57 protein-coding genes (1 of these 57 running past the window's edge) are annotated in these 55,825 nt (G+C 58.2%); 42 read left to right on the forward strand and 15 right to left on the reverse strand.

All coding sequences use genetic code 11. The features are described 5' to 3' along the window. Positions 1-58: 58 nt before the first annotated feature. Genes rluC through sppA form a run of 3 tightly spaced genes read left to right on the forward strand, consistent with a single transcriptional unit; the run spans position 59 to position 2,698 of the window. The gene (gene rluC, locus BVH74_RS13090; protein ID WP_080050494.1) at positions 59-1,018 is read left to right on the forward strand and encodes a 23S rRNA pseudouridine(955/2504/2580) synthase RluC; all 960 of its coding nucleotides are present in this window, start codon (positions 59-61) and stop codon (positions 1,016-1,018) included. Then, on the forward strand, positions 1,011-1,697 hold the full coding sequence (locus BVH74_RS13095; protein WP_080050495.1) for an HAD-IA family hydrolase: 687 nt from the start codon (positions 1,011-1,013) through the stop codon (positions 1,695-1,697). Before rluC ends, BVH74_RS13095 begins: the two co-directional genes overlap by 8 nt. Before the next feature lie 29 nt (positions 1,698-1,726). Then, positions 1,727-2,698 (forward strand): signal peptide peptidase SppA, encoded by a 972-nt coding sequence (gene sppA / locus BVH74_RS13100; RefSeq protein ID WP_080051732.1) that lies wholly within the window; start codon positions 1,727-1,729, stop codon positions 2,696-2,698. 181 nt (positions 2,699-2,879) lie between these two features. On the opposite strand, the gene BVH74_RS13105 is transcribed toward sppA, so the two are convergent. Continuing rightward, on the reverse strand, positions 2,880-3,458 hold the full coding sequence (locus BVH74_RS13105) for a Maf family protein (protein ID WP_080050496.1): 579 nt from the start codon (positions 3,456-3,458) through the stop codon (positions 2,880-2,882). Positions 3,459-3,571: 113 nt separating this feature from the next. Here BVH74_RS13105 and BVH74_RS13110 point away from each other — a divergent pair, with 113 nt between their 5' ends. The 13 genes from BVH74_RS13110 (at position 3,572) to BVH74_RS13170 (ending at position 13,860) form a co-directional block, all read left to right on the forward strand. Further along, entirely contained in the window at positions 3,572-4,093 is a 522-nt protein-coding gene (locus tag BVH74_RS13110; protein WP_080050497.1) for a YceD family protein, read from the forward strand. Positions 4,094-4,113: 20 nt separating this feature from the next. Next, a complete protein-coding gene (gene rpmF / locus BVH74_RS13115; protein ID WP_080050498.1) occupies positions 4,114-4,296 on the forward strand; it encodes a 50S ribosomal protein L32 in 183 nt (60 codons plus the stop codon). A gap of 6 nt (positions 4,297-4,302) precedes the next feature. Continuing rightward, a complete protein-coding gene (plsX, locus tag BVH74_RS13120) occupies positions 4,303-5,325 on the forward strand; it encodes a phosphate acyltransferase PlsX (protein ID WP_080050499.1) in 1,023 nt (340 codons plus the stop codon). A gap of 96 nt (positions 5,326-5,421) precedes the next feature. After that, on the forward strand, positions 5,422-6,369 hold the full coding sequence (gene fabD / locus BVH74_RS13125) for an ACP S-malonyltransferase (RefSeq protein WP_080050500.1): 948 nt from the start codon (positions 5,422-5,424) through the stop codon (positions 6,367-6,369). Between the two features lie 2 nt (positions 6,370-6,371). Further along, positions 6,372-7,115, forward strand: a complete 744-nt coding sequence (gene fabG, locus BVH74_RS13130; protein WP_080050501.1) for a 3-oxoacyl-ACP reductase FabG — start codon at positions 6,372-6,374, stop codon at positions 7,113-7,115. A 184-nt stretch (positions 7,116-7,299) separates the two neighbouring features. Beyond that, complete coding sequence (gene acpP / locus BVH74_RS13135) at positions 7,300-7,536, forward strand: acyl carrier protein (protein WP_044499790.1); 237 nt, start codon at positions 7,300-7,302, stop codon at positions 7,534-7,536. Between the two features lie 195 nt (positions 7,537-7,731). Beyond that, positions 7,732-8,970, forward strand: a complete 1,239-nt coding sequence (gene fabF / locus BVH74_RS13140) for a beta-ketoacyl-ACP synthase II (RefSeq protein ID WP_080050502.1) — start codon at positions 7,732-7,734, stop codon at positions 8,968-8,970. Positions 8,971-8,981: 11 nt separating this feature from the next. Further along, positions 8,982-9,812: an aminodeoxychorismate lyase gene (pabC, locus tag BVH74_RS13145; RefSeq protein ID WP_231705519.1), complete on the forward strand. Its 831-nt coding sequence runs from the start codon at positions 8,982-8,984 to the stop codon at positions 9,810-9,812. Further along, positions 9,809-10,885, forward strand: a complete 1,077-nt coding sequence (mltG, locus tag BVH74_RS13150) for an endolytic transglycosylase MltG (protein WP_080050503.1) — start codon at positions 9,809-9,811, stop codon at positions 10,883-10,885. The genes pabC and mltG overlap by 4 nt, the downstream gene beginning before the upstream one ends. Beyond that, positions 10,882-11,514: a dTMP kinase gene (gene tmk / locus BVH74_RS13155; protein WP_080050504.1), complete on the forward strand. Its 633-nt coding sequence runs from the start codon at positions 10,882-10,884 to the stop codon at positions 11,512-11,514. The genes mltG and tmk overlap by 4 nt, the downstream gene beginning before the upstream one ends. After that, complete coding sequence (locus BVH74_RS13160) at positions 11,507-12,502, forward strand: DNA polymerase III subunit delta' (RefSeq protein ID WP_080050505.1); 996 nt, start codon at positions 11,507-11,509, stop codon at positions 12,500-12,502. The genes tmk and BVH74_RS13160 overlap by 8 nt, the downstream gene beginning before the upstream one ends. A gap of 45 nt (positions 12,503-12,547) precedes the next feature. After that, positions 12,548-12,904, forward strand: coding sequence for a PilZ domain-containing protein (locus BVH74_RS13165; RefSeq protein WP_080050506.1), 357 nt, complete (start codon positions 12,548-12,550; stop codon positions 12,902-12,904). 179 nt (positions 12,905-13,083) lie between these two features. Further along, positions 13,084-13,860: a TatD family hydrolase gene (locus BVH74_RS13170; protein WP_080050507.1), complete on the forward strand. Its 777-nt coding sequence runs from the start codon at positions 13,084-13,086 to the stop codon at positions 13,858-13,860. A gap of 259 nt (positions 13,861-14,119) precedes the next feature. Here the strand turns inward: BVH74_RS13170 and BVH74_RS13175 are convergent, their stop codons facing one another. Beyond that, positions 14,120-15,271, reverse strand: coding sequence for an aminotransferase class V-fold PLP-dependent enzyme (locus BVH74_RS13175; RefSeq protein WP_080050508.1), 1,152 nt, complete (start codon positions 15,269-15,271; stop codon positions 14,120-14,122). Positions 15,272-15,365: 94 nt separating this feature from the next. On the opposite strand from BVH74_RS13175, the gene BVH74_RS13180 reads away from it, so the two are divergent. From BVH74_RS13180 to BVH74_RS13205, 6 genes are all read left to right on the forward strand, one after another. Beyond that, a complete protein-coding gene (locus BVH74_RS13180; RefSeq protein ID WP_080050509.1) occupies positions 15,366-16,424 on the forward strand; it encodes an extracellular solute-binding protein in 1,059 nt (352 codons plus the stop codon). 68 nt (positions 16,425-16,492) lie between these two features. Then, complete coding sequence (locus BVH74_RS13185) at positions 16,493-17,608, forward strand: ABC transporter ATP-binding protein (protein ID WP_080050510.1); 1,116 nt, start codon at positions 16,493-16,495, stop codon at positions 17,606-17,608. A 2-nt stretch (positions 17,609-17,610) separates the two neighbouring features. Continuing rightward, on the forward strand, positions 17,611-18,468 hold the full coding sequence (locus tag BVH74_RS13190) for an ABC transporter permease (protein ID WP_080050511.1): 858 nt from the start codon (positions 17,611-17,613) through the stop codon (positions 18,466-18,468). A 3-nt stretch (positions 18,469-18,471) separates the two neighbouring features. Continuing rightward, positions 18,472-19,320 (forward strand): ABC transporter permease, encoded by an 849-nt coding sequence (locus BVH74_RS13195; protein WP_080050512.1) that lies wholly within the window; start codon positions 18,472-18,474, stop codon positions 19,318-19,320. Between the two features lie 239 nt (positions 19,321-19,559). Beyond that, positions 19,560-20,213, forward strand: coding sequence for a TetR/AcrR family transcriptional regulator (locus BVH74_RS13200; RefSeq protein ID WP_080050513.1), 654 nt, complete (start codon positions 19,560-19,562; stop codon positions 20,211-20,213). A gap of 57 nt (positions 20,214-20,270) precedes the next feature. Next, positions 20,271-21,284: an amidohydrolase family protein gene (locus BVH74_RS13205; RefSeq protein ID WP_080050514.1), complete on the forward strand. Its 1,014-nt coding sequence runs from the start codon at positions 20,271-20,273 to the stop codon at positions 21,282-21,284. 41 nt (positions 21,285-21,325) lie between these two features. On the opposite strand, the gene BVH74_RS13210 is transcribed toward BVH74_RS13205, so the two are convergent. Continuing rightward, positions 21,326-22,993, reverse strand: coding sequence for a carboxylesterase/lipase family protein (locus tag BVH74_RS13210; protein WP_080050515.1), 1,668 nt, complete (start codon positions 22,991-22,993; stop codon positions 21,326-21,328). A 214-nt stretch (positions 22,994-23,207) separates the two neighbouring features. Between BVH74_RS13210 and BVH74_RS13215 the strand changes: the two genes are divergently transcribed. The 6 genes from BVH74_RS13215 (at position 23,208) to BVH74_RS13240 (ending at position 30,188) form a co-directional block, all read left to right on the forward strand. After that, positions 23,208-24,104 (forward strand): radical SAM protein, encoded by an 897-nt coding sequence (locus tag BVH74_RS13215; protein ID WP_080050516.1) that lies wholly within the window; start codon positions 23,208-23,210, stop codon positions 24,102-24,104. 16 nt (positions 24,105-24,120) lie between these two features. Further along, the gene (locus BVH74_RS13220) at positions 24,121-24,717 is read left to right on the forward strand and encodes a DUF4823 domain-containing protein (protein WP_080050517.1); all 597 of its coding nucleotides are present in this window, start codon (positions 24,121-24,123) and stop codon (positions 24,715-24,717) included. Positions 24,718-24,729: 12 nt separating this feature from the next. Further along, positions 24,730-25,320, forward strand: coding sequence for a DUF1285 domain-containing protein (locus BVH74_RS13225; RefSeq protein ID WP_080050518.1), 591 nt, complete (start codon positions 24,730-24,732; stop codon positions 25,318-25,320). A 247-nt stretch (positions 25,321-25,567) separates the two neighbouring features. After that, positions 25,568-27,721, forward strand: coding sequence for an adenosylcobalamin-dependent ribonucleoside-diphosphate reductase (locus BVH74_RS13230; RefSeq protein ID WP_080050519.1), 2,154 nt, complete (start codon positions 25,568-25,570; stop codon positions 27,719-27,721). Between the two features lie 65 nt (positions 27,722-27,786). Continuing rightward, positions 27,787-28,482 (forward strand): TSCPD domain-containing protein, encoded by a 696-nt coding sequence (locus BVH74_RS13235; protein ID WP_080050520.1) that lies wholly within the window; start codon positions 27,787-27,789, stop codon positions 28,480-28,482. A 140-nt stretch (positions 28,483-28,622) separates the two neighbouring features. Continuing rightward, on the forward strand, positions 28,623-30,188 hold the full coding sequence (locus BVH74_RS13240; RefSeq protein ID WP_080050521.1) for a DNA recombination protein RmuC: 1,566 nt from the start codon (positions 28,623-28,625) through the stop codon (positions 30,186-30,188). Positions 30,189-30,209: 21 nt separating this feature from the next. On the opposite strand, the gene rnk is transcribed toward BVH74_RS13240, so the two are convergent. After that, positions 30,210-30,617: a nucleoside diphosphate kinase regulator gene (gene rnk, locus BVH74_RS13245; RefSeq protein WP_080050522.1), complete on the reverse strand. Its 408-nt coding sequence runs from the start codon at positions 30,615-30,617 to the stop codon at positions 30,210-30,212. 235 nt (positions 30,618-30,852) lie between these two features. On the opposite strand from rnk, the gene BVH74_RS13250 reads away from it, so the two are divergent. From BVH74_RS13250 to BVH74_RS13270, 5 genes are all read left to right on the forward strand, one after another. Then, a complete protein-coding gene (locus tag BVH74_RS13250; protein WP_155121724.1) occupies positions 30,853-32,181 on the forward strand; it encodes a TAXI family TRAP transporter solute-binding subunit in 1,329 nt (442 codons plus the stop codon). Positions 32,182-32,283: 102 nt separating this feature from the next. Beyond that, entirely contained in the window at positions 32,284-33,201 is a 918-nt protein-coding gene (locus tag BVH74_RS13255; protein ID WP_080050523.1) for an AAA family ATPase, read from the forward strand. Next, the gene (locus BVH74_RS13260; RefSeq protein ID WP_080051734.1) at positions 33,171-34,160 is read left to right on the forward strand and encodes a DUF58 domain-containing protein; all 990 of its coding nucleotides are present in this window, start codon (positions 33,171-33,173) and stop codon (positions 34,158-34,160) included. The genes BVH74_RS13255 and BVH74_RS13260 overlap by 31 nt, the downstream gene beginning before the upstream one ends. Next, entirely contained in the window at positions 34,157-36,199 is a 2,043-nt protein-coding gene (locus BVH74_RS13265; protein WP_080050524.1) for a transglutaminase TgpA family protein, read from the forward strand. Before BVH74_RS13260 ends, BVH74_RS13265 begins: the two co-directional genes overlap by 4 nt. 45 nt (positions 36,200-36,244) lie before the next feature. Next, positions 36,245-36,709: a DUF3429 domain-containing protein gene (locus tag BVH74_RS13270; RefSeq protein ID WP_080050525.1), complete on the forward strand. Its 465-nt coding sequence runs from the start codon at positions 36,245-36,247 to the stop codon at positions 36,707-36,709. 17 nt (positions 36,710-36,726) lie between these two features. Here the strand turns inward: BVH74_RS13270 and BVH74_RS13275 are convergent, their stop codons facing one another. After that, complete coding sequence (locus BVH74_RS13275; protein ID WP_080050526.1) at positions 36,727-37,065, reverse strand: zinc ribbon domain-containing protein YjdM; 339 nt, start codon at positions 37,063-37,065, stop codon at positions 36,727-36,729. A gap of 130 nt (positions 37,066-37,195) precedes the next feature. Further along, a complete protein-coding gene (locus tag BVH74_RS13280; protein WP_080050527.1) occupies positions 37,196-37,513 on the reverse strand; it encodes a YggL 50S ribosome-binding family protein in 318 nt (105 codons plus the stop codon). Positions 37,514-37,685: 172 nt separating this feature from the next. Between BVH74_RS13280 and BVH74_RS13285 the strand changes: the two genes are divergently transcribed. Continuing rightward, the gene (locus BVH74_RS13285) at positions 37,686-39,029 is read left to right on the forward strand and encodes a metal-dependent hydrolase family protein (RefSeq protein ID WP_080050528.1); all 1,344 of its coding nucleotides are present in this window, start codon (positions 37,686-37,688) and stop codon (positions 39,027-39,029) included. Here the strand turns inward: BVH74_RS13285 and BVH74_RS18810 are convergent. The 4 genes from BVH74_RS18810 to rimO all read right to left on the reverse strand — a co-directional run bounded on the left by BVH74_RS18810 (position 38,989) and on the right by rimO (position 42,150). Further along, positions 38,989-39,435, reverse strand: coding sequence for a hypothetical protein (locus BVH74_RS18810; RefSeq protein WP_131038199.1), 447 nt, complete (start codon positions 39,433-39,435; stop codon positions 38,989-38,991). The two genes, BVH74_RS13285 and BVH74_RS18810, sit on opposite strands and share 41 nt — an antisense overlap. Before the next feature lie 30 nt (positions 39,436-39,465). Next, positions 39,466-40,155: an aquaporin Z gene (aqpZ, locus tag BVH74_RS13290; protein WP_080050529.1), complete on the reverse strand. Its 690-nt coding sequence runs from the start codon at positions 40,153-40,155 to the stop codon at positions 39,466-39,468. A gap of 229 nt (positions 40,156-40,384) precedes the next feature. Then, a complete protein-coding gene (locus BVH74_RS13295) occupies positions 40,385-40,726 on the reverse strand; it encodes a DUF2845 domain-containing protein (protein ID WP_080050530.1) in 342 nt (113 codons plus the stop codon). 104 nt (positions 40,727-40,830) lie between these two features. Beyond that, complete coding sequence (gene rimO, locus BVH74_RS13300; protein ID WP_080050531.1) at positions 40,831-42,150, reverse strand: 30S ribosomal protein S12 methylthiotransferase RimO; 1,320 nt, start codon at positions 42,148-42,150, stop codon at positions 40,831-40,833. Between the two features lie 167 nt (positions 42,151-42,317). On the opposite strand from rimO, the gene BVH74_RS13305 reads away from it, so the two are divergent. After that, the gene (locus tag BVH74_RS13305; RefSeq protein ID WP_080050532.1) at positions 42,318-43,166 is read left to right on the forward strand and encodes a DUF4344 domain-containing metallopeptidase; all 849 of its coding nucleotides are present in this window, start codon (positions 42,318-42,320) and stop codon (positions 43,164-43,166) included. A gap of 2 nt (positions 43,167-43,168) precedes the next feature. Here the strand turns inward: BVH74_RS13305 and BVH74_RS13310 are convergent, their stop codons facing one another. The 5 genes from BVH74_RS13310 to BVH74_RS13330 form a co-directional block, all read right to left on the reverse strand. After that, positions 43,169-45,748: an EAL domain-containing protein gene (locus BVH74_RS13310; protein WP_080050533.1), complete on the reverse strand. Its 2,580-nt coding sequence runs from the start codon at positions 45,746-45,748 to the stop codon at positions 43,169-43,171. A 182-nt stretch (positions 45,749-45,930) separates the two neighbouring features. Beyond that, positions 45,931-46,149 (reverse strand): YgdI/YgdR family lipoprotein, encoded by a 219-nt coding sequence (locus BVH74_RS13315; RefSeq protein WP_080050534.1) that lies wholly within the window; start codon positions 46,147-46,149, stop codon positions 45,931-45,933. A 60-nt stretch (positions 46,150-46,209) separates the two neighbouring features. After that, positions 46,210-47,154: an alpha/beta fold hydrolase gene (locus tag BVH74_RS13320; protein ID WP_080050535.1), complete on the reverse strand. Its 945-nt coding sequence runs from the start codon at positions 47,152-47,154 to the stop codon at positions 46,210-46,212. Between the two features lie 11 nt (positions 47,155-47,165). Then, positions 47,166-47,990 carry an SDR family NAD(P)-dependent oxidoreductase gene (locus tag BVH74_RS13325; protein WP_080050536.1) on the reverse strand — a complete coding sequence of 275 codons (825 nt, stop codon included), beginning with the start codon at positions 47,988-47,990 and terminating at the stop codon, positions 47,166-47,168. Positions 47,991-48,004: 14 nt separating this feature from the next. Further along, positions 48,005-49,483 carry a flavin-containing monooxygenase gene (locus BVH74_RS13330; protein ID WP_080050537.1) on the reverse strand — a complete coding sequence of 493 codons (1,479 nt, stop codon included), beginning with the start codon at positions 49,481-49,483 and terminating at the stop codon, positions 48,005-48,007. Between the two features lie 89 nt (positions 49,484-49,572). On the opposite strand from BVH74_RS13330, the gene BVH74_RS13335 reads away from it, so the two are divergent. The 7 genes from BVH74_RS13335 to BVH74_RS13365 form a co-directional block, all read left to right on the forward strand. Further along, positions 49,573-50,178: a TetR/AcrR family transcriptional regulator gene (locus BVH74_RS13335; RefSeq protein ID WP_119700640.1), complete on the forward strand. Its 606-nt coding sequence runs from the start codon at positions 49,573-49,575 to the stop codon at positions 50,176-50,178. Between the two features lie 314 nt (positions 50,179-50,492). Then, entirely contained in the window at positions 50,493-50,906 is a 414-nt protein-coding gene (locus BVH74_RS13340; protein ID WP_080050539.1) for a hypothetical protein, read from the forward strand. 43 nt (positions 50,907-50,949) lie between these two features. Next, a complete protein-coding gene (locus tag BVH74_RS13345) occupies positions 50,950-52,446 on the forward strand; it encodes a PDDEXK family nuclease (protein WP_080050540.1) in 1,497 nt (498 codons plus the stop codon). A gap of 77 nt (positions 52,447-52,523) precedes the next feature. After that, positions 52,524-53,561 carry a hypothetical protein gene (locus tag BVH74_RS13350; RefSeq protein ID WP_080050541.1) on the forward strand — a complete coding sequence of 346 codons (1,038 nt, stop codon included), beginning with the start codon at positions 52,524-52,526 and terminating at the stop codon, positions 53,559-53,561. 128 nt (positions 53,562-53,689) lie between these two features. Further along, a complete protein-coding gene (locus BVH74_RS13355; RefSeq protein ID WP_080050542.1) occupies positions 53,690-54,517 on the forward strand; it encodes a restriction endonuclease in 828 nt (275 codons plus the stop codon). 167 nt (positions 54,518-54,684) lie between these two features. Next, positions 54,685-55,323: a hypothetical protein gene (locus tag BVH74_RS13360; protein WP_080050543.1), complete on the forward strand. Its 639-nt coding sequence runs from the start codon at positions 54,685-54,687 to the stop codon at positions 55,321-55,323. Further along, a protein-coding gene (locus tag BVH74_RS13365; RefSeq protein ID WP_080050544.1) for a class I SAM-dependent methyltransferase crosses the window boundary here: on the forward strand, positions 55,313-55,825 show its 5' portion. 195 nt of this gene lie beyond the right edge of the window; only the first 513 of its 708 coding nucleotides appear in the window; its start codon is at positions 55,313-55,315; its stop codon lies off the right edge, out of view. Before BVH74_RS13360 ends, BVH74_RS13365 begins: the two co-directional genes overlap by 11 nt.

Here is a 55,825-nt window from a genome sequence, read left to right on the forward strand (position 1 = left end):
GAATATATCAGTATTTTTTAAGTGCTTCAATTGAATGAAAAAACGGTATGATGCGCGGATGAAAACCAGCACTCCTGAAACTCCCAATGCCGTCCAGTTCGACCTGATCAATGAGGACCTGGCTGGCCAGCGTATCGACAACTACCTGCGTACCCGTCTCAAGGGCGCACCTAAGACCCTGGTTTACCGTATCTTGCGCAAGGGCGAGGTGCGGGTGAACAAGGGGCGGGTCAAGCCTGACTACCGGCTCCAGGCTGGTGACAGCATCCGGATTCCGCCGGTGCGGCTGGCCGAGCCGGATGAGCCGGTACTGGTCGGGCAGGGCATCCTGCAGGCGTTGGAAAGCAACATTTTGTATGAAGATAAGGCGCTGATCGTGGTCAACAAGCCGGCCGGTCTGGCTGTGCACGGTGGCAGCGGACTGAGCTTCGGGGTGATTGAGGCGATGCGTCAGTTGCGCCCGGACTGCCCGCAGATTGAGTTGGTGCATCGGCTGGATCGCGATACCTCCGGCTGTCTGATGATTGCCAAGAAGCGCAGCATGCTGCGCCACCTGCATGCGGCGCTGCGTGGTGATGGTGTAGACAAGTGTTATCAGGCGCTGGTGCGCGGGCGCTGGCCAGCCTCAACCAAGCGTGTGCATGCACCGTTGCAGAAGAACAATCTGCGCTCCGGTGAGCGGATGGTTGAGGTCAATGTCGAGGGTAAGGAATCTCTGACCGAGTTCAAGGTGCTGCGGCGCTTTGGTGAACTGGCGACCCTGGTCGAGGCGCGTCCGATTACCGGGCGCACTCATCAGATTCGGGTGCATGCCAAGCATGCCGGTCACCCGATCGCAGGCGACCCCAAGTATGGTGATGATGAGTTCAGTCTGAAAATTCGCGAGCTGGGTGGCAAGCGGCTGTTCCTGCATGCCGCCTCGCTGAGCGTCGAATTGCCTGACGGGCAACAGCTCAATGTGCGGGCTGAGCCTGGGGATATGTGGGAGCGTACCTTGGAGCGGTTGGCCAATGCGTGAGCTGGATACCCTGATTTTTGACTGGGATGGCACGCTGGCCAATTCTATTGAGCGTATTGTGACTGCCATGCAGGTCGCGGCGGCTGAGTTGAAACTGCCGGCCCTTGATGGCGAGCAGGTGCGCGGGATTATCGGGCTGGGATTGCCTGAAGCGATAGCCGTGCTGTATCCGGGGCTGGTTGGTGAGCCGCAGGCGCAAGAGCTGGCGCGCGGCTACAGTGCCCATTATCGGCGCCTCGATAGTACGCCTTCTCCGCTGTTTGATGGGGTGCTGGATGTGCTGGAACGGTTTCGTCGCGAAGGCTTCCAGTTGGCAGTGGCTACCGGTAAGGGGCGGGCGGGGCTGGAACGAATCCTGGCTGCCCATGGTCTGAGCCATTACTTCGATGCAACCCGTTGTGCCGACGAGACGGCAAGCAAGCCGGATCCGCGCATGTTGCATGAAATTCTGCAGGCATGCGACTCCATGGCGGGGCGGGCGCTGATGGTCGGTGATAGCGAATTCGATATCCAAATGGCGCATAATGCAGGTATGACGGCCGTGGCGGTCAGTTACGGCGCGCAAAGCCGCGAGCAGTTGGCGCTGAGTCGGCCGACACACTGTATCGATAGATTTGACGAGCTATACGGTTGGGTTCTTGCTCAGCGTGAGACCCTGATATCCAACGAGGTAAACTGATGCAATCCGATCGCTGGACGGAAGGCCCGATGGTCACTCGGGATGAGGCGGACAAGGCCAAGGAAGACAAGAAGGCCTGGGAGCTGTTGGAAAAGGCCGTGCTGGCCTCGGTGCAAGAGCAGCGCCGGGCTCGGCGTTGGGGTATTGTGTTCAAGACCTTGACCTTCGTTTATCTGTTTGGCGTGGCGTTGCTGTTCTCGCCAATGATCGGCGTTGAAGGGCGCAAGGCCTTGAATGTGCCGCATACGGCGGTGATTGAGGTGCGAGGCATGATTGCCGACCGTCAGGAGGCCAGTGCCGACAACCTGGTCACCAGTCTGCGTCGCGCCTTTGAAGACGAAAATACCCGCGGTATTGTTCTGCGTATCAACAGTCCGGGCGGTAGTCCGGTTCAGGCGGGCTATGTCTATGATGAGATCAAGCGCCTGCGTGCACTGAATCCGGCGGTGCCGGTTTATGCGGTGATTACCGATCTCGGAGCATCTGGTGCTTATTATATAGCTGCAGCGGCTGATGCCATTTATGCCGACAAGGCCAGTCTGGTTGGGTCTATCGGGGTAACAGCGGCCGGTTTTGGTTTTGTCGAGGCGCTGGACAAGCTGGGGATTGAGCGGCGTAGCTATACCGCTGGTGAGCACAAGTCATTCCTGGACCCGTTCCAGCCTGAGAAGCCGGAAGAGCGACAGTTCTGGCAGGGTGTTCTGCAGACCACGCATCAGCAGTTCATTGAGCAGGTCAAAGCGGGGCGCGGCGAGCGGCTCAAAGAGCATCCGGATCTGTTCAGTGGTCTGGTGTGGTCTGGTGAGCAGGCGCTGGAGCTGGGGCTTGTTGATGGTCTGGCCAGCACCTCAAGTGTGGCCCGTGATGTGGTAGGAGTCGAAAAGATTGAAGACTTCACTTACCGTGAATCACCATTCGAGCGCTTTACCAAGCGCCTGGGGACCAGTATCGGTAATGCGCTGGCCACTCAGCTAGGCTTGAGTGGTCCGGTGCTGCGCTAGGGAAGCACTGATTAAATCAGTTTCGGTGCTGGCCCAATTGTCGCTGACCTGTTCTGGACACGCTGTAAATACATCCCTGTACGCTCTTAGATGCCATCCCTGGCATCTAACGGTCCAGAACAGGTCAGCGCCAACCGGACTACTGAGCTTGCGTGCAATTAATCAGCGTGTCTCAAGGCGCTCAGGGAATCTGAATGCCGTGCTCGGCCAGTAGATCGCAGAGTCTGATCAGCGGCAGGCCGATCAGGCTGTTCGGGTCGTCGCCACGCAGAGCGCGAAACAGGCTGATGCCCAGTCCTTCGGATTTGAAGCTGCCGGCGCAGTCGTAGGGCTGCTCAGCCAGCAGGTAGCGCTCGATGGTGGCTTCGTCGAGCTGGCGGAATACCACCTCGAACGGCTCGACAATTGAGCGAGCAGTATCGCTGGCGCTGTCGAGCAGGCACAGCGATGTGAGAAAGCGAATGCTTTTGCCGCTACAGCGACGAAGTTGCTCCAGGGCATTGGCGTGATTACCGGGCTTGCTGACCGGTTGGCCGTCAAGCAATAACACCTGGTCGGAGCCGATAATCAGATGTGTTGGATAGTGCTCAATCAAGGCCCTGGCCTTGGCTTCGGCCAGACGCAGGGTCAGTTGCTCGGGGGCTTCGCCCGGGAGTGGGGTTTCGTCGATGTCCGGGGCGGCCCACTCGAAGGGTAGGTTCAGGCGCTCGAGCAGCTGGCGGCGGTAAGGTGAGCTGGAGGCTAGTACCAGTGACGGCATGATGATTCCTTGGGGCGCAAAGGGCATCATTCTAACGCTGTTGACTGAAACTGGTAAAAATTGCGCCAAATAGTTTTGACAGCAGCCTGCATGGTGCCTAGAATTGCGCGCTTATGTCTGGACCCATACCCGCACACATCGAGCCTCGAAGGCTGGCAGATCGGGGCGTAGTGCTTAACGGCACGATTGCTGCCGCCAAGTTGCCGCGTCTGAGTGCTGAATTGAACGCTCCTGCCGGCGATGTTTTGGTTGAGCTGAAGTTCGCTCGGGACGAGCAGGGTGTTCGTACCCTGAACGGCCATTACCAGGTCGAGGTGGCGCTGATTTGTCAGCGCTGCCTGGAGCAGGTCGAGGTAATGCTTGATAGTCGGTGTGAGGTGGGGTTTGTCGACAGTGATGAGGCAGCGCGTAATCTGCCGCGTCACTATGAACCGGTTATTGTGGATGACGAGACGCTCGATCTGTATGGGCTGATCGAAGATGAGTTGCTGCTGGCCTTGCCTGCGGTACCCATGCATCCACTGGATAGCTGTCAGCACCCGCCGGGCTATCAGCCCGAAGAAGCGGGGCTGGAGGAGCAGGTTGAAAAGCCCAACCCCTTCAGCGTGCTGGCCAAGTTGAAACGCGATACCTGAGCTTATAGGAGCTTATAGTCATGGCTGTACAGCAGAACAAAAAGTCCCGTTCCGCACGTGGCATGCGTCGTTCGCACGACGCTCTCGAAGCCGCTGCCCTGTCTGTGGACAGTACCACTGGTGAAACTCATCTGCGTCACCACGTTTCTCCGGATGGCTTCTACCGTGGCCGTCAGGTAGTGAACAAGGGCAACGACGAATAAGTCGTTTTGTCCACGTCAGTCCGTCTTGCGATTGATGTGATGGGCGGGGATCACGGTCCCCGCTGCATTATCCCCGCCGTTGCCCGTAGTTTGGCCAAGTTGCCTGAACTACAGGTCATACTGGTCGGCTCGAAAGAGTCGCTGGTCGCCTTGTCTCATGAGTATCGGCTGCCTGCCGAACGCGTGAGTTTTCGCTATACCTCTGAACAGATCCTTGCCGATGATTCGCCGGCCAGCGTGTTGCGCCACAAGCGCGATGCATCCATGCGCGTGGCTATCGAACTGGTGCGCGACGGGCAGGCCGATGGTTGTCTGAGTGCCGGCAATACCGGCGCGCTGATGGTGTTGTCGCGGGCGCTGTTGGGGACGCTTGAAGGTATCGAGCGGCCGGCAATCATGGCCGCACTGCCGGTGGCGGGCAAACCTTGCTATCTGCTGGATCTGGGCGCCAATGTCGATTGCTCGGCCAGGCAGTTGTTCGAGTTCGCGATCATGGGATCCGAGGCGGTGGCTGAGTTGTCCGGCAATCCGCGGCCGCGAGTCGGTCTGCTCAATATCGGCCGTGAAGTCAACAAAGGCAGTGCGCGGGTGCGTGAGGTGTCCGAGCTTCTGCGTCAGTGTGAGCTGATCAACTATGTTGGCCATGTTGAGGGGGATGGGCTATTCCGTGATGAGGCAGACTTGGTCGTGTGCGACGGTTTCGTCGGCAATGTAGTGCTCAAGGCCAGTGAGGGTCTGGCGCACTACCTGCAGGCCCAGGTGCGCGATGTGTTGGCGGCTCATCCGCTTCTGGCCTGGCTGTCGCCGCTGCTTCGTCGGCTGCTCAGGCCGGTGCTGCGCCGGCACGATCCAGATCTCTACAATGGCGCAAGTCTGTTGGGCTTGCGCGCAGTGGTGGTCAAGAGTCATGGGGGGGCTGGCGAGCGGGCTTTTGAAGCGGCGATTGTCCAGGCTGTGGCGGCGAGCAGGGCGCGACTGGCTGAGCGGATTGCCGAGCGGCTGGCGCAATCTGGCGTGCAGAGCCTGTGACTCTGTTCAAAGCTTCGTCATCAAACCAGCATATTGTTTGGCAGACCCTGTATAAGGCCGTTCAATAATGATTGATAACAACACGAGGAACCTTGCATGACTCAAACCCTCGCTTTCGTCTTTCCCGGTCAGGGCTCTCAGACGGTAGGCATGCTCGCCGAGCTGGCGCAGCAGCACGATGTCGTCGCACAGACCTTTGCCGAAGCCTCCGAGGCTCTGGGTTATGACCTGTGGCAACTTTGCCAGAATGGCCCGGAAGCTGACCTGAATCGTACTGATCGTACTCAGCCGGCGATCCTGACCGCTTCGGTTGCCCTCTGGCGGTTGTGGTGTGCGCAGACTGATGTGCGGCCGGCTTTCGTCGCTGGGCACAGTCTGGGTGAATACTCGGCACTGGTAGCTGCCGGCGTCATTGGCTTTGCTGAAGCGGTCAAGCTGGTCGAGCGCCGTGGTCAACTGATGCAGCAGGCTGTTCCCGAGGGACAGGGCGCCATGGCGGCGATTCTGGGCCTGACTGATGAGCAGATCATTGGTCTGTGTGCAGAAGCAGCGCAGGGCGAAGTGGTCAGTGCTGTCAATTTCAATGCGCCAGGCCAGGTGGTGATTGCCGGCCAGGCCAGCGCGGTGCAACGCGCCGTTGAAGCCTGCAAGGCTGCTGGCGCCAAGCGGGCCTTGCCGCTGCCGGTCAGCGTACCTTCGCACTGTGCCTTGATGAAGCCGGCTGCCGAGCAGTTGGCCAGCGATTTTGTTGCCTTGAACTGGCAGGCGCCGAACATGACGCTGGTCCAGAATGTCAGCGCCCGTCCGGCCGACGGGCTGGACAGTCTGCGCAGTCAGTTGGTCGAGCAGCTGTATAGCCCGGTACGCTGGGTCGAGTCGGTCGAATTCATGGCCGCCCAAGGGGTTACCGATCTGATCGAATGTGGTCCCGGCAAGGTGCTCAGCGGGTTGAACAAACGCTGCGTCAAAGGGGTCAATACCCACAATCTGGACAGCGCCGACGGTTTGGCCGCGGCGATCAGTCACATTACTCAAGGAGCATGAGCATGAGTCTTGAAGGAAAGGTTGCGCTGGTCACTGGCGCCAGTCGCGGAATTGGTCAGGCTATTGCCCATGCTTTGGCTGCCCAGGGCGCGGTGGTTATCGGTACGGCCACCAGTGACAGCGGTGCCGAGGCAATCGCCGCCAAGCTGGCTGAGGCCGGCTACAAGGGTACTGGGCTGAAGCTGGATGTGCGTGATGCTGAATCGGTCGCTGCTGTGCTGGACAAGGTTACCAGTGAGTTCGGCGCGCCTGCGATTCTGGTCAATAATGCCGGTATCACCCAGGACAACCTGCTAATGCGGATGAAGGACCAGGAGTGGGATGATGTCATCAATACCAATCTCGGCTCGGTCTACCGTCTGTCCAAGGCTGTGCTGCGCGGCATGACCAAAGGCCGCTGGGGTCGTATCATCAACATCAGTTCGGTGGTTGGGGGTATGGGCAATGCCGGTCAGTCCAACTATGCTGCAGCCAAGGCTGGCATGGAAGGTTTCACCCGGGCGCTGGCACGTGAAGTCGGCTCGCGGGCGATCACGGTCAACTCGGTGGCACCTGGTTTCATCGATACCGACATGACTCGGGCGCTGACTGATAGCCAGCGTTCCGTGATGCTGGATCAGATTCCGCTGGGTCGCTTGGGTCAGGCGCAAGAGATCGCAGGTGTGGTGGCTTTCCTGGCCAGCGATGCAGCAGGCTATATTACCGGGGCGACTATCCCGGTGAATGGCGGAATGTTCATGAACTGAATGGATGGTCATGCCGCTGCTATACTGGCATGCTCTGATCCGTGGTTTTGTTTGGCTTGGTGAAGGCTGCAAGCCTTGACCTCTTTGAGATGGAAGTGATTTGCGCTTGAAAGATCGCAAATTGTTTCTATAAACTACCCGCAGTCCGGCTTCTCGGAACTGCAACTAGGAGTGAGAACAAGGTATGAGTACCATTGAAGAACGCGTCAAGAAAATCGTTGCCGAACAACTCGGCGTCAAAGAAGAGGAAGTAACCAACAGCGCTTCCTTCGTTGAAGATCTTGGCGCTGACTCCCTGGACACCGTGGAGCTGGTAATGGCTCTCGAGGAAGAATTCGAGACCGAGATTCCGGACGAAGAGGCCGAGAAGATCACCACCGTTCAGGAAGCCATCAACTACGTGAATGCTCATCAGAAGTAATCACGTAGCCTGCTGACAGGACGTACAAAGCCGCAGCTTCCTCTGGGACTGCGGCTTTTTTGTTGTCTGTAACCTGGCCGGTACGCGAAGGTCTCTCAGCCTTGCCGCCAGCCGCCTTTATGCGGACAATAGCCGCATTTCGGGCGAGGGACGACCACGTCCGCCGTTTTCACGAGTAGATTTAAGGAGTCTCCTGTGTCGCGCAGACGCGTGGTGGTAACCGGTTTGGGTATGTTGTCGCCTTTGGGCAATACAGTCGACGAGAGTTGGCAGGCTGCGGTGGCGGGCAAGAGCGGTATTGGCCCGATCGAGCATATGGACGTCAGTGCCTTTGGCACCCGTTTTGGTGGTTCGGTCCGTGAGTTCGATATCGAGCTCTACATGGCTGCCAAGGAAGCGCGCAAACTCGATCTGTTCATCCAGTATGGTGTCGCGGCCTGCATACAGGCCCTGCGTGACAGCGGCCTGGAAGTGACTGATGCCAACCGTGACCGCATCGGCGTGTCGATGGGCTCGGGTATTGGTGGTCTGACCAACATCGAAAAGAATCATGAGCTGCTGATGAACAGCGGGCCGCGCCGGATTTCCCCGTTCTTTGTACCGGGCTCGATCATCAACATGGTTTCCGGCTATCTGTCGATTCAGTACGGTCTGCAAGGGCCGAACTACGCCATTACCACCGCCTGTACCACTGGTACCCATAGCATCGGCATGGCAGCGCGCAATATTGCTTATGGCGAGGCGGATGTGATGGTCGCAGGTGGTTCGGAAATGGCGACCAGCGGTCTGGGCCTGGGTGGCTTCAGCGCCGCTCGTGCATTGTCCACGCGCAATGATGATCCGCAGGCTGCCAGCCGCCCCTGGGATCGCGATCGTGACGGTTTTGTCCTGTCTGACGGTGCCGGGGCCATGGTGCTGGAAGAGTATGAGCATGCCAAAGCGCGTGGAGCGACCATCTATGCCGAGCTGATTGGTTTCGGCATGAGCGGTGACGCCTATCACATGACTGCTCCGCCGGAGGATGGTCGCGGTGGTGCCCAGTGCATGCGCAATGCCCTGCGTGATGCCGGGATAGCTCCTGAGGCAGTGGGTTACATCAATGCCCACGGTACTTCGACCTCGGCTGGTGATCTGGCAGAAACCATGGCGGTCAAGGCGGTATTCGGTGAGCACGCCAGCCAACTGGCGATCAGTTCAACCAAGTCCATGACCGGTCATTTGCTCGGTGCCGCCGGCGCAGTCGAAGCGATCTTCAGTGTACTGGCGCTGCGTGATCAGGTCGCCCCACCGACTATCAACCTGGACAACCCGGACGAAGGCTGCGACCTCAACTACGTGGCGCATGAAGCCCAGCAGCGTGCCATCGATGTCGCTGTCTCTAACTCCTTCGGCTTTGGTGGTACCAATGGCAGCCTGGTATTTCGCCGCCTGTGACGGAGCCCGACGTGGCTGCGCCCACTGAGCCGCTGTGCCTGATCAACGGGCAGGTCGGCTCCGCGCTGCCCGTGGATGATCGCGGACTGGCTTATGGTGACGGCCTGTTCGAGACCATCAGGGTGCGCGCTGCCCAGCCCACATTGCTCGATTATCATTTGCGCCGTTTGCGCCGTGGTGCCGAGCAACTGCGGCTGGAGCTGGACTGGGCTGCGCTGCAGAGCGAATTGCTGCTGATGGCCTCACAGTCCGGGGTCGGCGTGATCAAGCTGATTGTGACCCGTGGCTCTGGCCAGCGCGGCTATTCAGTTGCAGGAGCCCAGCAGCCCTTGAGGATTGTCATGGGGTCGGCACTGCCCGAATACCCGCCTGACCGTCAGTCGCAGGGTGTGGAGCTGTTTTCCTGCCAGACTCGCTTGGCCAGCCAGCCGCTGCTGGCGGGGCTCAAGCACCTCAATCGCCTTGAGCAAGTACTGGCGCGCAGCGAGTGGCTGGATTCCCGTTATGCCGAAGGGCTGATGTGCGATCAGCATGACCGGATTATTGAGTGTACGATGAGCAATCTGTTTCTGCGTTGGCAGGGGCACTGGATTACTCCGGACTTGAGTGAATCGGGTGTGCGTGGGGTGATGCGCGATTATCTGATCGACAGACTGGCTGAAGAGGGCGATCCGGTCAGCATTGTCGCGGTGGATCAGCTCATGTTGCATGAATGCAGTGAGCTGTTTTGCTGCAACAGCCTGTATGGTGTCTGGCCGATTGTGGCCATGAATGGACTGCGCTGGCCGGTGGGGCAGGCCACTCTGGCGGCGCAACAAATTGCAAAGCAGGCTCTGTTGTGAAAGCTGTATTTAGGTTTTTATCCTTACTTGTTGTTTTTTCAGTACTTGTTTCCGGTTCTGTGGCGCTGTGGGGGTACTTTACCCTGCAGGCTGTGCTGAGTCAGCCGGTACGAATAGAGCAACCGGAAACGCTTGATGTGCCGCCAGGTACTACCCCGGCACGCTTGTTTGGCAGCCTTGAACAACGCGGCTGGATAGAGCGCGGCGCCTGGGTGCGCCGCTACTGGCAGTGGCGAATGCCTGGCAGCATTCTGCAAATCGGTGAATACGCGCTCGAGCCGGATCTGCAGGTACGCGACTTGCTCGGCATGCTGCAGCGTGGCGAGGTGCTCCAGCGCAGTGTGACGCTGGTTGAAGGGTGGAACTTCAGACAGTTCCGTGCCGCGCTGGCCCGTGCCGAACGCCTGGAGCAGACTTTGCCGGCAGAACTCACGGCGCAGCAGGTCATGGCGGAGCTGGGTTTGGGGGATGTACACCCCGAGGGGCAGTTCTTCCCGGATACCTACCTGTATACCCTGAATATGAGTGACCGTGACATCTTGCTGCGGGCTTATCAGCGGATGCAGACGGTGCTGGCTGAAGCCTGGGAGCAGCGGGCTGACAATCTCCCGATCAGCACCCCTTATGAGGCGCTGATTTTGGCCTCGATCATCGAAAAGGAAACCGGCGTGCCCTATGAGCGCGGCGAGATCGCTGGCGTCTTTGCCCGGCGTCTGCGGATCGGTATGCGGCTGCAAACCGATCCGACCGTGATCTACGGCATGGGCGAGGACTACAATGGACGGATTCGCCGGGCTGATCTGCGTCGGCCAACCCCCTATAACACCTACGTGATCAATGGCTTGCCGCCAACACCTATCGCCATGCCTGGACGCGAGGCGCTGGTGGCCGCGGTCAATCCCGAGCCCGGTACCAGTTTGTACTTCGTCGCACGTGGTGATGGCAGTCATGTGTTCTCCGATACCCTGCAGCAGCACAACCGGGCTGTACGCAAGTATCAGATCGAGCAACGCGCGGCCAATTACCGCTCCAGCCCGCCTCCAGCTCTCAGTCAACAGGAAACAGCTCCGTGAGCGGAATGTTCATCACCTTCGAGGGGCCGGAAGGCGCCGGCAAGTCGACCAATCTGCGATTGTTTGCCGAGGCTCTGCGCAAGGCTGGCTGTGAGCCATTGCTGACCCGTGAGCCAGGCGGTACGCCCATCGCCGAGCAGATTCGCGCTCTGCTGCTGAGCGAGCATGACGAGGTCATGGATGCCGATGCCGAACTGTTGCTGGTATTTGCTGCCCGGGCTCAGCACCTGAATAGCCTGATCCGCCCTGCACTGGCTGCCGGGAAGGTGGTGATCAGCGATCGTTTCACCGATGCTACCTACGCCTATCAGGGCGGTGGGCGGGGAATTCCCGACAGCCGGATCGCTGAACTGGAGAACTGGGTTCAAGGTTCGCTGCGCCCAGACCTGACGTTGGTATTCGATGTGCCGATCGACGTTGGCATGGCCCGCGCACGAGCGCGCAGTGAGCTGGATCGCTTTGAACAGGAGCAGCAGAGCTTTTTTGAGGCGGTACGCACCAGCTACCTGCGACGCGCAGCGGCTGATCCTCAGCGTTACCGGATCATCGATGCCAGTGGCTCGCTTGAACAGGTTGGAGCCGCGCTCCAGCCGGTGATCGACGAAGTTCTGGAGCGCTGGCATGGCTGAACTGGGTATGCAGCCATGCCCCTGGCATCTGCCAGCCTGGAGCGCCCTGGTGAACCAGCCTCGGCATGCGCACGCCTACCTGTTCAGTGGCTTACCGGGTATTGGCAAGCGCGACTTTGCCGCTGCCTTTGCCGCCTGGCTGCTGTGTGAGCAGCCACAGCAAGGCCAGGCCTGCGGCCAGTGTCGTAGTTGTCTGCTGCGCCAGGCCGGCAGCCATCCAGACATGTTGCTGCTGGAGCCGGAGGAGGAGGGCAAGGCGATCCGGGTCGACGCCGTTCGCCAGCTGGTCGGCTTCATTGCCCAGACAGCGCAGCAGGGTGGACGCAAGGTGATCATTCTGCAGCCGGCCGAAGCGATGAACCAGAACGCTGCCAATGCCCTGCTCAAGTCGCTGGAAGAGCCGACCCGCGATACTTACCTGTTGCTGGTCAGTGATCAGCCCAGCCGGTTGCTGCCGACTATTCGCAGTCGCTGTCTGGTGCAGGCGCTGCCAACCCCGAGCCGGGATCAGGCATTGCAGTGGCTGGCCGGACAATTGCCGGAATTGAGCGGCCAGCAGCATGATGCTTTGCTGCAAATGGCAGCTGGTGCGCCGCTGCGGGCACTGGCACTGCAGGGACTGGAAGCCGCTGTGCTGCGGGAAAAGGTCGTGGAAGGGGTCAAGGAACTGCTCAAAGGGCAGGTCTCGGCCAGCCAGCTCACTGATCGCTGGTCGTCGGTACCGCTAGAGTTGCTGGTAGATTGGTTCTGCAGTTGGACGCTGGATCTGCTCAAACTGCATACCCAGGCGCTGGATCAGCCCGAGAACAGCGATATGGACAAGGTTCTGGGTTATATGGCTCAGCGTATTCAGCCGCTGGCCCTGGGTCAGTGGCAGCAGTGGCTGCTGGAACATCGCGGCATGATCCTCGGTAAAGCTAACCTGAATCGTGCGCTGTTTATCGAAGCGATGCTGATACAGTGGAAACAATTGCTGGAAAGGCGTTAACCTGAGCAATATCGACATGCTTAAGCAGGGAAGGACCTGGTACTTATGAATAATCCGACCGCACCGGGACCCCGCAACGGTATTCTGTCCCTGACCATCAAGGACAAATCGGTGTTGTATGCGGCCTATATGCCTTTCGTCAAACATGGCGGTCTCTTCATTCCGACCAACAAGAGCTACCGGCTGGGCGATGAGGTGTTCATGTTGCTGAACCTGATGGAAGAGCCGGAAAAGATACCGGTGGCTGGCAAGGTGATCTGGGTTACTCCGAAAGGTGCCCAGGGTAACCGTGCCGCCGGCATTGGCGTGCAGTTCAGCGACCAGGACAACACTGCCCGCAGCAAGATCGAGACCTATCTGGCGGGTGCGCTAAAGTCCGACCGTCCAACGCATACGATGTAAAGAAACCAGAAGCCAGCGAACTGCTGAAACGTTCTTTCCCGCTATTGCGAGGTGGCAGTCCATATCCGGATTGCACTTGGCAGAGCGGTATGGATTGCCGCGTCGTTACACTCCTCGCAATGACGAGCTTGTCAGCGTTCCAAAGCTAGGATTAAAGGCTGCAAGCCAGAGATTTTTTCATGCTTATCGACTCCCACTGCCACCTTGACCGTCTGGATCTGACAGCCCACAACGGTTCGCTGGATGCGGCCCTGGATGCTGCCCGAGCCCGCGGTATCGGCAAATTTCTGTGTATTGGTGTCGATGCCGCCAATGCCCCTACCGTCAAGGCGTTGGCCGAGCGCTATGTCGATGTGTATTGCAGTGTGGGTATCCACCCGCTGGATCTCAGCCGTTCCGAGCCTACTGATCTCCAGTGGCTGATCCAGGCGCTGGCGCATCCCCGGGTGGTGGCCATTGGCGAGACCGGACTGGATTACCACTACGAGCCGGAACTGGCAGCCCAGCAGCAGGCTTCATTTCGTTGCCACCTTCAGGCTGCCCAGCAGACCGGCAAGCCCGTGATCATTCATACCCGTGAAGCCCGAGCCGATACCCTGGCGCTGTTGCGCGAAGCCGATCTGCCTCAGGCCGGCGTGTTGCATTGCTTTACCGAGGATTGGGACATGGCCAAAGCTGCACTGGATATGGGCTATTACATTTCCCTGTCCGGGATCGTGACTTTCCGCAACGCCGAGGCCCTGCGTGACGTTGCCCGCCAGGTACCGGCCGACCGCCTGCTGGTGGAGACCGATTCGCCCTACCTGGCACCGGTTCCGCATCGGGGCAAGCCCAACGAGCCGCAGTATGTGCATGAGGTGGCCAGTTTCCTGGCTGAGCTGCGGGGTGAGTCCTTCGAGCAATTGGCCGAACAGACCACGGCCAATTTTCACCGGCTGTTTCCCCTGTCTGCCTGAGGCGCTACTCACAATCAGGTGTGTTTCAGGCAAAAAAAACCCGAATCCTGGGGGATGGATTCGGGTCAAGACCATTAGGAGTGATACACAGACGGGACACGCTGCCCGTCCAGACAGGCACGGCACTTGGGGGAGATGCCGCAGGCCTGATACGTTGAGTATTGATGATAATCCCCAGCTTTCCAGCGCCAATCGCGGGTTTTATAAACTGATTTGGAATACGTTCAACGGCAGCTTATCGTCAACCGTTGTTAGTCTTTCAGGCCTGGGTCAGGCGATAAGCCTCATCCAGACGCATCAGCGCCTGGTCCAAGACCCGCTGCGGAGTATAGAAATGTGGCGACCAGCGAATGCCTCCGCCGCGCTGGGCGCAGACGACGTCAGCCTTGCGTAATTGCTCAAAGACTGCAGCCTGGTTCCGCTCGTGCAACCTGAAGGTCACGATACCTGCTCGTCGTGCAGGCTCGCTGGGACTCAATAGTTCGATAAAGGGTCGTTGGCGCAGTTGCTCAAGCAGATACTCAATACGCTGTTCCAGCGCCAAGGCTACCTGCTCCATCCCTACATCCAGCAGCAACGACAGGCTGGCCGACAGGGCCTGCTGGGCCAGCATGTTCGGGCTACCGGGTTCAAAGCGCCGGGCGCTGCTCGCCGGTTGCCAGTCTTCACGGTCGTAGTCGCCAAGGGCTTCGACCATGTGCCAGCCGAACTGGGTCAAACGCAACTGCTCACGCGCCGGCGCCCGGCAATAGAACACGCCGAGGCCCTCCGGGCCAAGCAGCCACTTGTGTCCGTCGGCCATGGCGAAGTCGCAATCAATGGCCTGAACGTCGAAGGGCAGGGCGCCCAGTGACTGGATCGCATCGACGCAGAACAGCACACCGTGCTCCCGGCAGGCCCGGCCCAGGCGCTCAAGGTCAAGCCGTAACCCGCTGCCGTATTGCACCGAGCTGATGCTCAGCAGGCGGGTGTCGGGTCCCAGGGCTGAAATCAATGCAGCTTCGGGGTCAGGACTGTCCAGGCTCACCTGGTTCAGGCGCACACCCTGGGGCGCCAGGGCTTCCCAGACAATCCGGTTGGAAGGGAACTCCTGGTCGCTGATCACAATCTCGTCACCAGCCTGCCAGTCGAGTCCCATAGCGACGAAGGACAGGGCCTCAGAGGTGTTCTTGACCAGTGCGATGTCATCGACCGAGGCGGCGTTGAGCAGTGACTGCAATTGCCGGCGCAAATGTTTCTCTGCCTGCGACCAGCGTGGGTAGTCACGGGCGCCCTGAACCAGGTTCTCCCGGGCAAAGGCGCTGACAGCTTCGGCGGCGCGTTTGGGCCAGGGTGCCACAGCGGCGTGATTCAGGTAGCAGAGCTGGTTGAGTTGGGGGAATTCGGCATCCCAGAGGGGTTGGTGCAGCATTGAATGGCTCCGGGCAAAGTGCAGGACGGTAACTATACTGTCATGGGTTTGACCTAATTTGGTTGTATCACCTTAACAGAACAAGGATGCGTTTATGCCAATCAAGCAGCTTTTGTTACCTGCCGTGCTGGGATTGTGCCTGCCACTGGGCGCGATGGCCTCGGAGTTGCGGTTGTTGACCTGGGGTGGCTATGCCCCGGAAGACGTGGTCAGCGAGTTTGAGCGCGAGACCGGTATCAAGGTTCTGGTGACACTCTCCAATAATGAAGACATGATTTCCAAGTTGCGGGCCACCGGTGGCTCCGGCTTCGATCTGGCTCAGCCCAGTCAGGACCGGGTAACCAGCGCGCAACAGGAGTACCGCATCTATAAGCCGATGGACCTGTCGAAGATCGACACCAGTCTGTTCATCGAGTCCATGCTTGAGGCCACCAAAAGCAATACCGCCATTGCCGATGAAGTCTACGGCGTACCTCATGTCTGGGGCACCACCGGGCTGATCGTGCATGACAGCGTAGCTGATCAGGTTAAGGATTTCGCTGATCTGTGCAAGCCTGAGCTGGCTGGCCGGGTGTCCTATCGTTTGCGTCGGCCGATTCTGATCGGCATGGCCTTCTCTATGGGTGAGGACCCGTTCGCCGCCTATGCCGACATGCCGCGTTACGAGCAGATCATGCAAAAGGTTGAACAGCAGCTGGTCGCCTGCAAACCCAACGTCAAGGCTTACTGGAGTGGTGGTGATGAACTGATCAATCTGGTCGCTTCCGGCGAGGTGGTGGCAGCCAAGGGTTGGGATGCCGGCGGCTGGAAGCTCCAGGCAGAAAACCCGGCGATTCATTTTGTCGCGCCCAGCAGTGGCGCGCTGGGCTGGATCGATACCTTTGTGTTGCCGCGCCGGGGACGCAACGATGACGCCGCCTATCAATGGATCAACTTCGTGATGCGACCGGATATCGCAGCGCGGATCACCGAGTCGGCTGGCAATTTTACCGCATCCAAGGGCTCCGAAGAGTTCGTCAACGAACAGCTCAAGGCCAGTTTCCAGGACAGCTTCGATCAACAGGCGCTGGATAACATCAAGTGGTATCCGCCAGTACCACCGGGACTTGAGGCGTTCGAAGGCCGCATTCTTGATCGGATTCAGGCGCACTGACCTGAGCATATGGCAGGTGCCGGCCTCAGGGCCGGCGCCTTGATTTCCATAGTGGGCCAGGGTAACTCATGACATCAGGCAATCAGCCCTTTGACCTCGAATGCCAGGAGGTCTGCAAACGGTTTGCCGGCCATCAGGCGGTGGACGGCGTTTCCTTTCAAATTCCTGCCGGTTCGTTTTTCTCGATACTCGGGCCTTCCGGCTGCGGCAAGACCACGCTGCTACGCATGCTGGCCGGGTTTCTTGAACCCGATAGCGGCGACATCCGGATCAAGGGCCGCTCGATGCTGGGGATTGCGCCCAATCGGCGGCCGCTGAACATGGTGTTCCAGCACCTGGCGCTGTTCCCAATGATGAGCGTGGCTGACAACGTCGCCTATGGGCTCAAGCGTCGAGGGACTGCCCGTGAGGAAATTCGTCGCCGGGTGGCGGATGTGCTGGAGCGGGTCGGTCTGCCCGACAGCGGCGACAAGAAGCCCGAGCAATTGTCCGGTGGCCAGAAACAGCGGATTGCGATTGCCCGCTGTCTGGTGCTTGAGCCGGCGGTGCTGTTGCTCGATGAGCCGCTTGGGGCGCTGGATCTGAAGCTGCGTGAGCAGATGAAGGTGGAGCTCAAGCAGTTGCAGCAGACCTTTGGTACCACCTTTATCTACATCACCCACGACCAGTCCGAAGCGCTGGTGATGTCGGATCAGGTGGCGGTGATGAATCAGGGCCGGTTCGAGCAGGTCGATAGCCCTCAGGGCCTGTACTACAACCCGCAAACGCCGTTTGTTGCGGGCTTCGTTGGCGACAGCAATCGCATGGCTGCGCGTCTGCTTCAGGCTGGCCCGCATGCTGAACTGGAGCTGGCTGGTGGGCTGCGGGTCAAGGCCCGGGCGGCCACTGCACCGGTAGCACCTGGTAGCCAGGCCAGTCTGTTCGTGCGCCCGGAAAGCATTGTCGCCTGCTTGCCGGACATGCCCTGTGAGCTGGATAACCGTCTGTCCGCGCGGGTGGAGACACTGTTGTTCGATGGCGCCAACAGCCGGATCGAGGCCAGTGTGGCGACTGGTGGCCAATCCCTGAACCTGACTGTACGCTTGCCCCAGACCCCGGCTTACGCCCAGCTGCGTCCAGGCGATTTGCTGACGTTGGGCTGGGCGGCTGATCAGGGGCTGTATTTCCCCGAGACCGGAGCCTGAACATGCGCAGCACCTGGCGTCTGGGTACGCTGCTGTTGATGTTGCCGCTGCTGTTGTGGCTATTGCTGTTGATCTTGCTGCCGCATCTGGACATGTTGACTGTGTCACTGCGTGAGCGGGTAGCGTTCGGTGAGTACCGTTTCAGCTGGATGCACTATCAGGCCTTCTTCAGCGAATCCTTGTACTGGCGCACCTTTCTGCGCACGGCGCTGATGTCGATTCTGGCCACCTTCTTGACCCTGGTGATCGCCTTGCCGGTTGCCTGGTATATCGCCAAGCTGGTACGTGGCCGTGCCCGTACCACGCTGTTTCTCGCCTGCCTGGTGCCGTTCTGGGTCAGCGAGCTGGTGCGCACCTATGGCTGGATGATCCTGCTACGTGAAAGCGGTGTGATCAGCGGCCTTTTGCAATGGCTGGGGTTGGCCAGTGGGCCGGTTGAAATGCTCTACAACGACGTGGCGATCATGGTTGGGTTGATCTATGCCTCGATGCTGTTCATGGTTGTGCCGCTGGTGACGACTCTGGACAGCCTCGATAACAGCCTGGTGGAGGCGGCCTACGACCTTGGCGGTAATCACCTGAGTGTCTGGCGCGACATCATCATTCCACATGCCATGCCCGGCATCGTCTCTGGCTGCATTGTGGTGTTCATGTTGACGCTGGGCAATTACCTGACGCCGGTTCTGCTCGGCGGCAAGGACAGCTTGTGGTTCACCGAACAGATCTTCACTCAGTTCATCACCCGCTTCAACTGGGAGCAGGGCGCCGCTTTTGGCGTGCTGCTGCTGTTCTTGTCTTCGCTTATCGTCTGGCTTGGGCTCAAGCTCAGCGGCCAGTCGTTCAGTCAGACCATGAGGTGAAGCATGATTGCCTCCTTGCCCCTGAGCCGCCGGTTTCGCTGGATTTACGCAGCCTATGTCGTGGCTTTTTTCATCTATCTGGCCGCGCCTTTGCTGGTGGTGGCGGTGTTTGCCTTCAACGACAGCCGCTTTCCGGCCTTGCCCTGGCAAGGCTTTACTCTGGACTGGTTCTTGTCCGGCAGCGGTCGGATCGGCCTGTTCGATGACCGGCCGATTCTGCGCAGCATCGGCACCAGCGCCTGGGTAGCCAGTTGGGTGACGCTGGCGTCAATCAGTCTGGCCACGCTCAATGCCTTTCTGTTCGAGCGCCATCAGTTCCCAGGCAAGAATCTGCTGTTCATCCTGATGTTGCTGCCGCTGGTGATTCCCGGCGTGATTCTGGGTATCTCGATTCTGGTGTTTGCCAGCAGCATCGCCAACTACTTTGACTTCAACCATGATCTTGAACTGGACATGCTGCGTCCGGGGTTGCTGCTGGTGGTGCTGGGGCAATTTGCTTTTCTGACTACCATAGCCACTTTGGTGATTGCCGCCCGGCTACGGACCTTTGACCTGCAACTGGAAGAGGCTGCCCGTAATCTGGGGGCTACGCCGCTGGTGGCCGTATTGACCGTGACTCTGCCATTTTTGGCGCCGGCAATCATTGGTGCGGCGCTGGTGTGTTTTTTGATGTCGTTCGAGAACTTCAACACCACCTTGATGTTGGTCGGCTCCGATGCGCCGCTGACGATCACGTTGTTCAGTCGGCTGCGTGAGGGAGCAACCCCTGTCCTCAATGCCGTGTCCTTGCTGCTGATGTTGGGCTCGATGTTGCTGGCGCTGGTCAGCATCTGGGTTCAGCGCAGGCCTTAGGGAACCTCTGAAAAACTACCTGCGTTGGCAATACTGCGTTAAAAACAGCCTCAAAATGCTCATTTACATTAAGTAAACTCCGCTTTTTCGGCTGTTTTTGCCTTGTCTTGCCTGCCTCGCCTACGTTTTTCAGAGGTTCCTTAACAGACCCTATTGGTCATTTCTGTTACCAACAATGTGCAATCGGTCATTTAGTTGGCATAATGATGCACTTTGCCGTTATGGATTCAGGTACATCAATGCAGAAAGAATCACGCAAGGTGCGCGAATTTCGCCGCCGTGAACAGGAAATTCTCGACACCTCACTGCGTCTTTTCCTCGAACAGGGAGAGGATAGCGTCACCGTTGAGATGATCGCCGACGAAGTCGGTATCGGCAAAGGCACCATCTACAAGCACTTCAAGTCCAAGGCCGAGATTTATCTGCGCCTGATGCTGGACTATGAGCGTGACCTGGCCGAGCTGCTGCACTCCGATGCCTTTATCAAGGACAAGGCGGCGCTGCCGCGCGAATACTTCGCCTTCCGCATGAGCGATCCCGAGCGCTATCGGTTGTTTGACCGGCTGGAAGAAAAGGTGGTCAAGGCCAACCAGTTGCCGGAACTGGTCGAGCAGTTGCACCAGATCCGGGCCTCCAACTTCAATCACCTCAAAGGGGTGATCCAACTGCGCATTGATGAAGGTTCGCTGGAAGACGTACCGCCGTATTTCCACTATTGCGCTGCCTGGGCTCTGGTCCACGGCGCGATGGCCATGTATCACTCGCCATTCTGGCGTGAGGAGATCGGTGATCCGGAAGGCTACATGCAGTTTCTGATGGATGTCGGGGTGCGCATGGGCAACAAGTTCAAGCGCCGCAAGGAAGGCGAAGGCGGCGCTCCAGCAAAAGTCTGAACCCCGAGCAATACGGCGGGTCTATGGTGTGTCTGCTAGTGATAGAGGAGATATACCGTGGCCCGCTTTATCCTGTACGCACTCTGCGCATTGCTGGCGCTGCCGGCTCAGGCCAGAGACTACCGCTACAGTGACGCCCACCTGCACTATGTTGACTTCTTCCAGAAATCCGCCGGGATGGAACGCTTGCTCAAGGAAATGCAGGCCAGGCGGATCGATCATGTAATGCTGTCGGGCATCCCGGTAGCCAAGATGTGGCACGAGAATGAACCCAAGCGCCCGCGCTACTATGCCGGGGATGATGCTCCGGTCTATTGGTACAGCGCTACCGACTACCTGATCGCCGATGCGCTCAAGGGCCTGAGTGCCGAGCAGCGCCGACATTTCCATCCGTTCATCTCGGGCTTCAACCCCAGCGACAAAAATGCCGCTGCGCATATCCGTCGGCTGCTGGAGCGTGATCCTGGGTTGTGGCACGGGATCGGTGAAATCTTTACCCGTCATGACGACCTGACTGCATTGACCCATGGCGAGCCGCCACGGGCCAACAGCGCAGCCTTGAATCGGGTTTACCATCTGGCCGCCGAACATGATCTGCCGGTGATGGTACATAGCAACATTACTTCAAAACGTGAGCGCAACCCGCTGTATTTACAGGAAATAGAAGAGCCGCTTGGTGAGCACCCGGATGTCCGCTTCATCTGGGCGCATGCCGGTACCAGCATGGAGATTCATCGCCATCAGGAATATCTTGAGTTCCTGTTGCCGCAGCTTGAACGGCTGTTGTCGACCTACCAGAACCTGTATATCGACCTATCCTGGACCATGCTCGAGCCTTATCTGCTCGACGACCAGGGGGCGCCAGATCCAGACTGGGTGGCGTTGGTCGAGCGTTTTCCTGAACGTTTCATGATTGGTTCGGATGTGGTCGGGCGGTTCGGCAACCTGGGCAATCATCTTCAGGCTTTCGACCCTTTCCTGGATGCTTTGCCTGAATCGGTTGCGCACCAGGTGGCGCGGGATAATTTCGTGGCGATCCTGCCCGAAGCGGTGCGTCAGGAGCTGGACTGAGGCCAACGCCGGCAAATGCCGGCGTTGGTTTGGGTGGCGGGTTAACGCAGAGGCGGATTGGCCCAGTAACCACAGCGGTGATAGCCGAGGAAGGTCAGGGCGCTGGTGCTGGCCGGTTGTGGCGGATCAAGTACCAGGTATTGATTGTCGGCCGCTTGCGGCCAGGCAGGAGCGACCCCATCGCTGGTGTTGGGGTCACCGAACTTGGCGAACGATGTCCAGTAATCAACCATCAGGCCGGCCAGATTGTCGATCTCCTCATCAGTGCCGGTGTAACGCTCGCGCATCAGCTCTTGCGGGTAGAGCACATAAGGAATCTCGCCAGCATGGGTGGCACCCATGTCGAAACTCACCAGGGCCGGACTGACCAGCGTCCAGGGAGCGTTTTCATCACGGAACCAATACTTGAAGGTGTTCATACCCTGGGCGGCGAAGGTGCCGGCGTGCAGGCTGCTGTTGCAGGCGAACATGAAATCGGTCCAGATGGCGGACAGGGCGGTGGAGAGCGGAGCGCTTTCACTGGCATAGAACCCCAGATAATCGCTGGCGATCTGATCATCATCGTAGGGCACGCTGGCCTGGTATGGTGCAAAAAAGCTGGTTACCCGGCTACGGTATTCCGCTTCGCCCAGTGTTTCCAGCGACGCGCCGCCAAGCTCATCAAGGGCAATGAACAAGGTGCCTTCGTTCTGATTGCTGCCGATCATCATGTCCAGGTTGGTATTGAACTGGCCGGTTTGCAGCGCGGCCATGATCGACAGAGGCAGCAGATCGCTATCCGGGTCTACGCTCGGCATGCTTTGCGAACCCTGGGCAGCCAGCAGAGCTGGAACCGGCAAGGCGCGCAGGCAGTCAGCAGCGGTTGCCAGGTCGTCACAGCCCAGGGCATTGGCAATTTGCACACCGCCAAACTGGGCGGCTACCTTAGGTACCTGGAAGGGCGCGTAGGAGCCACTCTGTACGATGGCCTTGTGGAACAGTTCTTCGCTCTGCGCGCGCGGTGAAACCACATGACTCATGACGCTGTGGCCACCGGCCGATTCGCCGAAAATGGTCACGTTGTCCGGGTCGCCGCCAAAGGCCTGAATGTTCTGCTTGACCCAGCGCAGGGCTTGCTGCTGGTCCATCAGGCCGAAGTTGCCACCATCGGACTCCAGTGATGGGTGTGCCATGAAACCAAGATTGCCAAGCCGATAATTGAGGGTAACGACAACTACGTCCTGCTGGACCAGGCGGGTGGGGTCATACTCGCCGCCGCCATCGCCAAATACGAAGGCGCCACCATGGATCCAGACCATCACTGGCAGATCTTCAGCCTGGTCAGGGGTGTAAACATTCAGGAACAGGCAGTCTTCATCACCTTGCGGCTGTCCGGTCATCAGGCTGGTCTGCGGGCACATGGCGCCGAACTCTTCGCTCAGCTCCAGCACGGCATCACGCTGCGCGGCAGCCTGGGTTGGAGCCAGCCGCAGTTCGCCGACCGGTGCGGCGGCGTAGGGTATGCCACGAAATACCCGCATACCGTTGAGTGCGATGCCCTGAATGTCACCTTCACTGGTGCTGGCCAGCAACGGGTTGGCTTCCGGCTCTGTGGCTCTGGAGCTCGAGCTTGAACCTGAACTGGACAGGCAGCCACTTAGGCTGGCGGCGACGACCAGCGCTGCAAGGCTGGTCAGGATGAAGCCCGGGCGGGCGCGGTTTGTTGTCATTATTCTGGTTCCCCATGCGCATACGGTTGTAGTGAATCGCGCTTCCTGAGTCTTTATCTTTGTTTGGAAGGCTTGCGAGGCATAAATGCTAATTGCTTCACATGGCGCTGTCAGACCCGGAGATGGGTGATCCCATTTTGCTGCTACATCGTTTAGACTGGCGCGTTCGAATCCGAGCCGCTCTGGACTCAGGCGTTGTTTTCAGGAGTACTCCATGGCCGCACAGCCGTTTCCCGTCAGCTATATCGAACCGGTATTCAGACCGCCCAGCGAAGCCCACTCACTGATTCTGCCGGTCACCAATGGCTGTTCCTGGAACAAATGTACGTTCTGCGAAATGTACACCGCGCCGCAGAAGAAATTTCGGGCTCGTGATGAGGCTGAGGTACTGGAGGAAATTCAGCGCTGCGGTGAACAGTTGCTGGTGCAGCGGGTATTTCTGGCCGATGGCGACGCCATGGTGCTGCCTACCCATCGTCTGTTGCGCATCCTTGAAGCGATCCGCCAGCATATGCCCGAGGTCAACCGGGTAACCTCCTACTGCTTGCCGCGCAACCTCAAGCGCAAGTCTGTGGCTGAGCTGAGCGAGCTGCGCGAAGCCGGGTTGGCGATGCTGTATGTCGGGGCCGAGTCCGGCGATGATCAGGTGCTGGAGCGGGTCAACAAAGGAGAAACCCGGGCTTCTACCAGTGAGGCGCTGATCAAGGCTGGCGAGGCTGGTATTCAGCGCTCGGTGATGATCCTCAACGGTCTGGGTGGGCAAAGCCTGAGCGACCAGCACGCCCGGCACTCGGCAGAACTGATGAATGAAACCCAGCCTGAATACCTGTCCACTCTGGTGGTCAGCTTCCCTCAGGGTATGGAACGCTTCAAGGAGCGTTATGCCGACTTCCAGCCGCTCGATCAGCAGGGACTGTTCCGCGAGATGCTGACCTTCCTGCAGACTCTGGAGCTGGACAGCACGGTGTTTCGCAGTGACCATGCTTCCAATTACCTGGTGCTCAAGGGTGTGCTTGGAGCTGACAAGGGGCGTATGCTTGAGCAGGTGCGCACCGCCCTGGAGCAGCCGGAGCGGGTGAAGTTGCGCCCTGAGTGGATGCGCGGGCTGTAGCGTCAAGGAGAGAGTTATGCGGTTGGGATGGCTTGTGGCGGTAGTGCTGGTGCTGGCTGGCTGTATGAAACCGTCCGATATGCAGCAGAGCGCTCGCTATTATCTGGGCGATGCCGGGTTGATGGATCATTACACGCTGACCCGCAGCGCAACCTGGACGCTGCAGTCAGACTCGCAGCTGTTCATTGCCCAAGGGCATTTTGTCCCGGTAGGTCATCCCTATGCGCGGCCCAATGTGGTGGCCGAAGAGACCTTTGCCGCCGCCGTACAGGTTTTTCCGCTGGTACGGCGCGCCGAGCAGCCGCTTGGGCTGGAGCAGGCACTGGAGCAGGCTATCAACCACCAGGCTGATTACCTGCTGTACACCCGCTTTGCCCGCGCCGAAGACGGCGTCAGTACCCGTGAGGAGTGGGAGGAATCGGGCGAACTGGCTGATGTCGGGCGTGACCGCGCGGTGTTACAGTTGATTCTGATGGAAACCGGTAACCGCTACATGGTCGACTATGCGGTCATTCAGGCGCGCGGCGGCTTCCTGCAGTTTTACAAGGCCAAGCCCGAAGACCTGTTGCGGCGGCCGCTCGAGGACTATACCCGGCGTCTGCTCGGTCGTTGACAGGAGAGACTCATGGACAATCGCCCACCCCCTCCGCAATCGCTGCTCGACAGCATTCCCCAGACGGGCAGTCTGCATCGCCGTGAACCGGCTCCGGTTCACCTCTGGAACCCACCGCTATCCGGCGAGCTGGACATGCGAATCACCCGCGACGGCACCTGGTACTATCAGGGCGGGCCGATTGAACGCAAGGCGCTGGCGCAGTTGTTCTCCGGCATTCTGCGGCTGGATGAGGACGGCCGCTACTATCTGGTTACGCCGGTCGAACGCTGGGCCATTCAGGTCGATGACGCGCCTTTCGTCGCGACCAACCTGAATATCGAGGGCGAAGGACAGTTGCAACGCTTGCGCTTTACCACCAGCCTGGGTGATGAGTTCGAAGCCGGCACTGAGCATCCGATAACTCTCAAGTGTGATCCTGATAGTGGCGAGCCGGCACCCTATATACTGGTGCGCGCCAATCTGCAGGCGCTGATTCATCGCAACGTGTTCTATCAGTTGGTTGATCTGGCAGTAGCCCATGAGCAGAACGGGCACAGTGCTCTGGGAGTTTGGAGCAACGGTCAGTTTTTTCCGATGGACGGTGGCGCCGAGGCGCGCTGAGGGTCATCCCGCGTCAATTGCGGGCTGGCCGTCAGGGCTGGCCGGCCATTCCCCGAAGTGCTTTCCAAGTCAAGCCCGCCAGGGCAAGAAATCAAAATTTTTTGCAGTTGATATTCACCATATCTAGGTCTAGCATTTCCTCCAACGCACAATACATAGTGTTTTTGCCCTGATGCGCTGGGCGTAGGCCAAAAGCCCGCGACAGACGCTTTCAGTGGCGATGCAGTAGACCTTTCAGGAGAATATGATGAGTCAAACAGCCAAGGTGCAACGTCTGCATAACGTGGTTAACAGCATTCCCATGCAGCCGGCCTCAGAAGACATCTGGGATACCAAATACCGACTCAAGACCAAGGATGGGGCCGCCATCGACAAGACTGTCGATGAAAGCTACCAGCGTGTGGCTCGCGCCCTGGCCGAAGTCGAAGCTCCCGAAGTGCGTGAAGAGTGGTACGAGAAATTCCTCTGGGCTCTGCGCCATGGCGCGATTCCGGCTGGGCGGATTACCTCCAATGCCGGTGCGCTCGAGCACAAGCCAGCGACCTCGACCATCAACTGCACGGTATCGGCGACCATCGGCGACTCGATGGACGACATTCTCTCGAAACTGCATGAGGCAGGTCTGACCCTCAAGGCCGGCTGCGGCATTGGCTATGAATTCTCCACCCTGCGGCCCAAGGGTGCCTATGTCTCCGGCGCGGGGGCCTACACTTCGGGCCCGCTGTCGTTCATGGATATCTACGACAAGATGTGCTTCACCGTGTCTTCGGCTGGTGGCCGGCGCGGTGCCCAGATGGCGACCTTCGATGTTGGTCATCCCGATGTGCTGGATTTCATTCGCGCCAAGCGCGAGAACGGTCGGTTGCGTCAGTTCAATCTGTCGCTGCTGATCACCGAAGAATTCATGCAGGCAGTCGAGGCCGATGCCGATTGGAAGCTGGCCTTTCCGCTGAATCAGGCCGAAGCCGAGGCCGACCGGGTTGATCTGAACGATTCTGAACAGGTGATCTGGCGCGAGTGGCCGAGCAATGAACGTTACATCACCCGTGATGACGGGCTGGTGGCCTGCCGCATCTTCCGCACCATGAAGGCGCGCCGGGTGTGGGACATGATCATGGCCAGCACCTATGACTTCGCCGAGCCGGGTTTCATCCTGATCGATCGGGTTAACCAGATGAACAACAACTGGTTCTGCGAAGAAATCCGCGCCACCAACCCCTGTGGTGAGCAGCCGCTGCCGCCCTATGGCGCCTGCCTGCTGGGCTCGATCAACCTGACCCTGTTCGTGCGTGAACCCTTTACCGACAAGGCACGCTTCGACTGGGACGAGTATCGTCGGGTGGTCGATATCTTCACCCGCATGCTCGACAACGTCGTCGAGATCAACGGTCTGCCGCTGGAGCAACAGCGGGGCGAGATTTTCCGCAAGCGTCGGCACGGCATGGGCTTTTTGGGCCTGGGCTCGACCATGACCATGTTGCGGATGAAGTACGGCTCGCCTGAGTCTCTCCAGTTTACCGAGGAAGTCTCGCGCGAGATGGCCATGCAAGGCTGGCGCACTGGCCTGCAACTGGCCGAGGAGAAAGGCCCGGCGCCGATCATGGACGAGGAGTTCGTGGTAACCGAGGCCATGCTGGCCAAGCGCCCGGAAATGCGCAAGGACGGCATCAAGGCTGGCGACAAGCTCAAGGGCAAGGTGCTCTGGGCCAAATACAGCCGCTACATGCAGCAGGTAGCGGGTGAGGACAAGAAACTGGTCGAGGCACTGGCCAAAAAAGGCTCGCGCTTCACCCACCACAGCTCGATTGCGCCAACCGGCACCATCTCGCTGTCATTGGCCAACAATGCCTCCAACGGCATCGAGCCGAGCTTCGCCCATCACTATTTCCGCAATGTGATTCGTGAAGGCAAGAAGTCCAAGGAAAAGGTCGACGTGTTCAGCTTCGAGCTGTTGGCCTATCGTCACTTCATCGACCCGCAGGCCTTGCCGAGCATGGAAGCTGACAAGCGCAATCTGCCGGACTACTTCATTGCCGCCGATGACGTGAGTCCGATGCAGCATGTTGATGTTCAGGCCGCCGCGCAAAAGTGGATCGATTCGTCGATCTCCAAGACCGCCAACGTGCCGACCGACTATCCCTACGAGGACTTCAAGGACATTTACCTGTATGCCTTCCACAAAGGCCTGAAGGGGTGCACCACCTTCCGCTTCAATCCCGAGGCGTTCCAGGGCGTGCTGGTCAAGGAGCAGGATCTGGCCAATACCACCTACCGCTTCAAGCTTGAAGATGGCAGCGAGGTTGAAGTCAAGGGCAATGAAGAGATCGAGTACGACGGTGAACTGCACAGCGCCGCCAACCTCTATGACGCCCTGAAAGAAGGCTATTACGGCAAGTTCTGAAGCCGTCAGAATCGTACATTTTCAGATTGAAAAGCCCCGTGAGTGCGGGGCGAGGACCGAAAATCATGGCATTGAAGATCAGCAGCAAAATTGTCGACTATGCTGTCGTTAAACCCGACGAGCAGGTCAAGGCGCCGGAGGTCAACAGCCCGGCCATTGAAGAGATGCACGAGAAGCTCAAACGCCCTCAGCACCTGGAGGGCAGCACCTACAAGATCAAGACCCCGGTCTCCGAGCACGCGCTGTATGTGACCATCAACGATGTCGTGCTTAATCCGGGAAGTGATCATGAGCTGCGTCGACCCTTCGAGATCTTCATCAACTCCAAGAACATGGAGCACTACCAGTGGATCTCGGCGCTGACCCTGATTATCTCCGCCGTGTTCCGCAAAGGTGGCGACTGCACCTTCCTGGTTGAAGAACTACACAGCGTGTTCGATCCCAAGGGCGGCTACATGAAGCGTGGCGGACGCTGGATGCCCTCGCTGGTAGCTGAGATTGGCGATGTCATCGAGCAGCACCTGAAGAAAATCGGCCTGATCAAGGATGAGGTCGACGAGCACCAGAAAGCCTATCTGGAGCAAAAGCGTGCCGAGTACGTCGGCCTCAAGCCGCAGGATCAGACCGCTGCCGACTGTGATGACAGTACCGAGTCCTATCCGCCGGGGGCGCAGATGTGCGGCAAGTGCCATACCCAGGCCGTGGTCCAGATGGATGGCTGTATGACCTGTCTTAACTGTGGTGATAGCAAGTGCGGTTAACCGTGTAATCAAACCGTGTGAGGCAGTTTGGCGAAGAGCTCCGTGAGGGGCTCTTCGCGTTTTTGCCGCCAATCCCGGTGGTGGCGCTGACAAACCCCTGTCCGGGCAGGGATAATACCGGCAGATTCAAGGAGAGCCTCATGCCCGTCACTGATACCCCCGTACTGCTTGCCGCGATCTGTCTGGCTTTGTTGCTGGGCTGGGCCCTGACCGCCGTGTTGCTGGTGCGCCGAGTCAGGAAGCTGGAACAAGATTGCGCAGCGCTGACAGGACAACTGGATCAGCAGCGCCAGCAGGCACAACAGGCGCTGCTGGACAACCACCAGTTGCAATCGCGCTTGGCCACCCTGGAAACCCGCAATGAACACCTGCAGGAATCCCGCGAGCAATTGACGCAGCAACTGGAGCAGGGTGGGCGGCGGCTGGAACTCAGTGAGCGTGAGCGTCAGGCGGCCCAGGTCGAGGCCCAGCGAAATCAGACCCTGGGGCAGGAACTGCAGCGTCAGCTGGAGGAGCTGCGTGCTGAGCGCACGGCGATGCAACAGCGCCATCAGGCTTTGCAGGACGAACATGAACGCCTCAAGGTCGAGCACTCCACCCTGCAGACCACCCTGGAACAGCGCCAGCGCCATTTTGTCGAGCAGCAGCAACTGCTCAAGGACAGTCGCGAGCAGCTCAAGCTGGAGTTTGAACAGTTGGCCGGCAAGATTTTCGAGACCAAGGGCCAAGCCTTTTCCCAGCACAGCCAGCAGTCGCTCGACAGTCTGCTCAAGCCATTCCGCGAGCAGATCGAGCAGTTCCGCGCCAAGGTCGAAGATATCCATCACAAGGATACCCAGCAACAGGCGGCGCTGGCCCAGGAGCTGCAGCACCTCAAGGAACTTAACCGGCAGATCACCCAGGAGGCCCACGACCTGAGTACCGCGCTGCGCGGGCAGAAGAAGACCCAGGGCAACTGGGGCGAGCTGATTCTGGAGAATGTGTTGGAGCGCTCGGGGCTGCGTGCAGGCAAGGACTTCCAGCGTGAGGTCAGCATCAATACCAGTGAAGGCAAGCGCATGCGCCCCGACGTGCTGGTTTACCTGCCCCAGGACAAGCACCTGATCATCGACGCCAAGGTCTCGCTTAACGCTTACACCCGCTATATCAATAGTGAAGACGAGCAGGAGCGGGCAGTGGCCCTGGCTGAGCACGTGCAGGCGGTGGGCCAACGCATCCGCGAGCTGTCGGACAAGAGCTACTTCGACCTGCCGGGTCTGAATGCGCCGGAAATGGTGTTCATGTTCGTGCCCATTGAGTCGGCGTTTGTTGAGGCACTCAAGGCCGATGAAAGCCTGTTCCAGAAAGCCATTGAGCAGAACGTGCTGGTAGCCACGCCGACCACGCTGTTGACCAGCCTGAATATCGTTCGCCAGCTCTGGCGTTTCGAGGATCAGAACCGGCACACCGCCGAATTGGCTGAGCGGGCGGCCAAGGTTCATGACAAACTACGGACCTTCCTGGTCAGCATGGACGGGGTCGAAAAAGGCCTGGAACGGGCGACCGATGCTTACAAGAAAGCCCGCGAACAACTCGTTACCGGACGCGGAAATCTCGTTAAGCAAGTCAATGATTTCAAAGAGTTAGGTGTTTCAGTTAAAGCAGAACTTGGAGAGGCGTGGACCGAGCATGCAACCCTGGAGCTGGGGGCGCCGGAGGAGTCCTGAGACTCACCCCGGCAATAGCGACTACAGATGATAGTCGCCGTTGGCTTCGGGCTGATAAAGGATGTCGATGATCTTCAGCTTCAGCGGCCGGCCACTGGGGCCGCGCCAGTCAATACTCTGGCCGACCTTGAGCCCGAGCAGGGCGATGCCTACCGGCGCCAGTACCGAGATAGTGCCGGGCTTGCCGGCTTGTTCCGGATACACCAGAGTCAGAACGAATTCACGGCCGCTGGCTTCATCAATGAAGCGCACGGTCGAATTCATGGTCACCACATCCGCCGCAACGTGGTCATGACTGACAACCTTGGCGCGAAGAATCTCACCTTCCAGGGCTTCGAGCAGGTTGATTGGGGCGTCCAGGCTGGCCAGCACTTTATCGAGGCGCTGAATGTCCAGACGGGTCATGGTGATCTCAGGTGATTTGTTCATGGCGAACGGCACTACTCCTTGACGGACGAAAATGAAAAAGAATCAAAAAATTAAATAAAGACAAAACAGGAAAGAACGTGAAACCGGCAGGGCGCCGACAACTAAGACCATACCAGAACCGCGGTTACTTGCAAGCCTGGCCGATAGTCGAATCGCCAAGTGGCTGTTTTTGCGGTTCGCCGTTTGCTGCTGGGCCGTTTAGACTGTGGGATGGGCAGGCATAGGGAGTCGTTGCATGCAGGTGCTGAAACAGGCCGCGCTTTTCGTTCGTACCAATCTCTGGATCATCCCCCTGGGGCTGTTGCTGGGCTGGGCTCTGATCCGCTATCTCGATCCGGCTCCGCCGCGTGTTCTGGTGATGAGTACCGGCAGTGAAACCGGTGGCTACCACCGCTTTGGTCTGGCCCTGCAGGAGCGTCTGGCCGAGCAGGGTCTGACTCTTGAACTACGCTCAAGCCGGGGATCGCTGGACAATCTGCAGCACTTGCTCGACCCGGACTCGCCAGTCTCTATTGCCCTGGTGCAAAGCGGTACCAGCCTGTTGCTCACGCCGGCCGAGCAGCGCCGCCTGGTTGGGCTGGCAGCGCTTTATCACGAGCCGTTATGGCTATTTCAGCGCAAAGGGCTGGAAATCACCCACCTGGATGATTTGCGCTCGCTGAAGGTGTCGGTCGGCAGTGAAGGCAGTGGGACCTGGGCTGTGGTGCGCAGTCTGTTCCAGGCCCGTGACGATGAGTCGCGATTGCTGGAGCTGAATGGCGGGGCCTGGCAGGCCCTGGCTGGCCGGGCTTCGCTCGACGCTCTGCGTGAAGGGACTCTGGATGCCGCCTTTTTCGTTTTGCCGGCCAGCAATGCGCTGATTGCCGAAATGGTCGCCAATCCCGAGCTGGAGCTGGTCAGCCTGCGCCAGACTGAAGCCTTCAGCGCCCGCCTGCCATTTCTCGATACCCTGCAACTGCCTGAGGGGTTGCTGGATATCGGGGCCAATGTGCCTGCCGAGCCGGTCAGCCTGTTGTCACCGGTGGCGACGCTGGTCGCCAATGAGCGCTTTCATCCGGCCCTGACATCCCTGGTACTGGAGGCGGCCCGAGAGGTGCTGCGCGAAGGCAACCTGCTCGACAAGCCCGGCGCCTTCCCGGCGGCCCAGCCTTTGGAACTGACGCTTAGCCCCGAGGCAGACTTCTATCATCGCCAGGGCGTACCGTTCCTGCAGCGCTACCTGCCGTTCTGGGTGGCTTCGATCGTCGACCGCTATGTGGTGCTGGTGATTCCGTTCATCGCCATCATGCTGCCGCTGCTGCGCAGCATGGGGCCGCTATACCGTTGGCGTATCCGTTCCCGGGTCTATCGCTGGTATGAGCAATTGCGACGGATTGACCGCTTGCTGCACAGTGGAGCCATTGCCGGCGAGCTGGAGCGGGAGATCCAGGCATTGCACCAGCTTGAAGATGAGCTGAGCCGGGTGGATGTGCCGCTGTCCTACGCCCATGAGCTGTACAGCCTGCATCTGCACGTACGCTACATGATCAAGCGGCTGGAAGGCTTGAGAACACAGGCCGGCTGAACCATTGGGGCGGAGTCCAAGCTGTTACAAGCCATTGCCTGCGACTTTGCACATAGTGCCAGGGCCCCTAACATGCGGTCTTGGACAAACAACGAGGTGAACATGAGGGATGCTCTGGACCGAGCGCTGGCATCGGTCGATGAAGTACTGCTGGGCAAACAGCAGGCGGTGAAGCTGGCGCTAGCCTGTATTCTGGCCAAAGGGCATCTGCTGATCGAAGACCTGCCGGGCATGGGCAAGACCACCCTGTCGCAAGCTCTGGCTCGGGTACTAGGCATGAGCTACCAGCGGATTCAGTTCACCAGTGACCTGCTGCCCGGGGATATTCTCGGTACCTCGGTCTTCGACCGCAACAGCGCCCAGTTCGTATTCCACCCGGGGCCGATTTTCTCTGAACTGATTCTGGCCGATGAGATCAACCGGGCCACGCCGAAAAGCCAGAGCGCCCTGCTCGAAGCCATGGAAGAGGGGCAGGTGACTGTCGATGGAGCGACCCGGCCATTGCCGGATCCGTTCTTCGTAATTGCCACCCAGAACCCGGTAACCCAGGGCGGCACCTTTCCCTTGCCCGAATCTCAGCTGGATCGTTTTCTGATGCGCCTGTCCTTGGGCTATCCCTCGCAGGCGGCTGAGCGTTCATTGCTGCATGGGGCTGAGCGGCGGGTAAGGCTGGAGCGGATGGAGCCAACCCTGGGGCGTGAGCAGTTACGTCAGTTGCAGGCGGCGGTGCCTGGGGTCAAGGCCAGTGAGGCGATCATCGACTATATCCTGCGTCTGGTGGCCCAGACACGGGAAAGCCCGGTCTGTGCCTGGGGGCTGTCACCGCGCGCCAGCCTGGGCCTGTTGGCGGCCTCACGAGCCTGGGCAATGCTCGAACACCGTGATTATGTAATTCCCGAGGATGTGCAGGCGGTCCTGCCGTCGGTTGTCAGTCACCGCCTGCGGGCCAATGATGATCCAGCCGGCCATGGCGGCGGCGGGCTGGCGCAATGGTTGCTGAACGAGGTCAACGCGGTGTGATTGCCCGGCTCAGCGGTCAAACCAGCCGCCTGTTCCAGCGCTGGATCGGTAAGCGCATTCCGGCGGCTCGGGAGATCCGGCTCAATCATCGGCGCATCTTCATCGTGCCGACCCGGGCAGGACTGGCGCTGCTGGTATTGCTGGTGATCATGCTGTTGGGAGCGATCAATTATCAGAATAGCCTGGTCTATGCGCTGACCTTCCTGCTGGTAAGCCTGTTCTGGGTTGGGCTACATCATACTTACCGCAACCTGGCCGGGCTGGAGCTACGGGCGACCGGCAGCCGGCCGGTATTTGTTGGCGAGTCGGCGCCGCTGTCGCTGACCCTGGCTGCTGTGCAGCACGAACATCAGGCACTGGCCCTGTACTGGCCACGCACTCAACCTCAACGTCTGGATGTGGAAGCCGGGCAGGAGACGACGGTTACCCTGTATCACCCGGTGCATCAGCGTGGCTGGTTTCGCCCCGGACGCTTGCGGGTTGAAACGCGCTATCCGCTCGGCTGGTTTGTTGCCTGGAGCCTGGTCGATCTGAACTGGCAGGTGCTGGTGTACCCCAAACCTTTGGTCGCTGCGTTGCCGCGCCAGGGCGCTGGTGGCGATGGCGATGGCGCTCTGCTCAATGCTGAAGGGGTCGACGACTTTCAAGGGCTGCGGGCCTATCAACCCGGCGATTCACGCAGGCGCCTCGACTGGCGGGCCTGGTCACGAGGGCAGGGGCTGCACAGCAAGGTGTTTGCCGAACCCAGCCAGAACAGTCTATGGCTGGTACTCGACAGCGCGCCGGGCCAGGATCTTGAACAGCGCCTGGGTTATCTGACCGGCTGGGTACTGGAGCTGGAACGGCGTGGCCAGCCCTATGGCCTGCAACTTGGCAGCCAGCGTCTGGGCCCAGCGTTGGGCGAAGCACACCGCGATGCCTGCCTGAAGACCCTGGCGTTGTATGGGGTGGCAGCATGACGGCAGCATTGATTCCCCGCAACAGTCTGGCCTGGCTGCTGACGGCCCAGGTTGTTGTGCTGTTGCCGCACCTGCCACGTCTGCCGTTCTGGGTGGCGGTACTCTGGATGGCCTGCGCCTTATGGCGAGTACAGATCCAGCGCATGCGCTGGCGTTATCCCGGCAGTGTGGTCAAGGTGCTAGCGCTGGGGCTGATTGCGCTAGGGGTATTCACCACCCAGGGCAGCCTGCTGGGCCTGGATGCGGCGGTGATGCTGCTGCTCTTGCTGTTCATGCTCAAGCTGCTGGAGATGCGCAATCCGCGTGATGCCCTGGTGGTGATCTACCTGGGCTTTTTCATCATCGCTACGGCGTTTCTGTTCGATCAGGGCATCCTGCTGACGCTGTATCAGTGCCTGAGCCTGCTGGTACTGGTGGCTGCGCTGGTCGGGCTACAACAGACACCAGGGCGCAATGATCCGATCCGGGCTCTGCGCAGCTCGGGGTTGCTGCTGCTGCAGGCGTTGCCGTTGATGCTGGTGCTGTTTGTGCTGTTTCCCCGGCTCGGGCCGCTGTGGGCGGTCAATACCCCGGGCAAGAGCGCCACCATCGGGCTGGCCGAGAGCATGGCGCCGGCTGATATCGCCAATCTGGCTCGCTCGCCCGAGCTGGCTTTTCGCGCCAGTTTCGAGGCTGACATTCCCGCGCACAGCGAGCTTTACTGGCGAGCCCTGACTCTCAGCCATTTCGATGGCCGGCGCTGGAGCCATTCCAGTTTTGCCTCGATTGGCATGCCGCGGCCCTGGGAGCCACGGGGGGAGGCGGTGCGTTATCAGGTGGTGACCCGCGCCAGTCAACAGCCCTGGGTATTCAGCCTGCGCGGCGCCTCATCCGATGATGACAGCCTGGTGCTGACCCGCGACTTCATGCTCCAGGCCAAACGCCCAATCACCCAGACCCTGGCCTATCAGGCTACTTCGTGGCCGGAAAGCCGGCTTGATCCGCATGATCTTGATCCCTTGCAGCAGCGGATCTACACCGCCTTGCCGGAACAGGGTGATCCGCGCAGCCGGGCCTGGGCCGAAGAGTTGCGTACGCGTTATCCACGCGATGCTGAGCTGGTTCAGGCGTTGTTGCAGCACTTCAATCGTGAACCCTTCCATTACACCCTGCGACCGCCGACGCTGGGCCGGCACAGCAACGATGAGTTTTTGTTCGACAGCCGGCGCGGGTTTTGCGCCCACTATGCCGGAGCCATGACCTTTGTCCTGCGGGCAGCCGGCATTCCGGCCAGAGTGGTAGCCGGCTATCAGGGTGGTGAAATCAATCCGCGTGGCAACTATGTGCTGGTGCATCAGTTCGATGCCCATGCCTGGGTTGAGGTCTGGCTGGACGGGGAAGGCTGGGTCTCGGTCGATCCGACCTTCCAGGTTGCACCAGAGCGCATCGAACGTGGGCTGCAGGATGCCTTGCAGGGTGAGGGCAGCTTTCTTGAAGGCAGCCTGATGGCCCCAGCCCGTTACCGCAACATCGGCTGGATCAACAACCTGCGTCTGGCCTGGGACGACCTCAACTATCAATGGCAACTGCGGGTGCTGGGTTATCAGGCCGAGCGGCAACTGGAGTTCCTGCAACGTTGGCTGGGTACCACAGACTGGCAACGGGTCGGCCTGGTCCTGCTGATTGCTGCCGCACTGGTCATGTTGCCGTTGGTGGTATGGAGCCTGCGTCCGCGGCGCAGGCACCCTGACCCGCGTCGGCAAGCCTGGGAGCAGCTTGATCGCAAGCTGCGGCGCCTGGGGTTGCAGGCGGTGCGTGGCGAGGGGCCGCGAGCCTGGCAGCAACGCCTGGAGCTGCACCTGCCGGCGCAGCGAGAGCCATTGGCAGCCTTTTTCGATGAATATGTTCGGCTGACCTATGCCGAGGACGGCATACCTGACCGTGACACCTGTGCGGGGTTACGCCGGCATCTGGCTGTACTGACGCGCGCGTTACCGCTCAGAGCGGGAAAAATTTCGAGACCGGCGCAGCACTTGCCCGGTCAGTCCACCCACTTATAATGAGCAAGTGCCCGCAGCAGCGGGCTGAACTCTGGCGGAGACTGCATGCATCCTTTCAACGCGATTCGTCCCCCGCGTCTGGCGGTTGGCTTGGGCATGGTCGGCATGATTCCCTTTGTCACCGGAGCGCTGGGGCTGTGGGTAACCCCAGAAGTCTGGCGTGAGCGAGTCATGGAGGAACTGCTGGGCTATGCCGCAGTGATTCTTGCCTTCATGGGAGCGATTCACTGGGGGCTGGCCATGCGCGCCGAGGAATCCAGCGAGAAGGCGCCATTTCAGCTGGGCTTGTCGGTCATCCCACCGTTGCTGGGTTGGGTGGCGTTGAGTTTGCCGATCGGCCTGGCCATCCCGGTATTCTTTTTCGCCTATGCGGCGCTGTACTACGCCGATATCTGGGCGGTGAATCATGGCCTTGCGCCGGTCTGGTATCCAGCCCTGCGCAAGCCATTGAGTATTGTGGTGATTCTGTCGTTGCTGGTGGCCTGGGCGGCCACCCTGATAACCCATTGACAGGGTTTGTCTGGCGCTCAGCTTTTCTTGACGAATTCGGACTTCAGTTTCATCGCGCCGATGCCGTCGATGCGGCAGTCGATGTCGTGATCGCCTTCAACCAGTCGGATATTCTTGACCTTGGTGCCGACCTTGACCACCAGGGAAGAGCCTTTCACCTTCAGATCCTTGATCACGGTGACGCTGTCGCCGTCCTGTAGCGGATTGCCATTGGCGTCGGTAATGACCCGGGCCTGCTCTGCGGCAGCGGATTCGGCAGCGGTCCACTCATGGGCGCATTCGGGGCAAACAAATTGAATGCCGTCTTCGTAGGTATATTCCGAGCCGCAGGATGGGCAAGGAGGAAGCTGACTCATCGGGTGTCCTTGGTCTGATCCATTGGGCCGGGGATGATGCCCGATTAGCTGGGGGGTGTCCATGCGGCCATTTTACGCAGCCACGGGCACAATCGCTGCTCGCGGCTGGCTTAAATCACCGCCCCAGGGCTCAGTGCCAGGCGTCAACCAATGGGCTGACATTGGCGTCGCTGACTTCCGCGCGGGCCTTGAACCAGTCGGCCACGGCTTCACGATCGGCATCGGTGGCCGAGCCGCGTCCGGCCTTGCAGATAAAGCCGCCATTGATCCAGCCGCCGAACTCCAGTCCGCGTGGGATGACCACTTCATCAAGGAAGGCGTCAACCAGCGCATCGGCCTGACTCTCGTCCAGCGGCTGTTTGAGCTCAACACTGAAATCGAACCCCATTTCCTGGAATTCATCGACGCGCAGTTTCTTTCTGAGGCGGCGGCTACGTTGGGTAGTCATGGAAACCTGTTGCTCCGTTGCTGATTAAGGGGACACTTTAGCCGGATCGCCCAGGATTGGCATGCAATTTCGTGTCTGCGCGATCTGCGGGCGCTGGCTTGACAGTCTGTCAAGCCGGTGCTTTGTTGATGTCAGTAGTCGGGGTTGATTCCGGAGCGCCAAGGAGGCCTTTATGCTGAAGCCGGATCGTGCGTCTTTGCTGTTTGTCTGTCTGTTTGCCTGCCTTCTCCCGCTCCCCAGTGCCGCTGCCAAAGCACCAGCGGTGTTGATCGAAAACGTCTACCTGTTCGATGGCAAGTCGGACCGTCGTTCGGCGCAGCCGGTCCATGTACTTGTACGTGATGGTCAGATCGCAACGATCGCCACTCGCCCGATCACCCCCGAAGAGGGTGTTCAGGTTGTTGACGGGGAACAGCGCACACTGATGCCCGGTCTTATCGATGCCCATTGGCACTCGGTACTGGTCAGCCCGACAACCGTTGAAGCGCTGACGGCAGATATCGCCTATATCCATCTATTGGCCGGCCAGGTAGCCGAAGCTACGCTGATGCGTGGTTTCACCTCGGTGCGAGATATGGGCGGGCCGTCCTTTGGTCTGCGCCGGGCCATTGAGGAAGGGCTGATCAGCGGCCCACGAATTTTTCCTTCTGGTGCTATGGTGTCGCAAACTGGCGGGCATGGAGATTTCCGCCTGCCCTACGAGGTGCCGCGCGCAGGCAACTCGCCGCTGAATTATTCGGATCAGGTACGGGTTACAGCTATTGCCGACGGCAGTGACGAGGTACTGCGCAAGGTGCGCGAGCAACTGATGATGGGTGCAACCCAGATCAAACTGATGGCTGGCGGCGGAGTTAGCTCGTTATATGATCCAATCGATGTGACCCAGTACACCCCGGACGAGTTGCGTGCAGCGGTGCTGGCGGCAGAAAACTGGGGCACCTATGTTGCCGTGCATGCCTACACTTCGCGGGCCGTGCAGATGGCTCTTGAGGCCGGGGTGAAAAGTATCGAACACGGCCAGTTGCTGGATGAGGAAACGGTGCGGATGATCGCCAGCAAGAACGCCTGGTGGAGTTTGCAGCCGTTTCTCGACAACGAGCTGGCCAACCCTCAGACCGGCGCCTCCCGGGTCAAGCAGTTGATGGTCAGTACCGGCACCGAGCGAGCCTTTGATCTAGCGAAGAAACACAAGGTCAAGGTAGCGTTCGGCACTGACATTCTCGCCAGCGGTGATACCGGAGATAAACAGAACCGGCTGCTGGTCACACTGGAGCGTTGGTACAACCCAGGCGAGGTCCTGCAGATTGCCACCGGCAATAATGGTCAGTTGATTGGCATGGCTGGCGAGCGTTATGGCCTGGCGGGACCGCTTGGCGTGCTGGAAGAAGGGGCCATGGCCGACATGCTATTGGTTGATGGTGACCCGACAGCAGATCTGTCCTTGATCGCCGATCCAGACAAGAACTTTGTGCTGATCATGAAAAACGGCGTGATTTACAAGAACCTGTTGCCATAGTGGGTTGTGACTGGGGCTTGGCTACGCACTGACTCTGGCAGTCAGAAACGATAGTCCAGCCCCAGGCCAAGTCCGTGAATGCGGGCATCGAACTCGAAACCACCGTCCGTGTAGTCCAGCCACATGTGCCTGTAACCACTAGCAAAGCCGTTTGTTCGTTGATTGAGTAGCCGGCACTGACCAGAATATCGGTCATGGAATCCGAGCCAACCCCGAAACCGCCGGTCATTAGCCAGCCCATCAGATAAGCCCGCGAGTCCAGGCGATAGAGCCCCTTGGCACCGATTACCGGGTCATGGAAGCGTTCGGTGCCCGAGCGCTGGCGTTCGATGGCGCTGGCTGGCAAGCTCAGCAGGGCGCCAAGCAGTGCCGTAACGATGGAGTAGCGTTGGCGGTAGCTGGGCATGGGGGCTCCCTGTTGGTCGCTGCTGATGAGCTACTGGTTTTCCTTACCGATAAAACGATAGATCACAGCACCCAGAGCCGCACCAACAATTGGGGCCAGCCAGAACAGCCACAACTGCGCGATGGCCCAGTCGCCAACATAAATGGCGACACCGGTACTGCGCGCCGGGTTGACCGAGGTATTGGTGACTGGAATGCTGATCAGGTGAATCAGGGTCAGGCATAACCCGATCGCAATCGGCGCAAAGCCCTGCGGGGCGCGTTTGTCGGTGGCGCCGAGAATCACCACCAGGAACATCATGGTCATCACTACCTCGGTGATCAGCGCCGAGCCCAGACCGTAACCATCGGGAGAGTGGGCGCCATAGCCGTTGGAGGCAAAGCCTGCAGAAACATCAAAGCCGGCCTTGCCGCTGGCAATCAGGTAAAGAACCCCGCCGGCAACGATACCGCCAACCACCTGGGCGATGATGTAGGGAATCAGTTCTTTTGCCGGGAAGCGGCCGCCAGCCCAGAGGCCAATGGAAACCGCCGGGTTGAGGTGGCAGCCGGATATGTGACCGATGGCATAGGCCATGGTCAGTACGGTGAGACCAAAGGCCAGTGCAACCCCGGCCAGACCGATACCCAACTCGGGAAAGGCCGCGGCCAGAACCGCGCTTCCGCATCCACCCAGTACCAGCCAGAACGTGCCAAAAAACTCCGCGACATACTTGTTCATAAGCGTCTCCTTTGCTTATCAGGAACCCTTCAGTCGCGTGATACATGGACGCCGTCCCCGACAGCATCACATGGTCCTCTATCCAGATATCACTCTGGACTGAAAGCACACATTGAGCATAGTCAGCGGTTATGAAATCAGGTAGTGGCGGGGCAGGGGAAATGCGCTGCCGGGGCAGGCAGATCGCGCCAGCATCAGACTGGCGCGCGATGGGGATCGGGGGGAGTGCTTAGCGCACGCGTTGCCCGGTAGCGATCTCGCTGAGTCGCCCGGCTTCAAACTCCAGGGTGGTCATCAGTCTTCCGCTTCCGGGGTTGTAGGTCCATTCCTCAATCTCGACACAGGTTTGCACATTGACGCTGGTCGCATCCGTGGTGGCGCTGGTGGTCAGAGCCCGGCAATGACTATGCCGTGATTCGGGTTCTCCGCATTTTTGCAGAACGCTGGAACGGTTGTCGCCAAGACTGACCAGACCGCTATTACAGCGGTAGGTGGATTGGGCAAATGATGCGTTGGACCAGAACAGAAAGCCGACGCAGGCCAATACGGAAATACGGTGAGAGAGGTGCATGTCGCTATCCTTTTCGACTGAGGGGCATGGGAGAGTCTAACCCGCAGCAGGCTGCGCCGGAAGAGCATAAAGCAAGGCCGAGCAGTGCTCGGCCTTGTCGATGTTCAGGCCAGTTGGGCCCAGAGGTCGTATTCGTCGGCGTCGGTGACGGTGACCATGACGATATCGCCGGGGCTGAGGGCTTGTTCGGTATCGATATAGACGTTACCGTCGATTTCCGGGGCATCGGCCATGCTGCGACCGATCGGGCCTTCTTCGTCCACCTCGTCGATGATCACCGGGATGATCTTGCCGATCTTCTGTTGCAGTCGCGCGGCGCTGATAGCCTGCTGGTGAGCCATGAACCGCTCCCAACGCTCCTGCTTGATATCGTCCGGCACTGGCTCCAGGCCCAGTTCGTTGGCCGGGGCACCTTCGACCGGCGAATACTGGAAGCAGCCAACCCGGTCGAGCTGGGCTTCGGTCAGCCAGTCGAGCAGGTACTGGAAGTCTTCCTCGGTTTCGCCGGGGAAGCCGACGATGAAGGTCGAGCGAATGGTCAGTTCGGGGCAGATTTCCCGCCAGGACTTGATCCGGGCCAGGGTCTTGTCCTCGAAAGCCGGGCGTTTCATGGCCTTGAGTACTTTGGGGCTGGCGTGCTGGAAGGGGATATCCAGGTAGGGCAGGATCTTGCCTTCGGCCATCAGCGGAATCAGTTCGTCAACGTGCGGGTAGGGATACACATAATGCAGGCGTACCCAGGCGCCGAGTTCACTCAGTGCTTCGCACATTTCGGTCATGCGCGACTTGACCGGGCGGCCATTCCAGAAGCCGGTGCGATACTTGATATCGACCCCGTAGGCGCTGGTGTCCTGGGAAATGACCAACAGCTCCTTTACCCCGGCCTTGACCAGACGCTCGGCTTCGCCCAGCACTTCACCAACCGGGCGGCTGACCAGTTTGCCGCGCATCGAGGGGATAATGCAGAAGCTGCAGCTATGGTTGCAGCCTTCGGAAATCTTCAGGTAGGCGTAGTGGCGCGGGGTCAGCTTGACGCCCTGCGGCGGCACCAGATCGATCAGCGGGTTGTGGTCGGCCTTGGGCGGGACGACCTCATGAACGGCGTTGACCACCTGTTCGTACTGTTGCGGGCCAGTGACCGCGAGCACGCTGGGGTGAACATCACGAATGGCGTTTTCCTCCACACCCATGCAGCCAGTCACGATCACCCGGCCGTTTTCGGCAATGGCTTCACCGATGGCATCAAGCGATTCGGCCTTGGCGCTGTCGATAAAGCCGCAGGTATTAACCACCACGACATCAGCGTCCTCATAGGTGGGGACCACCTCGTAGCCTTCGGTGCGCAATTGCGTGAGGATGCGCTCGGAGTCTACCAGGGCCTTGGGGCAGCCAAGGGAAACGAACCCGACTTTGGGATTGGACATGCTTTACCTCATGGGGCGGCGGACAGCCAAGGATGAAAAACGGCGTATTCTAGCCGTGCAACGCCCAGCGTTCCAGCCTTCTGGTTTGCCACTCGTCCTGTGCATCTGCTGCACCATCCATATGGGTGATGCTATGGTTACCAGACTAGTCAGCAGGAGGCTTGAGAATGCGGGTGTGGGGTCAGGGACTACTAGCTGGGCTGGGAGTATGGAGCAGCCTGGCATTGGCGCAGGTGCCCGCAGAGTTGCTGCTGGCTGACGAAGAACGCTTCATCAGCGCCAACGCCGAATTCACGCTATTGCATGAGATGGGGCACCTGCTGATCCACGAGTTGCAGTTGCCTGTGCTCGGGCGCGAAGAGGATGCCGCTGATCACCTGGGGTTGATGGGATTGTTTCTCTTGCACGGCGAGCACCAGCGCGAGGATTTATATCTGCAGTTGATCGATGTGGCCGATTACTGGTCTCTGGAATCGAGCTACGCCAAGGAACGGGATCAGGCCATCCAGGCCTGGGACAGCCATGCCATGGATGATCAACGTTTCTACAATATCGCCTGCCTGATCTATGGCAGTGACCCGCAAAACCTGGACTGGGTGCTGGAGGTCACGGGGCTGCCGGATGAGCGCTCATTCTACTGCGATGAAGAGTACCGCCAGGTCGAGCATGCGGTGACCTGGCTGACTGAACACTTTCGGGCCAGTTCAGCGGAGCAGGGGCATCGTATCCAGGTTGAATATGGGCCACTGCCGGTACAGTTGGAGGGTGGCGAGGCCTTGCTGGCGCGGATTCAGGCCTCGGGTTTGATTGAACAGGTAGCCAACCGGGCCAGTGACAGTTTTCCACTGCCGCGCCCGGTCAGCTTGCGGCTGGTCACCTGCGGAGCTCCTGACGCCTGGTACAACCGCCTGCAGGGCGAGCTGAATCTGTGTTACGAGCTGATCGAGCACTTCAGGGTGCTGGCGGCTGAGCTGCCGGCGCTGCGTGCTCGTCGGCTCCAGGCGCGCGGGCAGTAATCTCAGCGGCCCTGGGGAGCGGAGCTTGCGGTCTCGGCAGCCCAATGACTGATCGGCGCCGGGCGCCCGAACAGATAGCCCTGGAATAGCCGGCAGCCAAGCTGTTTCAGGCGCGCCAACTGGGCTTCATTTTCCACCCCCTCGGCAATGATCTCGATTTCCAGGCTTTCGCCCAGGGCGACGATGGTACGGATGATGGCCTCGTCGCTTTTGTCGGTCAGCAGATCGCGCACGAATGACTGATCGATCTTGATCTGATCCAGAGGCAGGCGCTTTAGATAACTCAGCGAGGCGTAACCGGTGCCGAAGTCATCCAGCGAAAAGCGTAACCCCAGATCCTTGAGTCCCTTCATTTTCTTGATGATGCTTTCCAGATCCTCAATCAGCAGGCTTTCGGTTATTTCCAATTTCAAGTGCGCGGGGTTGATGCCGCTGACGCGCAGACTGTTGAGCACATGATTGACGAACTTGGGGTGGCGAAACTGGCGCGGGCTGATGTTGATGGCCAGGGTCAGGTGCCTGAGCCGAGGGTGTGAACTCCATTGCGCGAGCATCTGACAGGCCTGACTGACCAGCCATTCGCCCAACGAAATGATCAGCCCGCTGGACTCGGCAACCGGGATGAAATCGCTGGGCGCAATGGTGCCATCCTGAGGATGCTCCCAGCGCACCAGAGCCTCCATACCCACCTGGCTGCCATGCTGGTCAACCTGGGGCTGGATGTGCAGGCGCAATTGCTGCTGGCTCAGGGCGTAGCGTAGATCAGCTTCCAGGCGGGCACGCCGGCTGACTTCAGCCTGCATGGTTGGATTGAAGAAGCGCATGGTGTTGCGTCCGCTACTCTTGGCTTCGTTCACCGCCAGATCGGCGCGCTTGAGCAGTTCATCGGCACTGCCGCTGGCTTCCGATAGCATCACGATACCAAGGCTGGCGCTGGTGACATGGTGGCTATCGTTCAGAGCGAAGGGTTGCGACAGCCGCTCAAGCAGCTTTTGGCCCAGGCGCCGCAGTTGGTGGCTGGCTTCGGCGTCATCGGGCAGGCTTTCAACCAGCAACGCGAACTCATCGGCACTCAGGCGGGCCAGAGTGTCGGTGGCGCGTACATGCTGGTTCAGCCGTTCTGAAACCTGACATAGCAGCAGATCACCGTAATCCATGCCCAGCGAGTCATTGAGTACCTTGAAGTTATCCATGTCGATAAAGATCAATGCCCCTTCCAGGCCGGTACGCTTGTGATTGGCCAGGGCATGGCTCAGCCGGTCGATCAGCAAGCGACGGTTGGGCAGGCTGGTCAGCGGGTCGTAATAGGCCAGTTGGTGCATCTGCTCCTGGATCTGGCGCAATTCGGTGATGTCGGTCGAAATGCCGCACAGGGCGTAGATGCGGTCATCCGGGCCATACAGCGGCAGCTTGGCCGAGAGGAACGTGTGTGGCGTTCCCAATGTGGTGAAGGTTGTGACTTCTTCGTCGACCAGTTTGATACCGTCCTTGATCACCTTATGGTCATTGTCGCGGATGTGTTCGGTAGCCTTGGCGTCGAAAAAATCCGCATCGGTCCGGCCAATAATCTCTTCCCTTGAAAGGCCAAGCAGGTTGCACAGCTTCTGGTTGGCGTACTGATAACGCAGTTTGCGATCCTTGATATAGATGCAGGCTTCTACGCTGTCGAGAATGGTGTTCAGGCGCTCTTCGCTGGCCTTGATGTGGCGGGTCTTTTCCTCGACCTGGCGACGCAGCAGAAAATTCAGACTCAAGGCAAACAGCAACAGCAGCAATAGGGTGCCAACAGTCCACCAGAACTGGGGTGAAACGATCAGCAGGCGCGGGTCTGCTGTTGGGAGGGCACCCCACTCACGCATGGTGTCGAAGAACGGCGACGGGTCGTTGGACTTCCATTCGCGCAGATAATGATCAATGCGGCTTAGTACCTCGTCTTGACGGCCTCCGGTGCTGGCAAAAAACAACTGGGCTGGCTGGAACATGATAGGCGTGGCACGCAAGCCAGCGCGCTGGGCATGCTTATCGCCAAAGAAGTGATTGGCCGCAACCACATCGGCATGCCCCTGGGCTACCAGCTCAAAGCCCTGCTCAAGGCTACTGGTCGGCAGCCAGGTAGGGCTGATGCCGAAGTTTTCTGCTTTCTGGATCAGGTGCTGGTGCTGAATCGAGCCTTCAAGGACGGCCACGCGCTTGCCGTCCAGGTCAAGAAAGGTGTTGATGTCATGACCGTTGGACTGATAGAGCTGTGACCAGCTGTAAAGAGTCGGGACCTGGTGGAAGTCCATCACCTGCGCCCGTTCTTCGCTGAAGGCGACATCCGGCATGATGTCGAGTTCGCCGTTGCCGAGCAGGTTCAGGCAGTGTTGCCAGGCACAGGGCACCGGGACCAGCGTCCACTGTTCCCGCGCGGCGATTGCGCGCAGCAGATCGCCAAAAATACCGGCTAGCTGCTGCTGTTCGTTGAGTAGCAGCTTGGGTGGGTTGTGATAGACACCTACACGCAGCTCACGGGCTTGCAGCCCGGTAGAGAGGGTAAGGCACAGGCCGAGGATGAGCGCACCAAGCAGAGGCTGGCGAGTCATCTGAGAGGGCTTCCATTCAACAGGTCCATTGTCGCGGCGCGTCCGTTCAGGTCGGCGGGGGATGACTAGTTATATAGTAGTGATAGCAGAAAAATACTAATCGCGGATTTTATTCCCCTTGCACTGGCGGCAGGAGGGAGAGGGAAACTTGCGGCGGGCTATGCCCGCCGCAGTGCTGCTGATCAGCGTTCCTTGATTTCACGCACTTCGGACTGGGGGATCTGGTTGACCCGGCCTTCGTAGTCCTTGTATTCGATCATGCCGGTATCGTCATCGATCTTCGGCTTGTTGTCAGTCTCGATCAGCCGGCCATCATGGGTGGCGATCAAGTGATCCTTGGCGCAACCGGCCAGAACCAGAAAAGCGGCGGCACAGATCAGGGCAACAAGGGACTGTTTCATAAGAATACACCTCCAAAATGTGTATGGATAAAAACTACACACTTGTGACAGGCTGTTTCTTCAAAAGGTTCCCTTTTGATCATGCCGGAGTATGAATGCCAGGCACTGTTGTGGCTGAGTCAGCGGCAGCATATGGCCGCCATCAATCAGCTCCAGACTGGTCTGTGGCAGGCATTCCAGCATGGTTTGAGTCTGTTCTGTCGGGTCGAGAATCCGGTCTTGCCGGCCGTAAAGAATGGCCAGCGGTACGCTCAGCCCGGCATAAGCCGCTTGTAGCTGTGGCATGCGACTGGCCAGGGCGCCGAGATCTTCGGCCGCCGCCAGAAAGTGACTGGGACGCAAGCTGAGAGTGCCACCGCCACGCTGGGCATAGTCGGCGGGCACCGGTTCCGGGTCGAATACCATTTTCAGAACCTTCTCGCGCTGCAACAGCATTAGCGGGACCGCCACAGTATTGGCGATCAGCCGGCGCAACCAGGGCTGGCTGATGTTCAGTGCGGCGAAGACTTTTGGCGTGGATTGCGGCATACAGATCAGCGGGGCAATCAGTGCCAGGCCTCGCGTCAATTGCGGATGGCGCAACGCAGTGGCCAGGGCCACAGCGCCACCTAGCGAATGGCCAACCAGCAGCGGTTTGTCGAGCGACAGGGCCTGGCAGAACGCAGCGACTACATCAGCCTGTACATCCAGACCTGCAAACGAGCGCGGGTTACGTCTGGAATAACCGCTACCCGGGCGGTCCAGGGCGATGACCCGGTGAGTGCGAGCCAACTCGTCAAGCAGACTGTAAGTGAAGTGCCGGGACACCCCGCTCAGGCCGTGAATCAGTACGATGGCCGGCCCCTGACCGGCTTCGACATAATGCAGTTGATGCCCCATGACCCGAATAAAACGCCCCTCTGGCGGAGAGGCCAGTTGCGCCCGCCAGGCTATGAAGCGGCTGAACAGCCACAGACTGAGTAGTACCAGCAGTAGCCCGAGCAATATCCCCTGCATAATCGACATTCGGGCCACCTTCAGGGCTGGCGTTCTGGCTCGCGAGCGAGCCCCGGCAGCAGACGCCAGTAGTTGGTTGGCATCAGCCGCTCCAGCCAGGCCAGCAGACGCGCATCATTACCAACCAGTACCCGGGCCTTGTCACGCTCAATACCGCGCAGGATGATCGCAGCGGCCTTGGACGGCGGCATGCGCAGCAGGCGCTGGGCACGTTCCAGATTGCGTGCGGCGTCTTGCTTGGAGATATCATCGGCCAGCCGGGCACTGGTGGCGATAGATGTCGCCACGCCGCCCGGATGCACCACGGTAACCCCCACCGGGCTGCCGCGCAGCTCCAGGCGCAGGGCGTTGGAAAAGCCGCGCACAGCGAACTTGCTGGCGCAATAGGCACTCTGGCCGGCCGGCGTGATCAGCCCGAACAGGCTGGAAATGTTCACCAGCCGCGCCACCGGGCGCTGTTTGAGCAGCGGCAGAAAAGCCCGGGTCATGCACACCACGGCATCGAAGTTGATTGCCATCAGCCAGTCAAAATCAGCTTCGCTGACCTGATGGAAGTCACCGCCCAGCGCAACCCCGGCATTGTTGATCAACAGATCGACCTGACCATGCTCGGCCATGACCGCCTGGGGCAGAGCAGCGATCTGCTCGCGCTTGGCAACGTCCAGTACATGTTCACTGGCCCGGACCCCGACAGCGCGGGCCTGTTGAGCGGTTTCTGCCAGTGCGGCGGCGTTGATGTCGGCCAGCGCCAGATGGCAGCCGCGCTCGGCCAACGCCAGAGCCAGGGCGCGGCCAATCCCGCTGCCCGCGCCGGTCAGTACCGCAACCTTGTCATTCAATTGCATGAAACGCTTCCTTCTTAATGAAAGTCCAGGGTGCCGTCGTCGATGCGCCCGTATTGAATGGTCAGCTTGTCTTTCAGGTAATTCTGGTAGACCTGCCAGGGCTTGCGGTCACCCTGTTTGGGCAGCAACCCAGCAGCGCGCTGAACATAACCGGAGGTAAAGTCGAGGAATGGGGTTTCCTGCACCTCGGGCGCGCGCCTGGGCACGGCAACGCTAAGGCTCTTGCGGTCCATATAGCGCAGTAGCCGGCAGGTGTAGTTGGCGGTCAGCTCGGCCTTCAGGGTCCAGGACGAATTGGTGTAGCCGAAGGTCAGAATCATGTTCGGCACATCGCTGAGCATCATGCCCTTGTAGGCCATGCATTCGCCGGGCGTGACCGGCTTGCCGTCGACATTCAGCCGCATGTCGCCAAGCATGTTGAGCTTGAGTCCGGTGGCAGTGACGACGATATCGGCGGGCAGTTCCTCACCGCTTTCAAGGCGCACGCCATGCTCGCTGAAGCCGGCGACGGTATCGGTGACCACCGACACCCGGCCGGCACGCAGATCATGGAACAGATCGCCATCGGGCACCGCGCAAATGCGCTGATCCCAAGGTTTGTAGCTGGGGCTGAAGTGCTTCGGGTCGATATCCGGCCCCATCTGGTCGCGAGCCATGTCCAGCAACCGGCGCTTGAACATGTCCGGGTGCTTGCGGGCCATATTGAAAAAGAAAATGCCGACCAGCACGTTCTTCCAGCGGGTCAAGGCATGTGCCACCGGCAGCGGCAGCCAGCGCTGCAGGCGCTGGGCGATGCCATCCACCAGCGGGCGTGACACTACATAGCTGGGTGAGCGTTGCAGCATGGTCACATGCGCGGCCTTGTCGGCCAGCGCCGGCACCAGAGTCACGGCGGTAGCGCCACTGCCGATCACCACAATGCGTTTGCCGCTGTAGTCCAGATACTCGGGCCAGAACTGCGGATGTACGAACTGCCCGGCAAAGCGCTGTTCCTCGGGAAAGCTCGGGCGGTAACCCTCGGCATAACTGTAATAACCGGCGCACACCGCCAGCATGCGTGCCTGCAACTGCTCCTGGCGCACACTGCCATCCGTCGCGCTGATCTCTACCTCCAGCGTCCAGCAGGCGCTGGGGCTGTCCCAGTTGGCGCTGATAACCCGGTGGCAGAAGCGGATAAACCGAGTGATCCCGGCTTCTTCGGCGGTTTCTTCGATATAGCGGCGAATGTCCGGGCCATCGGCAATCGCCTTGCGTTCGGTCCAGGGTTTGAAGCTGTAGCTCAGGGTGTACATGTCAGAATCGGAGCGGATACCGGGGTAGCGGAACAGATCCCAGGTGCCGCCAATGGCCTGGCGGGCTTCAAGAATGGCAAAGCGCTTGTCCGGGCACTGATCGGTCAAGGCCCGGGCCGTGCCAATGCCGGACAGGCCGGCACCGATAATCAATACATCGAGTGGTTCCGGGGCGAACTGTACTTGTTGTTGTGTGCTCATGATCCACGTCCGTAGCGATGGGTCTGGTGACAATCTAGGTTGTCACTTACACTTTGGCAATCCTGATTGTCAGAATAACCTGGATGAATATGCAGACTACCAGTCAACGCCGCTATCGTGGCTCCGCCGCCGAAGAGCGCAAAGCCCAGCGCCGCCAGCAGTTGATCGACGCCGCCGTAGAGGTCTATGGACGCCTGGGTTACCGGCATGCCGGGGTCAAGCAGGTGTGTGATGCCGCCGGGCTGACCCAACGCTACTTTTATGAATCCTTCAGCCACAGCGACGACCTGCTGATAGCCTGCTACGAACAGACCGCCACCCGCCTGCGCGAACAAATCACCGCCGCCGCCCAGGCCGCCGGCATCAACCAACTGGAACGCGGCCGGCAACTGCTGCGCAGCTACTTCGCCGCGCTCAAAGCCGAACCTTTGACCGCCAACCTGCTGCTGGTGGAAATTCGCGGCATCAGCCCCGCCGTAGATGACGCCATTACCCGCTCACTGCAAGCCATGAGCGACGACATCACCCGCGTCATTGCCCGTCATGACTACATCCCCGACCCGCTGCTGCACGCCGGCGTCATGGGCGGGGTGATCCATATCGCCCTGCACTGGATGGCCAGCGGCTACCGACAGCCGGTGGAGGAGGTGGCGGAAACAGCATTGAAGTTGGGGGCGGTGTTGTTGCCCAGCTAACCTACAAAGCCCGGCCAACCTCAAAATGGCACTTGGCCTCTACGCGATAACGGTTTATCTTCAAACCATCATCGACAAGGAGGTCAGCATGGCCCAGCACGGACACGCCCCACACCCCAGATCACCCGCACGCGATCAAACACCAACGTCTGTGCTTAAGCCTATCCTAATGATTGGGCAAAAATACGATGCGGCACTAATACGGTTGGGCTAACGGAGGAGTTATAACCTCATGAATATTAATATATTTTTGGGTCCGCACAAGACGCCTCCCTGCGCACACCGTTCAAATGCTTACATGTTAAAGGTAAAACGTGATCGATATTCCGAAATTTAAGTCTCCATCGATACTATGCCTAGCGATTGGTGTTTCATTGATTGCTTGGTATTACGCTCATGCATTTATCTTGATAGACAAGTTCTTGCCGTTGGACTTCTCAACACAAGAAGAACTGCTAATTTCTAAAGCAGAACTTGATGCTGCAAGGTCGGCATCAGGTGGCGTCGGCATTACTGTTATCGAGGCAAAATTCGAAGCAGCAAGCTATAAGAGAGTGGAGTTGGATAAAATCATGGGCGACATGTTCGAGCTGCACCGTTTGGGACTTTTGGTAGGGCTATTCTTCATACTTTTCACTATGCCAGTTTTTTGTTTTGAAATGGCTTGGCAAAAGACTGTCTTTAACAAGGCGCTTAAATCCGACGCCGGTAAATCTGGCGCGGTTTAGCTTCGCGTTCGGCGTCATGGAAGCGGAGGTGAGGTTTTGAACGATGGTTAGCACTTCGATCAGCAAGACACTAGGCCCAATCCATTTCGAGGACCTAGAGCCGCACCGTTTTGAAGACCTGATTCGAGAGTTGGCGTATGACTTCCGAGATTGGACGAATATTGAGGCAACCGGTCGTCTAGGAGCTGATGACGGATTCGATATACGGGCCTTCGAAAGAAACGAACACCATCACATTCATACCGCATCCGGTGACGTGGACGAAGAGCAGCCCCACCCGATGGAAGGTCGGATGTGGATGTTCCAATGTAAACGGGAAAAAGCCATTGGCCCGAAGAAGCTGTCGGAGATCGTAAGCAGTGACGTTAGTGGCTCCGACCCGCCTTACGGATATATTCTGGCGGCACCAGCTAATTTCTCTAAAAAGGCATATGACAAGTTTCGGGAGGAACTCAGGGCGCGAGGGGTAATGGAGTTTTACCTCTGGGGACGTGCGGAACTCGAAGATATGCTGCATCAACCGAAAAACGACAGAATTTTATTTGCGTTTTTCGGAATTTCCCTCGTTGCCCGCAAGCGTTCTCGTGCAACTGAATTACGATCCTTCATTTCCGTAAAAAACAAACTGCAGAAGCTATTGGGCACTAATCCCGCCCACAAGTCCGTGTTGCTTCGTGACAGTAAGGATCAGAATTATCCATATCAAGACAGATACGAAGATTTCGAGAAACGTCCTCGGTGGGTGGAACGAGCTGCGGTTCAAATGCACCCCCTAGGTGTTGTGTTTGAGGAGGGCAAGTACTTTGCGTACATCGACCGTGATGCGAAGACTTGGGACTACACCGCCGCAATAAACTTAGCCAAGGTCAGAAACAATCAAGACTCTGACGATCATAATTTGAGTCAAAAGGTTGAGGCTTTCTACGACTCAATTCAAAAGTGCCAGCAAGTGAAGATGGTCGATTTGCGATGGCTGAAGTTTGAGTCTGTAGTAGCAATTGATAGCGAGGGCGACGTCGAATACGAAATGCCTCAAATATATGTTGATTTCGATCCGGAAAAAGGACCATTTGCCGGAGGTCAGCAACTGCTCGAGGTAAATCAACACGCCGTCGAATATCTGGATGATTACGAGAGAGTTGCTATCTTTCCCGAGGAATTTACGGACCCGGTTTTTGGAATAATTCACAAAGAAGAGCAGCTTAACCTTCCCTCAGAAATCTCTGAGCAAATATGCAAGTACTCTGCATATCACCATGCCCTTTATGACTGCGATGGGCACATGGACTTCCTTTCAGTCAATGATGTCGTCGAGATCGCCGGCAGTTCCGACCGCAATAGTGAACCGTGTCTTTTGAAGATCACGCATAAGAGATCCGAATTAGCGCGAAAGCTCCTCCGAAAGAAGAATGAGAACTTGACTATAATCACACAGATCGAGCGCCACATTGGAAGGCCGCTGGCGGCGAGGGACACTATACAAGTGTATGAATATAAAAGAGTTTACCAGTGGCAACTGCCAGAACGGAGCGATGGCTAGATGACGCCGAACAAATCGCTGCAGATGACGTTTGAGGCGCCACCTGAGCTCAGGCGTTCGGCGTCAAGGAGGCCACATTGAAGAAGGGGCTGTTTAAGGAAGGTGGGCCTTTGGAGGTCAAGAGCCTCGGCAATGATCAGTACCACCTGACAATTACGATTCCAAAGGATCAGGATGGCCGAATCGCTCGGGAATGTCCGAATAGCGAATGCTCACCTGCCTATTTCAAGGTCACTCCGGGCACGGGGATTACCGGTGGACAAGATTCAGCCTTTTGCCCCTACTGTCGGCACGAGGCGGAGCCAACGGATTTCACTACGCAGGAGCAAATTCGATACGCCAAGGACATGGCAATACGAGAAGCGCATGGCGGCATCAACGATATGGTGAAGGACGCGCTAGGGCTAGATTCCCGAGGGAAACGAAAATTCGGTGGCGGATTTCTTTCCATTGAAATGGATCTCAAGCCTAGCCAACCTAAACAGGTGAGACGTCCCTTCGAGGATGAAGTTCGTCGGGATGTCGTGTGCCCGCATTGCACTCTTGATCAAACGGTTTTTGGCTTAGCTGCATGGTGCTCAGATTGCGGTAAGGACATATTTCTAACCCACGTTTCAGCCGAAATCGCCGTGACTCGAAGTATGCTCAACGATATTGGGCGTCGTGAACAGGATTTGGGGCGCCGCGTGGCGGCGAAAGACCTCGAAAACTGCCTTGAAGATTCGGTCTCGTTATTCGAGGCTGCTGCAAAAGCCTTGGCGCGCAGGGCGTTGACACAGCGTGGAGATGACGCTGAAACAGTTGAAGCCAAACTGAAGAAAGTTGGGAATTCGTTTCAAAATGTCGATCGCTCAAGGGAGCAGCTGAAGAAGCTGTTTAGCTACGAGCCGGTTCATTCTGCAATCTGGGATCGACTAGGAGGCTCATTCGAGAAGCGACACCCAGTCACTCACAATCTTGGGGTCGTAGATAAAAAATACTTGGAACGTGCTCAACAGGCTGAGCGTGAAGGCCGTGAAGTCAGAATCACGGAAAACGAGATTGATTCGTTGCTAAAAGATATTTTTCGGGTCATATCTGAACTTCATTCCGAGATCATCGTCGATGTCGAGTGAGATGACGCCGAACAAATCGCTGCAGGTGACGTTTGACCCGCCACCCATTTTTACTGCCGCAAAAACGGGATTCGCCTCAAACGCACCTGAGCTCAAGCGTTAGGAATCCAGGAGTTGAACCTTAGTTCATGATTGATGACCCGTACCCAGAAAGCTGGCAGGACCTACAAACAGGTGTGAAACGGCTATTTCGCAACGTAGGGCTGGCGGCTGATGTTGAGGTTGATCTCCAGACACCGCGCGGCACCGTCAATGTAGACGTTTGCGCTGTAGACCGTCGTAGCTTGGATAAAATTAAATATATTGTGGAATGCAAGAACTGGAACGCGACAGTGCCCCAATCAGTCGTTCATTCATTCACCACGGTTATGCATGAGACTGGGGCTAATATTGGATTTATCGTATCGAAGTATGGTCTGCAATCCGGGGCGAAGCAGTACACCCATAATACAAATATTACTGGATTAACCTATCTAGAACTTCAGCAGCGATATTTTGAGGCTTGGTGGAGAAGATACTTCTGCCCCCGGATAGGTGATGCAGCTGATCGCGTTTTGCAGTACACAGAAGAATTTAATGGTCAGCGAGATAAAGCCTACGAAAATCTGTCGGAGGAAAAGAAGAAAAAATTTGATCAGTTACGATCACGGTACACTGTTCATTCTTGGATGTTTTCGATGTTTAACCTCGAGTCCGTGAGCCCACACCTGAACACCGGTACCTTGCTGAATGTTCCGGCCGACTTGGATAACTTTAAAAAAGAGGTCTTATCTCAGATTTTACCAGGTGTGGAATGGCACTGTACGACTTTTCGTGACCTTTTAGATTTAATCTTGCAGTTTCTCAAGGATGTAGAAGAGGAATTCAACTCACTTTTTGGCGGATATATTTTCGATAAGGGGCCAATAAGTGGAGTAGGACCCGAGGGGCCGCCAATAGAGGGCAGATTCCGATGAGGTTTGGCCATAGCCCGCTGCTGTGGACTGTATGCCTATTCCTTACAATCGTTCCGGGCCTAACGGCCCTCCACCGGATGCCCTTTTCGCTGCGCTACAAGGGCACCGCTGGACAAAAGCGTTAGAGCTCACGTAGCCCTGAACATCAGCATCATTAAAGGAATGAAATGCAAAACCTTGTAAAACATACTCTTTACCTTTTTCTATGGATTACTGGTCTAACGGCTGCTATGACGCTAGCAGGTATTGGCTATACTTGGTTTTTCTCGGAGGCGAAAGAACTCCCTCATTTAGAGTGGCTAATAGGCTCTGTGATTGTAGAGGTCGTCGCGGTGATCCTTATGCTTGCTAAAAAAGGGTTAAAATATCTTCCGGACACACAAACAGATAAAGAGCCAAAAGATACCCTTAAGTTTATGGAGAGCTTTATTTCTACGGGCACTAGTGCGGCTGTTGTGAGTAACCGCGTGTCATGGTTGGCGGGTGACGATAAACTTATATCAATTCTTCAATCAAAAATTGAAAAAGGTACTCGCATTGAAATTATTACGCCAAGTGAAGTTCCGGAGGCGCTTAGAAAAAAGCTGAATGGTGCATCTTTTATTGTCACAAAAGAAAATGTATCACCTGAAGCTAGATTTACCTTAGTGAATGGAGATCGCAGCGGCGCTGAAAAGCTCGCCATTGCTCGTGGCGTTCACCCTGATCACGAGATTACAATTTTTGACAACAATTCTGGTCCCCAAATAATTGCAATGGCAAAGGACATAATTAGAAAATCCAAGGAGTTGGCTAATGCCGCATAGGTGGTGTAATTCGGCACAAATACGCCGAGAGCAAATTGAGTCAGGAGCAGACTTAACGTTCAACGAGGTGTTTAAGCCGCTTTTAGTTAGTCGAATTACGAGCCTTTCACCTAGCAATGTGCTGGAGGTAGGTGCTGGCACTGGTCATATTTCCAAAGAGTTATTTGAATTAGGGTTTTCTGTTACGGCAATAGAGCCTTCTGCCGGAATGTATCGGGTCGCAAAAGACGTTTTGTCTTTAACCGATGTTAGGTTGTTGAACTGCACTTCATTCGACTTAGAAAAAAATGAGCTTTATGAAGTTGCCTTCTCTCATCTTGTTGCACACGTTGTTGATGACCTCACAGCGTTCTTTGAATCAGTCGGGCAACACCTGAAAGCTTCCAGTCATTTTATTTTTTCGATCCCACATCCTTGCTTTTATAATGAATATAAGGGGTTTTTCGGAGATGAATATAATTACATGGCGTCAATGATCAAGAACGTGTCGTTTACCATCACT

Origin of the sequence: Halopseudomonas phragmitis, assembly GCF_002056295.1 — a bacterium.
Classification (GTDB): Bacteria; Pseudomonadota; Gammaproteobacteria; order Pseudomonadales; family Pseudomonadaceae; genus Halopseudomonas; species Halopseudomonas phragmitis.

What these genes read in the sequence shown, in the direction of transcription:
- BVH74_RS13250 (WP_155121724.1), top strand. Translation starts at nt 30,853, where the DNA reads ATGCAGGTGCTGAAACAGGCCGCGCTTTTCGTTCGTACCAATCTCTGG.
- BVH74_RS13335 (WP_119700640.1), top strand. Translation starts at nt 49,573, where the DNA reads ATGCAGACTACCAGTCAACGCCGCTATCGTGGCTCCGCCGCCGAAGAG.
- BVH74_RS13260 (WP_080051734.1), top strand. Translation starts at nt 33,171, where the DNA reads ATGGTTGCTGAACGAGGTCAACGCGGTGTGATTGCCCGGCTCAGCGGT.
- BVH74_RS13305 (WP_080050532.1), top strand. Translation starts at nt 42,318, where the DNA reads ATGCGGGTGTGGGGTCAGGGACTACTAGCTGGGCTGGGAGTATGGAGC.
- BVH74_RS13270 (WP_080050525.1), top strand. Translation starts at nt 36,245, where the DNA reads ATGCATCCTTTCAACGCGATTCGTCCCCCGCGTCTGGCGGTTGGCTTG.
- BVH74_RS13310 (WP_080050533.1), bottom strand. Translation starts at nt 45,748, where the DNA reads ATGACTCGCCAGCCTCTGCTTGGTGCGCTCATCCTCGGCCTGTGCCTT.
- fabG (WP_080050501.1), top strand. Translation starts at nt 6,372, where the DNA reads ATGAGTCTTGAAGGAAAGGTTGCGCTGGTCACTGGCGCCAGTCGCGGA.
- BVH74_RS13285 (WP_080050528.1), top strand. Translation starts at nt 37,686, where the DNA reads ATGCTGAAGCCGGATCGTGCGTCTTTGCTGTTTGTCTGTCTGTTTGCC.
- BVH74_RS13355 (WP_080050542.1), top strand. Translation starts at nt 53,690, where the DNA reads ATGATTGATGACCCGTACCCAGAAAGCTGGCAGGACCTACAAACAGGT.
- BVH74_RS13225 (WP_080050518.1), top strand. Translation starts at nt 24,730, where the DNA reads ATGGACAATCGCCCACCCCCTCCGCAATCGCTGCTCGACAGCATTCCC.
- rpmF (WP_080050498.1), top strand. Translation starts at nt 4,114, where the DNA reads ATGGCTGTACAGCAGAACAAAAAGTCCCGTTCCGCACGTGGCATGCGT.
- BVH74_RS13345 (WP_080050540.1), top strand. Translation starts at nt 50,950, where the DNA reads ATGGTTAGCACTTCGATCAGCAAGACACTAGGCCCAATCCATTTCGAG.
- BVH74_RS13230 (WP_080050519.1), top strand. Translation starts at nt 25,568, where the DNA reads ATGAGTCAAACAGCCAAGGTGCAACGTCTGCATAACGTGGTTAACAGC.
- BVH74_RS13295 (WP_080050530.1), bottom strand. Translation starts at nt 40,726, where the DNA reads ATGCACCTCTCTCACCGTATTTCCGTATTGGCCTGCGTCGGCTTTCTG.
- BVH74_RS13195 (WP_080050512.1), top strand. Translation starts at nt 18,472, where the DNA reads ATGATTGCCTCCTTGCCCCTGAGCCGCCGGTTTCGCTGGATTTACGCA.
- BVH74_RS13265 (WP_080050524.1), top strand. Translation starts at nt 34,157, where the DNA reads ATGACGGCAGCATTGATTCCCCGCAACAGTCTGGCCTGGCTGCTGACG.
- fabD (WP_080050500.1), top strand. Translation starts at nt 5,422, where the DNA reads ATGACTCAAACCCTCGCTTTCGTCTTTCCCGGTCAGGGCTCTCAGACG.
- BVH74_RS13275 (WP_080050526.1), bottom strand. Translation starts at nt 37,065, where the DNA reads ATGAGTCAGCTTCCTCCTTGCCCATCCTGCGGCTCGGAATATACCTAC.
- BVH74_RS13320 (WP_080050535.1), bottom strand. Translation starts at nt 47,154, where the DNA reads ATGTCGATTATGCAGGGGATATTGCTCGGGCTACTGCTGGTACTACTC.
- BVH74_RS13240 (WP_080050521.1), top strand. Translation starts at nt 28,623, where the DNA reads ATGCCCGTCACTGATACCCCCGTACTGCTTGCCGCGATCTGTCTGGCT.
- BVH74_RS13280 (WP_080050527.1), bottom strand. Translation starts at nt 37,513, where the DNA reads ATGACTACCCAACGTAGCCGCCGCCTCAGAAAGAAACTGCGCGTCGAT.
- rluC (WP_080050494.1), top strand. Translation starts at nt 59, where the DNA reads ATGAAAACCAGCACTCCTGAAACTCCCAATGCCGTCCAGTTCGACCTG.
- BVH74_RS13160 (WP_080050505.1), top strand. Translation starts at nt 11,507, where the DNA reads ATGGCTGAACTGGGTATGCAGCCATGCCCCTGGCATCTGCCAGCCTGG.
- BVH74_RS13235 (WP_080050520.1), top strand. Translation starts at nt 27,787, where the DNA reads ATGGCATTGAAGATCAGCAGCAAAATTGTCGACTATGCTGTCGTTAAA.
- BVH74_RS13360 (WP_080050543.1), top strand. Translation starts at nt 54,685, where the DNA reads ATGCAAAACCTTGTAAAACATACTCTTTACCTTTTTCTATGGATTACT.
- acpP (WP_044499790.1), top strand. Translation starts at nt 7,300, where the DNA reads ATGAGTACCATTGAAGAACGCGTCAAGAAAATCGTTGCCGAACAACTC.
- BVH74_RS13170 (WP_080050507.1), top strand. Translation starts at nt 13,084, where the DNA reads ATGCTTATCGACTCCCACTGCCACCTTGACCGTCTGGATCTGACAGCC.
- rnk (WP_080050522.1), bottom strand. Translation starts at nt 30,617, where the DNA reads ATGAACAAATCACCTGAGATCACCATGACCCGTCTGGACATTCAGCGC.
- BVH74_RS13185 (WP_080050510.1), top strand. Translation starts at nt 16,493, where the DNA reads ATGACATCAGGCAATCAGCCCTTTGACCTCGAATGCCAGGAGGTCTGC.
- BVH74_RS13210 (WP_080050515.1), bottom strand. Translation starts at nt 22,993, where the DNA reads ATGACAACAAACCGCGCCCGCCCGGGCTTCATCCTGACCAGCCTTGCA.
- BVH74_RS13180 (WP_080050509.1), top strand. Translation starts at nt 15,366, where the DNA reads ATGCCAATCAAGCAGCTTTTGTTACCTGCCGTGCTGGGATTGTGCCTG.
- BVH74_RS13095 (WP_080050495.1), top strand. Translation starts at nt 1,011, where the DNA reads ATGCGTGAGCTGGATACCCTGATTTTTGACTGGGATGGCACGCTGGCC.
- BVH74_RS13215 (WP_080050516.1), top strand. Translation starts at nt 23,208, where the DNA reads ATGGCCGCACAGCCGTTTCCCGTCAGCTATATCGAACCGGTATTCAGA.
- BVH74_RS13325 (WP_080050536.1), bottom strand. Translation starts at nt 47,990, where the DNA reads ATGCAATTGAATGACAAGGTTGCGGTACTGACCGGCGCGGGCAGCGGG.
- BVH74_RS13175 (WP_080050508.1), bottom strand. Translation starts at nt 15,271, where the DNA reads ATGCTGCACCAACCCCTCTGGGATGCCGAATTCCCCCAACTCAACCAG.
- BVH74_RS13165 (WP_080050506.1), top strand. Translation starts at nt 12,548, where the DNA reads ATGAATAATCCGACCGCACCGGGACCCCGCAACGGTATTCTGTCCCTG.
- BVH74_RS13315 (WP_080050534.1), bottom strand. Translation starts at nt 46,149, where the DNA reads ATGAAACAGTCCCTTGTTGCCCTGATCTGTGCCGCCGCTTTTCTGGTT.
- aqpZ (WP_080050529.1), bottom strand. Translation starts at nt 40,155, where the DNA reads ATGAACAAGTATGTCGCGGAGTTTTTTGGCACGTTCTGGCTGGTACTG.
- BVH74_RS13110 (WP_080050497.1), top strand. Translation starts at nt 3,572, where the DNA reads ATGTCTGGACCCATACCCGCACACATCGAGCCTCGAAGGCTGGCAGAT.
- BVH74_RS13255 (WP_080050523.1), top strand. Translation starts at nt 32,284, where the DNA reads ATGAGGGATGCTCTGGACCGAGCGCTGGCATCGGTCGATGAAGTACTG.
- BVH74_RS13105 (WP_080050496.1), bottom strand. Translation starts at nt 3,458, where the DNA reads ATGCCGTCACTGGTACTAGCCTCCAGCTCACCTTACCGCCGCCAGCTG.
- BVH74_RS13200 (WP_080050513.1), top strand. Translation starts at nt 19,560, where the DNA reads ATGCAGAAAGAATCACGCAAGGTGCGCGAATTTCGCCGCCGTGAACAG.
- BVH74_RS18810 (WP_131038199.1), bottom strand. Translation starts at nt 39,435, where the DNA reads ATGCCCAGCTACCGCCAACGCTACTCCATCGTTACGGCACTGCTTGGC.
- BVH74_RS13220 (WP_080050517.1), top strand. Translation starts at nt 24,121, where the DNA reads ATGCGGTTGGGATGGCTTGTGGCGGTAGTGCTGGTGCTGGCTGGCTGT.
- BVH74_RS13330 (WP_080050537.1), bottom strand. Translation starts at nt 49,483, where the DNA reads ATGAGCACACAACAACAAGTACAGTTCGCCCCGGAACCACTCGATGTA.
- BVH74_RS13190 (WP_080050511.1), top strand. Translation starts at nt 17,611, where the DNA reads ATGCGCAGCACCTGGCGTCTGGGTACGCTGCTGTTGATGTTGCCGCTG.
- rimO (WP_080050531.1), bottom strand. Translation starts at nt 42,150, where the DNA reads ATGTCCAATCCCAAAGTCGGGTTCGTTTCCCTTGGCTGCCCCAAGGCC.
- sppA (WP_080051732.1), top strand. Translation starts at nt 1,727, where the DNA reads ATGGTCACTCGGGATGAGGCGGACAAGGCCAAGGAAGACAAGAAGGCC.